The sequence below is a fragment of the Halotalea alkalilenta DSM 17697 genome, assembly GCF_000621205.1.
GTDB lineage: Bacteria > Pseudomonadota > Gammaproteobacteria > Pseudomonadales > Halomonadaceae > Halotalea > Halotalea alkalilenta.
On record NZ_KK211234.1, the window covers coordinates 56,960 to 110,162 of the forward strand.

The 53,203-nt window shown below is 65.8% G+C and carries 44 protein-coding genes, 1 tRNA gene and 1 pseudogene (1 of these 46 only partly in view); 24 read left to right on the plus strand and 22 right to left on the minus strand.

Annotated elements, in window-relative coordinates; translation table 11 throughout:
- The 5 genes from betB to Q376_RS0119685 form a co-directional block, all read left to right on the plus strand.
- Positions 1-694: the 3' end of a betaine-aldehyde dehydrogenase gene (betB, locus tag Q376_RS0119665; protein ID WP_027351742.1), read on the plus strand. 776 nt of this gene lie to the left of the window's left edge; only the last 694 of its 1,470 coding nucleotides appear in the window; its start codon lies beyond the left edge, outside the window; the stop codon is at positions 692-694.
- 164 nt (positions 695-858) lie between these two features.
- Positions 859-2,559 (plus strand): choline dehydrogenase, encoded by a 1,701-nt coding sequence (gene betA / locus Q376_RS23675; RefSeq protein WP_043449012.1) that lies wholly within the window; start codon positions 859-861, stop codon positions 2,557-2,559.
- A 246-nt stretch (positions 2,560-2,805) separates the two neighbouring features.
- On the plus strand, positions 2,806-4,011 hold the full coding sequence (locus Q376_RS23680) for an efflux RND transporter periplasmic adaptor subunit (protein ID WP_043449015.1): 1,206 nt from the start codon (positions 2,806-2,808) through the stop codon (positions 4,009-4,011).
- Entirely contained in the window at positions 4,008-7,118 is a 3,111-nt protein-coding gene (locus Q376_RS0119680; protein ID WP_027351743.1) for a multidrug efflux RND transporter permease subunit, read from the plus strand. The genes Q376_RS23680 and Q376_RS0119680 overlap by 4 nt, the downstream gene beginning before the upstream one ends.
- The gene (locus Q376_RS0119685; protein ID WP_027351744.1) at positions 7,115-10,204 is read left to right on the plus strand and encodes an efflux RND transporter permease subunit; all 3,090 of its coding nucleotides are present in this window, start codon (positions 7,115-7,117) and stop codon (positions 10,202-10,204) included. The genes Q376_RS0119680 and Q376_RS0119685 overlap by 4 nt, the downstream gene beginning before the upstream one ends.
- Positions 10,205-10,226: 22 nt before the next feature.
- Here Q376_RS0119685 and Q376_RS0119690 read toward each other — a convergent pair whose 3' ends face one another.
- On the minus strand, positions 10,227-10,802 hold the full coding sequence (locus Q376_RS0119690) for a hypothetical protein (RefSeq protein ID WP_027351745.1): 576 nt from the start codon (positions 10,800-10,802) through the stop codon (positions 10,227-10,229).
- Positions 10,803-10,946: 144 nt separating this feature from the next.
- Between Q376_RS0119690 and Q376_RS23685 the strand changes: the two genes are divergently transcribed.
- Positions 10,947-11,747, plus strand: a complete 801-nt coding sequence (locus Q376_RS23685; protein WP_081803672.1) for a glycerophosphodiester phosphodiesterase family protein — start codon at positions 10,947-10,949, stop codon at positions 11,745-11,747.
- 77 nt (positions 11,748-11,824) lie between these two features.
- Here Q376_RS23685 and trpC read toward each other — a convergent pair whose 3' ends face one another.
- From trpC to Q376_RS0119725, 6 genes are all read right to left on the minus strand, one after another.
- Positions 11,825-12,622: an indole-3-glycerol phosphate synthase TrpC gene (trpC, locus tag Q376_RS0119700; protein ID WP_027351746.1), complete on the minus strand. Its 798-nt coding sequence runs from the start codon at positions 12,620-12,622 to the stop codon at positions 11,825-11,827.
- A gap of 60 nt (positions 12,623-12,682) precedes the next feature.
- Positions 12,683-13,711, minus strand: a complete 1,029-nt coding sequence (gene trpD, locus Q376_RS0119705; RefSeq protein ID WP_027351747.1) for an anthranilate phosphoribosyltransferase — start codon at positions 13,709-13,711, stop codon at positions 12,683-12,685.
- Positions 13,712-13,787: 76 nt separating this feature from the next.
- Positions 13,788-14,414, minus strand: coding sequence for an aminodeoxychorismate/anthranilate synthase component II (locus Q376_RS23690; RefSeq protein WP_052365568.1), 627 nt, complete (start codon positions 14,412-14,414; stop codon positions 13,788-13,790).
- 344 nt (positions 14,415-14,758) lie between these two features.
- The gene (locus Q376_RS0119715; RefSeq protein ID WP_027351748.1) at positions 14,759-15,433 is read right to left on the minus strand and encodes a MarC family NAAT transporter; all 675 of its coding nucleotides are present in this window, start codon (positions 15,431-15,433) and stop codon (positions 14,759-14,761) included.
- Positions 15,434-15,484: 51 nt separating this feature from the next.
- A complete protein-coding gene (trpE, locus tag Q376_RS0119720; RefSeq protein WP_043449061.1) occupies positions 15,485-16,969 on the minus strand; it encodes an anthranilate synthase component I in 1,485 nt (494 codons plus the stop codon).
- Positions 16,970-17,169: 200 nt separating this feature from the next.
- A complete protein-coding gene (locus Q376_RS0119725; RefSeq protein ID WP_027351750.1) occupies positions 17,170-17,838 on the minus strand; it encodes a phosphoglycolate phosphatase in 669 nt (222 codons plus the stop codon).
- A 219-nt stretch (positions 17,839-18,057) separates the two neighbouring features.
- On the opposite strand from Q376_RS0119725, the gene Q376_RS0119730 reads away from it, so the two are divergent.
- The 4 genes from Q376_RS0119730 to Q376_RS0119745 all read left to right on the plus strand — a co-directional run bounded on the left by Q376_RS0119730 (position 18,058) and on the right by Q376_RS0119745 (position 22,726).
- Positions 18,058-19,356 carry an NAD(P)/FAD-dependent oxidoreductase gene (locus Q376_RS0119730; RefSeq protein WP_027351751.1) on the plus strand — a complete coding sequence of 433 codons (1,299 nt, stop codon included), beginning with the start codon at positions 18,058-18,060 and terminating at the stop codon, positions 19,354-19,356.
- 389 nt (positions 19,357-19,745) lie between these two features.
- Complete coding sequence (locus Q376_RS0119735; RefSeq protein ID WP_027351752.1) at positions 19,746-21,224, plus strand: SulP family inorganic anion transporter; 1,479 nt, start codon at positions 19,746-19,748, stop codon at positions 21,222-21,224.
- Between the two features lie 14 nt (positions 21,225-21,238).
- Positions 21,239-22,102 (plus strand): universal stress protein, encoded by an 864-nt coding sequence (locus Q376_RS0119740; protein ID WP_027351753.1) that lies wholly within the window; start codon positions 21,239-21,241, stop codon positions 22,100-22,102.
- 147 nt (positions 22,103-22,249) lie between these two features.
- Positions 22,250-22,726: a nuclear transport factor 2 family protein gene (locus Q376_RS0119745; RefSeq protein WP_027351754.1), complete on the plus strand. Its 477-nt coding sequence runs from the start codon at positions 22,250-22,252 to the stop codon at positions 22,724-22,726.
- Between the two features lie 27 nt (positions 22,727-22,753).
- Here Q376_RS0119745 and Q376_RS0119750 read toward each other — a convergent pair whose 3' ends face one another.
- The 11 genes from Q376_RS0119750 to Q376_RS0119800 all read right to left on the minus strand — a co-directional run bounded on the left by Q376_RS0119750 (position 22,754) and on the right by Q376_RS0119800 (position 35,682).
- Entirely contained in the window at positions 22,754-24,943 is a 2,190-nt protein-coding gene (locus tag Q376_RS0119750; protein WP_027351755.1) for a xanthine dehydrogenase family protein molybdopterin-binding subunit, read from the minus strand.
- Between the two features lie 54 nt (positions 24,944-24,997).
- Positions 24,998-25,936: an FAD binding domain-containing protein gene (locus tag Q376_RS0119755; protein ID WP_027351756.1), complete on the minus strand. Its 939-nt coding sequence runs from the start codon at positions 25,934-25,936 to the stop codon at positions 24,998-25,000.
- Between the two features lies 1 nt (position 25,937).
- The gene (gene paoA / locus Q376_RS0119760; RefSeq protein ID WP_043449020.1) at positions 25,938-26,582 is read right to left on the minus strand and encodes an aldehyde dehydrogenase iron-sulfur subunit PaoA; all 645 of its coding nucleotides are present in this window, start codon (positions 26,580-26,582) and stop codon (positions 25,938-25,940) included.
- 99 nt (positions 26,583-26,681) lie between these two features.
- Positions 26,682-27,860 (minus strand): MBL fold metallo-hydrolase, encoded by a 1,179-nt coding sequence (locus Q376_RS23695; RefSeq protein ID WP_081803673.1) that lies wholly within the window; start codon positions 27,858-27,860, stop codon positions 26,682-26,684.
- A gap of 37 nt (positions 27,861-27,897) precedes the next feature.
- Positions 27,898-28,824 carry an SDR family oxidoreductase gene (locus Q376_RS0119770; RefSeq protein ID WP_027351758.1) on the minus strand — a complete coding sequence of 309 codons (927 nt, stop codon included), beginning with the start codon at positions 28,822-28,824 and terminating at the stop codon, positions 27,898-27,900.
- Between the two features lie 51 nt (positions 28,825-28,875).
- The gene (locus tag Q376_RS24135) at positions 28,876-29,979 is read right to left on the minus strand and encodes an alpha/beta hydrolase family protein (RefSeq protein ID WP_081803674.1); all 1,104 of its coding nucleotides are present in this window, start codon (positions 29,977-29,979) and stop codon (positions 28,876-28,878) included.
- Positions 29,980-30,094: 115 nt separating this feature from the next.
- Complete coding sequence (locus Q376_RS0119780; protein ID WP_027351760.1) at positions 30,095-31,150, minus strand: alpha/beta hydrolase; 1,056 nt, start codon at positions 31,148-31,150, stop codon at positions 30,095-30,097.
- Positions 31,151-31,274: 124 nt separating this feature from the next.
- On the minus strand, positions 31,275-32,384 hold the full coding sequence (locus tag Q376_RS0119785) for an alpha/beta hydrolase (protein ID WP_052365570.1): 1,110 nt from the start codon (positions 32,382-32,384) through the stop codon (positions 31,275-31,277).
- Positions 32,385-32,388: 4 nt separating this feature from the next.
- Positions 32,389-33,159, minus strand: coding sequence for a carboxymuconolactone decarboxylase family protein (locus Q376_RS0119790; protein WP_027351762.1), 771 nt, complete (start codon positions 33,157-33,159; stop codon positions 32,389-32,391).
- 33 nt (positions 33,160-33,192) lie between these two features.
- A complete protein-coding gene (locus tag Q376_RS0119795) occupies positions 33,193-34,470 on the minus strand; it encodes a Bcr/CflA family multidrug efflux MFS transporter (RefSeq protein ID WP_027351763.1) in 1,278 nt (425 codons plus the stop codon).
- A 162-nt stretch (positions 34,471-34,632) separates the two neighbouring features.
- Complete coding sequence (locus tag Q376_RS0119800) at positions 34,633-35,682, minus strand: NAD(P)-dependent alcohol dehydrogenase (RefSeq protein ID WP_027351764.1); 1,050 nt, start codon at positions 35,680-35,682, stop codon at positions 34,633-34,635.
- 495 nt (positions 35,683-36,177) lie between these two features.
- On the opposite strand from Q376_RS0119800, the gene Q376_RS0119805 reads away from it, so the two are divergent.
- Positions 36,178-37,014 carry an oxidoreductase gene (locus Q376_RS0119805; RefSeq protein WP_027351765.1) on the plus strand — a complete coding sequence of 279 codons (837 nt, stop codon included), beginning with the start codon at positions 36,178-36,180 and terminating at the stop codon, positions 37,012-37,014.
- 43 nt (positions 37,015-37,057) lie between these two features.
- Here the strand turns inward: Q376_RS0119805 and Q376_RS0119810 are convergent, their stop codons facing one another.
- The 3 genes from Q376_RS0119810 to Q376_RS0119820 all read right to left on the minus strand — a co-directional run bounded on the left by Q376_RS0119810 (position 37,058) and on the right by Q376_RS0119820 (position 40,807).
- On the minus strand, positions 37,058-38,683 hold the full coding sequence (locus tag Q376_RS0119810) for a PQQ-dependent sugar dehydrogenase (protein WP_027351766.1): 1,626 nt from the start codon (positions 38,681-38,683) through the stop codon (positions 37,058-37,060).
- A 161-nt stretch (positions 38,684-38,844) separates the two neighbouring features.
- A complete protein-coding gene (locus Q376_RS0119815; RefSeq protein WP_027351767.1) occupies positions 38,845-39,753 on the minus strand; it encodes a LysR family transcriptional regulator in 909 nt (302 codons plus the stop codon).
- Between the two features lie 112 nt (positions 39,754-39,865).
- Positions 39,866-40,807, minus strand: a complete 942-nt coding sequence (locus Q376_RS0119820; protein ID WP_245599008.1) for a LysR family transcriptional regulator — start codon at positions 40,805-40,807, stop codon at positions 39,866-39,868.
- Positions 40,808-41,025: 218 nt separating this feature from the next.
- Between Q376_RS0119820 and Q376_RS0119825 the strand changes: the two genes are divergently transcribed.
- The 13 genes and pseudogenes from Q376_RS0119825 to Q376_RS25575 all read left to right on the plus strand — a co-directional run bounded on the left by Q376_RS0119825 (position 41,026) and on the right by Q376_RS25575 (position 52,910).
- Complete coding sequence (locus tag Q376_RS0119825) at positions 41,026-42,015, plus strand: aldo/keto reductase (RefSeq protein WP_027351769.1); 990 nt, start codon at positions 41,026-41,028, stop codon at positions 42,013-42,015.
- A 59-nt stretch (positions 42,016-42,074) separates the two neighbouring features.
- Positions 42,075-43,064, plus strand: a complete 990-nt coding sequence (locus Q376_RS0119830) for an aldo/keto reductase (protein ID WP_027351770.1) — start codon at positions 42,075-42,077, stop codon at positions 43,062-43,064.
- A gap of 16 nt (positions 43,065-43,080) precedes the next feature.
- Complete coding sequence (locus Q376_RS0119835) at positions 43,081-43,674, plus strand: flavodoxin (RefSeq protein WP_027351771.1); 594 nt, start codon at positions 43,081-43,083, stop codon at positions 43,672-43,674.
- Between the two features lie 84 nt (positions 43,675-43,758).
- On the plus strand, positions 43,759-44,496 hold the full coding sequence (locus tag Q376_RS0119840; protein ID WP_027351772.1) for an SDR family oxidoreductase: 738 nt from the start codon (positions 43,759-43,761) through the stop codon (positions 44,494-44,496).
- A 20-nt stretch (positions 44,497-44,516) separates the two neighbouring features.
- Entirely contained in the window at positions 44,517-45,380 is an 864-nt protein-coding gene (locus Q376_RS23705) for an oxidoreductase (RefSeq protein ID WP_052365571.1), read from the plus strand.
- Between the two features lie 101 nt (positions 45,381-45,481).
- Positions 45,482-46,474 (plus strand): aldo/keto reductase, encoded by a 993-nt coding sequence (locus Q376_RS0119850; RefSeq protein ID WP_027351773.1) that lies wholly within the window; start codon positions 45,482-45,484, stop codon positions 46,472-46,474.
- A gap of 105 nt (positions 46,475-46,579) precedes the next feature.
- Positions 46,580-47,260, plus strand: a complete 681-nt coding sequence (locus Q376_RS0119855; protein ID WP_027351774.1) for a nitroreductase — start codon at positions 46,580-46,582, stop codon at positions 47,258-47,260.
- 61 nt (positions 47,261-47,321) lie between these two features.
- Positions 47,322-48,551 (plus strand): aldo/keto reductase, encoded by a 1,230-nt coding sequence (locus tag Q376_RS0119860; RefSeq protein WP_027351775.1) that lies wholly within the window; start codon positions 47,322-47,324, stop codon positions 48,549-48,551.
- A 237-nt stretch (positions 48,552-48,788) separates the two neighbouring features.
- Entirely contained in the window at positions 48,789-49,187 is a 399-nt protein-coding gene (locus Q376_RS0119865) for a (R)-mandelonitrile lyase (RefSeq protein ID WP_245599010.1), read from the plus strand.
- A gap of 393 nt (positions 49,188-49,580) precedes the next feature.
- Positions 49,581-50,750, plus strand: a complete 1,170-nt coding sequence (locus Q376_RS23710) for an oligosaccharide MFS transporter (RefSeq protein ID WP_052365573.1) — start codon at positions 49,581-49,583, stop codon at positions 50,748-50,750.
- Between the two features lie 138 nt (positions 50,751-50,888).
- Entirely contained in the window at positions 50,889-51,137 is a 249-nt protein-coding gene (locus Q376_RS25270; RefSeq protein WP_211266731.1) for an alpha-galactosidase, read from the plus strand.
- A gap of 15 nt (positions 51,138-51,152) precedes the next feature.
- Positions 51,153-52,550, plus strand: a pseudogene (locus tag Q376_RS23715) (alpha-galactosidase); the annotation flags it as partial.
- Positions 52,551-52,619: 69 nt separating this feature from the next.
- Entirely contained in the window at positions 52,620-52,910 is a 291-nt protein-coding gene (locus Q376_RS25575; RefSeq protein WP_281173380.1) for a GH36 C-terminal domain-containing protein, read from the plus strand.
- Between the two features lie 213 nt (positions 52,911-53,123).
- Here Q376_RS25575 and Q376_RS0119880 read toward each other — a convergent pair.
- Positions 53,124-53,200: transfer RNA gene (locus Q376_RS0119880), tRNA-Asp, on the minus strand.
- Positions 53,201-53,203: the final 3 nt, after the last annotated feature.

The following is a 53,203-nucleotide window of genomic DNA, read 5'->3' on the forward strand; positions in this document are numbered from 1 at the left end:
CGTCTTCGCCGACGCCGATCTCGACCGCGCAGTGGACGCAGCGATGGTCGCCAACTTCTTCTCCACCGGCCAGGTCTGCACCAACGGTACCCGGGTATTCGTCGAACGCCCGGCGAAGGCGGCATTCGAAGCCAGGCTGCTCGAGCGGATGCGGCGGATCAAGGCCGGCGATCCGCTCGATGCCGCGACCAACTTCGGCCCGCTGGTGAGTTTCGAGCATATGGAGAAGGTGCTCGCCTACTTCGACCATGCCCAGGCCGATGGCGCGCGGCTGCTGACTGGCGGCGAGCGGATGCGCGAGGGCGCGCTCGCCGCCGGCGCCTTCGTCGCACCGACCGTCTACACCGACTGCACGGACGACATGCGCATCGTCCGCGAGGAGATCTTCGGCCCGGTGCTCTCGATCCTCACCTTCGACGATGAAGAGGAAGTGATCCGCCGCGCCAACGATACCGAGTACGGACTCGCCGCCGGCGTCTTCACCGAGAGCCTCAACCGCGCCCATCGGGTGATCCACCGTCTCGAAGCCGGTATCTGCTGGGTCAATACCTGGGGTGAGTCACCGGCGGAGATGCCGGTCGGCGGCTACAAGCAGTCGGGCGTCGGGTTCGAGAACGGTGCCGAGACGCTCAAGCACTTCACCAGGCACAAGTCGGTACTGATCGAGATGGGCCCCTTCCCCAGCGCGTTCTGATCGCAGCCCGGCCCGAGCGCCGCCGAGCGGCGCCCACTCCATATCGTTGCGGCCCGCGCGGCCCGGTTTCCATGACATCCAGCGCCGACGGACGACATCCCCCTCGGATGGGGTCGACGAACCACGCAAGGCGCCGTCGCCCGAGACAAGGAGTAGACAGACAGATGGCAACCCAACCGATTCGAGAATTCGACTACGTCATCGTCGGCGCGGGCTCGGCCGGCAACGTGCTCGCCGCTCGCCTGACCGAGGACCTGGAAGTCAGCGTGCTGCTGCTCGAAGCCGGCGGCCCCGACTATCGCCTCGACTTCCGCACCCAGATGCCTGCGGCGCTGGCCTTCCCGCTGCAAGGCAAGCGCTACAACTGGGCGTTCGAAACCGATCCCGAACCGCACATGGACAACCGCCGGATGGAGTGCGGGCGCGGCAAGGGACTCGGCGGCTCCTCGCTGATCAACGGCATGTGCTACATCCGTGGCAACGCGATGGACCTGGACAACTGGGCCGAGCAGCCCGGACTCGAGGATTGGAGCTACGCCGACTGCCTGCCCTACTACAAGAAGTCGGAGGGCCGCGACATCGGCGCCAACGACTATCACGGCGGCGACGGACCGGTATCGGTGACCACGTCCACAGTCGACGACCATCCGCTCAAACGCGCCTTCGTCGATGCCGCGGTGCAGGCCGGCTATGCCGAAACGGATGATCTCAATGGCTACCGCCAGGAAGGCTTCGGCCCGATGGACCGCACGGTGACCAAGCGGGGGCGTCGCGCCTCGACCGCGCGAGGCTACCTCGACCAAGCCAGCAAGCGCTCGAATCTGACCATCGAGACCCATGCCACCACCGACCGGGTGCTGTTCGAAGGCAAGCGCGCGACCGGCGTCGAGTACGACCGGCACGGCCAGCGCCAGCAGGTTCGCGCCCGCCGCGAAGTGCTGCTCTGCGCCGGCGCGATCGCCTCTCCCGCGATCCTGCAGCGATCCGGAGTGGGCGATCCGCAATGGCTGGCCGAGCTGGATATCCCGCTGGTCCATGCCCTCCCCGGGGTCGGCAAGAATCTCCAGGACCACCTGGAGATGTACATCCAGTACGAGTGCAAGCAGCCGATATCGCTCTATCCCGCGCTGAAACTGTACAACCAGCCGAAGATCGGTGCGCAGTGGCTGTTCAACGGCACCGGGATAGGCGCCAGCAACCAGTTCGAGGCCGGTGGCTTCCTGCGCACCGACGAAGCCGAGCCCTGGCCCAACGTCCAGTATCACTTCCTGCCGATCGCGATCAGCTACAACGGCAAGAGCGCGGTGCAGGCACACGGCTTCCAGGCCCACGTCGGCTCGATGCGCTCGAAAAGCCGCGGACGGGTCAAGTTGCGCTCGCGCGACCCCGCGGCGGCACCGAGCATCCTGTTCAACTACATGAGCGATGCCCGCGACTGGGAGGAGTTCCGCTCGGCGATCCGGCTGACCCGGGAGATCATCAAGCAGCCGGCGATGGACCCTTACCGCGGCCGCGAGATCTCCCCCGGAGAGGACAAGCAGTCCGACGCGGAGCTGGACGCCTTCGTTCGCGCCCATGCCGAGACCGCCTACCATCCCTGCGGCAGCTGCCGGATGGGCAATGACGAGCTGGCCGTGGTCGACGGTGAGGGGCGTGTCCATGGGCTGGAGGCGCTGCGGGTGATCGATGCTTCCCTCATGCCGCTGATCATCACCGGCAACCTCAACGCCACCACCATCATGATGGCGGAGAAGCTCGCCGACCGGGTACGCGGGCGCAAGCCGCTGGAAAAGAGCACCGTCGGCTACTACAAAGCGCAGGCGATCGGCGAGACACGGGCAGACCTGAGTCCGGTGCCGAGCTGATCCCTCCCGGCGCTCGCTTCGACACCGCTGCCGGCACCGACGCCGCCCCGGCTTCGCTTGGGCGGCGTCGGTGCATCTAGCGCAAGGCTGAAGCCAACCACCATCTCTGCGCAATCCCTCCTTACTCTGCCCACATTAAACCAGTACGCTTGAACACTAGCGGAATGGCACCGTGTCCCACGAGGCTCCCCAAGCCTGGCCAGTTTCCGCCCTCGCCCACCCGATCAAGGACGAGTCAACTCACCGATGAGAGAGTCCGCCGTTTCCCGCCGCCCGTTCTGGCTGGCGCTCGTGCTGAGCCTTTTGCTGCTTGCTGTGCTGCTCTACTACTGGTATCGCCCCTCCGCCGATACCGAATCCACCCCTGGGCCACGCGGTGCTGGTGCGACGATGACCAGTTCGGTCTCGACCATGCCGGCGAACCGCAGGGATTTCCCGGTCCACGTATCGGCACTCGGCACCGTCGCCTCGCTCGCAAACGTCTCACTGCGGCCTCGCGTCGAGGGCACCCTGGAATCGATCGAGCTGGAGGAAGGCGAGCGGGTCAGCCGCGGCCAGGTGGTCGCCCGCATCGACGACCGCAGCTATCGCGCGGCGCTCGCCCAGGCTCGCGGCCAGCTGGCGCAGGACGAAGCCCAGCTGGCCACCGCCGAAGCCGATCTGGCTCGCTACCAGCGTCTCGGCAGCAGCAGCGCGATCGCCATCCAGGAGCTCGATACCCAGCGACAGCTGGTGCGCCAGTACCAGGGCATGGTCGCCGCCGACCGTGCTGCGGTCGAAAGCGCCGAGGTCGATCTCAGCTACACGGTGCTCACCTCACCGGTCGACGGCGTGGTCGGCATTCGCAACGTCGATCCCGGCAACCTGGTGTCGAGCGGCGACACCGATCCGATCCTGACCATCACCCAGCTCGACCCGATCTCGGTGATCTTCTCGCTGCCTTCCCAGTACCGGGCCGAAATCGCCAGCCAGCTGGCCACCGGCATGCAGGTGGATATCTACACCAGCGGCGAGCGCCAGCACCTCGCCAGCGGCCAGCTCTCGAGCCTCGACAGCACGATCGACGTCGAGACCGGTACCCTGCGCATGCGCGCGCGATTCGACAATCCCAACGCCATGCTCTATCCGAACCAGTTCGTCAACGTGAGGCTGCAACTGGAGGTGCTGCCGGATGCGGTGGTGATCCCGGAAACCGCGCTGCAAACCGCCCAGGACGGACTCTTCGTCTACGTCGTCGACGACAACCAGCGGGTCGAGCGGCGGGCGGTGACGATGGCCGCCAGCGGCTCGAGCTCAGTCGCTATCGCCAGCGGCCTCGAGCCGGGCGAACAGGTAGTGGTCGACGGTGTCGACCGGCTGCGCACCGGCATGCAGGTCGAGGTGGTCAGCCATAGCCTGCCCGGCGAGCAGCCGGGCACGCAGCGCGCTTCTGGAGATGGCAGCGCCTCATGAACCCGTCGCGCCCATTCATCCTCCGCCCGGTCGCCACTTCGCTGGTGATGCTGGCGATCCTGATCGCCGGCGTCCTCGGCTACCGGATGCTGCCCGTGGCCTCGCTGCCGGAGGTGGATTTCCCGACCATCCAGGTCACCACCCTCTATCCCGGCGCAGGCCCGCAGGTGATGCTCTCCAACGTCACCGCGCCGCTCGAGGACCAGCTCGGCGAGATCGCCGGGCTCGAGGACATGAAATCGACCAGCACCGGCGGTGCGTCGATTGTTACCCTGCGCTTCGCCCTCGACGCCGATCTCGGCGTCGCCGAGCAGGAAGTCCAGGCCGCGATCAATCAGGCCGAGTCGCTGCTGCCTTCCGACCTGCCGATGCCGCCGAGCTATCGCAAGGTCAACCCCGCCGACAGCCCGATCCTGACCCTCGCGGTCACTTCCGATTCACTGCCGCTGACCCGCCTCTACGATCTGATCGACACCCGCATCGCCCAGCGCCTCAGCCAGGTGCAGGGAGTCGGCCTGGTCAGCCTAGAAGGGGGCAACAAGCCGGCGGTGAGGGTCAAGGTCGACCCCCGCAAGCTCGCCGCTTTCGGTCTCGACCTTGAGAGCCTGCGCCAGGCGATCGATGCGGCCAACGTCAACCTCGCCAAGGGCAGCCTGTATGGGGCCTATCGCACCTTGAGCATCGACGCCAACGACCAGCTCACCTCGGCGCAGGAATATCGCGAGCTGATCCTCAAGTACGCCAACGGCGCGGCGGTGAGACTCTCGGACGTCGCCGAGGTGAGTGAAGGGGCCGAGAACGCCTATCTCTCCGCCTGGGCCAACGACCGCCAGGCGCTGATCCTCAACGTTCAGCGCCAGCCCGGCGCCAACGTCATCGATGTGGTCGATGCGATCAATGCGCAGCTGCCTGCCCTGCGCGAGCAGCTACCCTCGAGCGTCGAGCTCGAGGTGTTGAGCGATCGCACCGAGACCATCCGCGCCTCGATCCATGACGTCCAGTTCGAACTGATGCTGGCGATCTCCCTGGTGGTGATGGTCACCTTCCTGTTCCTGCGCAACCTCCGCGCCACCTTCATCCCCAGCCTCTCGGTGCCGCTGACCCTGGTCGGTACCTTCGGAGTGATGTACCTGGCCGGGTTCAGCGTCAACAACCTCACCCTGATGGCGTTGACCATCGCCACCGGTTTCGTGATCGACGACGCCATCGTGGTGCTGGAGAACATCGTCCGCCATCTCGAGCGCGGCAAGCCGCCGCTGCGCGCGGCGCTCGAGGGGTCGCGCCAGATAGTGTTCACCGTGATCTCGCTGACCATCTCGCTGATCGCGGTACTGATCCCGCTGCTGTTCATGGAGGACGTGGTCGGCCGCCTGTTCCGGGAATTCGCCCTGACCCTGACCATCGCGATCCTGATCTCGGCGTTCGTCTCGCTGACCCTGACCCCGATGCTCTGCGCCAAGCTCTTGAGTTCGGTACCCGAGGAGCAGCGCGAGGCGTTCGAGCCGGGCCATCGCCCGGGGCTGTTCGGTGGTCTCGAGCGCGGCTACTCGCACGCACTCGACTGGGTGCTGCGTCACCAGCCGCTGACGCTCGCAGTGGCGATCGCGGCCTTCGGGGTCACCGCGCTGCTCTACATGCATATCTCCAAAGGGCTGCTGCCGCGCCAGGACACCGGTCTTCTACAGGGCATCACCGACGCGAGCCAGAGCACCTCGTTCGAGGCGATGGCCGCACGCCAGCGGATGATCGAGCGGATCGTGCTCGCCGACCCGGCGGTGGAGAACGTCACTTCGATCATCGGCATCGACGGCACCAACGCGACGCTGAACTCCGGGCGGCTATCGATCACGCTGAAACCGATCGGCAGTCGTGATTCGGCCGACACGGTGGTCGCGAGGCTCGAACAGAAGAGCCGCAGCGTCGCCGGCATCAGCCTCTATCTCCAGCCGGTCCAGGAACTGGTGCTGGAAGACAGGGTCAGCCGCCAGCAGTACCAGATGAGCCTCACCCATCCGGATCGCGCGATCCTCGACCGAGAAGTGGAAGCGCTGCTCAACCGGCTCAACGAGCACCAGGCGATCGATGTCGCCACCAGCGACGTGCAGAACCAGGGCTCGGAGCTCTACCTGAGCGTCGACCGCGATACCGCGAGCCGCCTGGGCATCTCGATGAACGACATCGATGCGACGCTCTACAACGCCTTCGGCCAGCGGCTGGTCTCGACCATCTTCAGCCAGTCGACCCAGTATCGCGTGGTACTCGGCCTGGAAGATCGCTTCCAGGATGGGCCGCAGGCGCTCGAGCGGCTATACGTCAGCGCCTCCAGCGGTGCGCTGGTGCCGTTGACCAGCCTGGTCGAGATCGAACGTCGGAGCACGGCGCTGTCACTCTCGCGCGAGAACCAGCTGCCCTCGGCGCTGATCTCGTTCGACGTCGCGCCGGGCTACTCGCTCTCCGATGCCTTCAGCGCCATCGACCAGGCGAGCGAAGAGGCCCATTTGGACACCGACACGGTGCGCGAGTACCAGGGCGCAGCCTTGATCTATTCCCACTCGAACACCAGTACCCTGTGGCTGGTGCTGGCCGCAGTGGTCGCCGCCTACATCGTGCTCGGCGTGCTCTACGAGAGCTACATCCACCCGCTGACCATTCTCTCCACCCTGCCATCGGCTGCGATCGGCGCGCTGTTGGCGCTGATGGTCGGCGGACTCGAGCTCGGCATGGTCGGCATCGTCGGCGTGATCCTGCTGATCGGGATCGTGAAGAAGAATGCGATCATGATGATCGACTTCGCCCTCGACGCGCAGCGCAACGAGGGCCTGGTACCGTTCGACGCGATCTCGCGCGCCGCCCGGCTGCGTTTCCGCCCGATCATGATGACCACTTTCGCCGCGCTGCTCGGCGCGCTGCCATTGATGTTCGCCTCCGGCTACGGCGCCGAACTGCGCAAGCCGCTCGGCTTCGCACTGGTCGGCGGCCTGGCGCTGAGCCAGCTGCTCACCCTGTTCACCATCCCGGTGATCTATCTCTACTTCGAGCGGCTCTCGGCGCGCTGGCAGCGCTTCGTCGATAGAAAGCTGCCGCCGGCCGCAGAGGAAAGGCCGTGAGCCTGTCGACGCCGTTCATCCATCGCCCGATCGCCACGACGCTGCTCGCCGTGGCGCTGGTGCTGGTCGGTGCGATCGCCTGGCTGCGGCTACCGGTGGCGGCGCTACCGGACATGTCGATGCCGACGATCACGGTCCAGGCGAGCCTCTCGGGGGCGAACCCCGAGACCATGGCCTCGACCGTGGCGACCCCGCTCGAACGCGCGCTCGGCCAGATCGCGGGGATCAACCAGATCACCTCGACCAGCGCCCAGGGCTCGACCCGGATAGTGATCCAGTTCAACCTCGAAAAAGACATCAACGAAGCGGCGCGCGAAGTCCAGGCGGCAATCAACAGCGCCCAAGCGCTGCTGCCCACCGCGATGACCAGACGCCCCACCTACCAGAAGGTCAATCCGGCCGACTCGCCGCTGCTGATCATCGCGCTGAGCTCGCCCAGGCTTTCACAGGGCGAGCTCTACGATCTCGCCGACAGAGTGGTTTCACCGCGCATCCTGCGCGTCCCCGGCGTGGGCTCGATCAACGTAGGCGGCAGTTCGTCACCGGCGGTGCGGGTCGCCCTCGATCCGCGCGCGCTCGAGCACGCCGGCATCTCGCTCGACGCGGTGCGCGCAGCGATCGACGACGCCAACTCGAACCAGCCCAAAGGCAGCTTGCGCGATGGTGACATCACCCACGAGATCGACGTCGACAGCCAGCTGTTCGATGCCAGCGGCTATCGCGCCCTGGTGGTCGCCACCAGCGAGGACGGGCGGCAGATCACCCGCCTCGGCGACGTCGCCAACGTCTCCGACGGCGTCGAGAACCCCTACAGCGTAGGCTTTTTCAACCAGCAGCCGGCGGTGATCCTGGTGGTACGCCCGAGCGCCTCGGCCAACATCGTCGAGACGGTCGAACGGATCCGCGAGCAGCTGCCAGCGATCAACGCCCTGCTGCCCTCCGAGGCCCAGCTCGACATCACCCTCGACCGCTCGCCGGGCATCCGCGCCTCTCTCTCCGAAACCCAGGCGACCCTGCTGCTCGGCATCCTGCTGGTGGTCGGGGTGATCTTCGTGTTCCTGCGCTCGGTACGCGCCACCCTGATCCCAAGCGTCGTCATTCCAGTGACGCTGATCGGTACTTTCGCGGTGCTCCATCTCTTCGGCCTGAGCCTCAACACCATGACCCTGATGGCGCTGATCGTCTCGATCGGCTTCGTCGTCGACGACGCCATCGTCGTGGTCGAGAACATCGCCCGGCATATCGAGCGCGGCACGCCACCGATCCAGGCCGCGATCGACGGCAGCCGGGAGATGAGCTTCACCATCATGTCGATGAGCATCTCGCTGGTCGCGGTACTGGTGCCGCTGCTGCTGATCCAGGGCCTGATCGGCAGGCTGTTCAGCGCCTTCTCGATCGCCCTGGCCGCGAGCATCCTGATCTCGATGCTGGTCTCGCTGACGCTCACACCGATGCTCTGCGCGCGCACCTTCGCCGTCGCCGGACGCCGCGAACATCCACGCTGGCAGCGGATGATCGGCCGCTTCGGCAGCCGCATACAAAACGGCTACGCCAGCACGCTCGCCGCCGCCCTCGCCCACCCCAGGCTGACGTTGCTCTCGCTGTTCGCGGTGATCGCGCTCAACGGCTATCTCTACACCACCATTCCGAAGTCGTTCATTCCAGAGCAGGACAGCGGTCGGATCCTGACTGCGGTACGCGCCGACCAGAACCTCGGTTTCGAGGCGATGCGCAGCAAGTTCGAGCAGATCCGCAGCGTACTGCTCGACGATGCCAGGGTCGAAAGCGTGGTTGGTTTCGTCAGCGCCGGTGGCAACGATGGCGGCACCTCGGCATTCATGTCGATCTCGCTCAAGGAGAACCGCGACGCCGACACCCAGACGGTCGCCAACCAGCTCAGTGCCCAACTCGGCCACTTCGCCGGCCTCCAGGTGTTCATGTTCGGCGCCCAGGACATCCGGGTCGGAGGCCGCTCCGGCGGCGGCCAGTACGAGCTGACCCTGCGTGGCGACAACCTCGAAAGGCTCGAGCACTACGCCAACCAGGTCACCCAGGCGCTACAGGAAGTGCCCGAAATCACCGGAGTGAACAGCGACCAGCGTACCCAGGGACAATCGCTGCTGGTGGAGGTCGACCGCGATCTCGCCAGCCGCCTCGGGGTCGACATGCGCACCGTCGACACCATGCTGCAGAACGCCTTCGCCCAGCGCCAGGTATCGAGCGTCTACCAGGGCAGCCAGCAGTACTACGTGGTGATGGAGGTGAAAGAGATGTTCCGGGACTCGCCCACCGCGCTGGACCAGCTCCACGTCATCGATGGGGAGGGAAGGCTGATCCCGCTGTCCGCGTTCGCCCGCATCGAGCGCTCGGTGATGCCGGTGCAGGTCAATCACCAAGGACAGTTCGCGGCGACCACGGTGTCGTTCAACCTCGCCGACGATGTCGCCCTCAGCGACGCGGTGAGCGCGATCCAGGCGCGGCTCGACCGGATGGCACTGCCCAACGACATCATGACCAGCTTCGAGGGCAACGCGGCGAGCTTCCAGCAGGGCGTGGGGATGATGCCATGGCTGATCGTCGGCGCCCTGGTCGCGGTCTACCTCGTGCTGGGCATGCTCTACGAGAGCTACGTGCATCCCCTGACGATCCTTTCCACCCTGCCCTCGGCCGGGGTCGGCGCACTGCTCGCGCTCAAGCTGCTCAACGAACCATTCTCGCTGATCGCGCTGATCGGGGTGATCCTGCTGATCGGGGTAGTGAAGAAGAATGCGATACTGCTGGTCGATTTCGCCCTGGAGGCCGAGCGGCACCAGGGGCTCACCCCGACCGAGGCGATCACCCAGGCCGCGCTGGTACGCTTTCGCCCGATCATGATGACGACGCTCGCGGCGATTCTCGGTGCCGTTCCGCTGCTGGTGGGTACCGACGAAAACGCCCAGCTGCGCGCGCCGCTGGGCATCACCATCGTCGGTGGACTGATCGTAAGCCAAGCGTTGACGCTCTACACCACGCCGGTGGTCTATCTCTACTTCGATCGCCTGCGTGGATACTTCCTGCGCCGCACGCAGCGCGAGGCCAGCGCTTGAGCGCGGCCCTCGCGGGCGCGGCTCAGCAGTAGTCGGGAAAGCGGGCGAGGCCGTCGACGAAATCGTGCTTGTAGCGGTCGAAGCGCGCCGGGTCGTTCTTGAACGTACGGATGATCGCCGCCTCGTCGATCTCGACCAGGCTGTCGAGCTGCTCCAGCGAGCCTGCCTGGGAGCGCGCGTTGACACCGACCCTGCGCCCTTTGACCGCGGGATCGTCGAACCAGCGGGTGAAACCGAAGGTGGCGAAGAACGCCTCCCGGCGCGGTTCGTCGACCGTCACCCGCATCGCGGCGCTTGCCGCCAACCGTTCGACCAACTCGCGTCCATGGCCGCGCCCGCGCAGCGGCCTGGGCGTAGCGAGCAGCGCCAGCGCAAGCCCCTTGCCCTGCTCCTCCAGCACCAGCATCGCTACCGAGCGCAGCCGGTCCCCCTCCGCCAGCGCCACCACCCGCGCCGCCAGGTTGGGCAGCAGCGCGCCCACCGCGGCGGCATAGGTGACCAGCGGGGCGAGCCCTGCATCGTGGCCATAGACCTCGGCGCACATCATCGCCACGCAGTCGTCGCGACGCTGCCCTGCTTCCACTTCGATCATTCTCATCGTCTTTCCTTCGTCCTCCGGGCGCCCCGGTCGGGTTCGCGATGAGCGGACTCGGCGTCCGCTTCCGGGCGGCGCAGCCGCGATTGCAACCCGCCCCGATCGCCCCCATAGTGTGTATCCTGCGAAGATTCCCCAGGAGCCGCGATGCTACTGCCACGTCTGATCGCCCACCGCGGCTATGCCGCCCGGGCCCCGGAAAACACTCTTGCCGCCATCCACGCCGCCGCGGATGCCGGTATTACCTGGGTCGAGCTCGACGTCCAGTGTCTCGCCGATGGCACGCCGGTGATCTGGCACGACGCCCATATGGCCCGCTGCAGCAATGGCCGCGCCCATCTCGCCCAGCTGACCCTCGAGGAAGCGCGGCGTTTCGACGTCGGCAGTTGGTTCGACGCCAAGTTCGCCGGCGAGCGGATCGCCACGCTCGAGGAAGCGCTCGAAGCGGTGGAGAGCAGAGGTCTCGGCCTCAACCTCGAGCTCAAGGTCTGCACCGCGCGCGATCCGATTCGCCTCACCGAGCGAGTCCTGCCGGTGCTCGAAGGCGTACTGCCCGCCGAACGGCTGCTGGTCTCGAGTTTCAGCCAGGAGGCGCTCTACCGCGCCCGCCGGTTGGATCACGAGCTCCACCTGGGCATCCTCTACGATGAGAAGGTGCCACGGGTGTGGAAGTGGGACGCCGAGCGAATCGGGGCGGTGAGCGTGCATGCCAACTGGGAGCACCTCAACCCCGACCGGATGAGCGACATCAAGAACGCCGGGCTCAACGTGGTCTGCTACACGATCAACGATCCACAAGCGTTCCAGAGCTGGTGGGATCGCGGCGTCGACGCGGTGATCTCCGACGACCCGCTGCTGTTCGAACAGTTCGAGCAGCAGCGCGAGCGCTACCAGGCCCAGCTGCACGAACTCGAGGCGCGCTGCCCGACCACGGTGAAGAAGGCCTGAGCCTCGCCGAGAGTCTCACGAATGCCCCGCCGTAAAGCGGGGCATCGTTCGTTCTGGGCTCACCACAGGCTCAGCGATCAGAAGAACAGCCGGCGCAGCCCCTCACCAGGATCGCTCTCGCGCATGAACCGCTCGCCGACCAAAAACGCCTGGATCTGCGCCGCGCGCAGCCGTTCGACATCCTCTCGGCTCATCACCCCGGACTCGGTGACCACGGTCACCCCTTCGGGCACCTTCGGCAGCAGCCGGAAAGTGACATCGAGGTTGGTCTCGAAGGTGCGCAAGTCGCGATTGTTGATCCCGACCAGGTCCAGGTCGAGCGCCAATGCACGGTCGAGCTCCTCGCCGTCGTGCACTTCGACCAGCACGTCCAGCCCGAGCGACACCGCGCGCTGGTGCAGCGCACGAAGCTGATCGTCTCCGAGCGCGGCGACGATCAGCAGTACGCAGTCCGCCCCCAGCGCCCTGGCTTCGAACAGCTGATACTCATCGATCACGAAATCCTTGCGCAGTACCGGCAGAGCGCAGGCGCCACGCGCCTCGATCAGCGCCTGGTCACTGCCCTGGAAGAAGTCGACATCGGTGAGCACCGAAAGACAGGCCGCACCGCCCGCCTCGTAGCTGCGCGCGATCTGAACCGGATCGAAATCCTCGCGAATCACCCCCTTGGAGGGAGAGGCCTTCTTGACCTCGGCGATCACCGCAGGCTCGCCGCGCGCGATCCGCGCCCTGAGGGCACGATTGAAGCCTCGCGGGGCGCTGGCATCCGGCAGTTCGGACTCGATAGCGGCCAGCGGACGCAGGGCGCGACGCGCCTCGATCTCCTCGCGCTTGCGCGCGAGGATGCGACTCAACACAGTGGGTAGTCCACTCATCGTCTCGGTTCCCGAAGACTCGTATGGCTGAAAACTCGGCCGGCCCGAAGCACGTTCTACTCAGGCGCCGGCGGCGAAACGCTGGGTGAAAGCGGCGAGCTCGCGCAGCTTGTCGAGCGCGCCGAGCCCTGCCAGCGTGCGCTTGGCCAGCGCAACGCCCTCCTCCAGCGACCCAGCGCGGCCGGCGACGTAGAGCGCGGCACCTGCATTGAGCGCGACCATGTCGCGGGCGGGGCCGGGCTCGTCGTTGAGCGCCGACTCGACCAGCGCGAGGCTCTGCGCGGTGCCGTCGACCTTCAGCGGGCCGAGCGGCTGGCGCTCGATCCCGAACTGCTCGGGGGTGATCCGGTACTCACGAATCTCGCCATCCTTGAGTTCGCAGACGCTGGTCGGCACCGCCAGCGAGATCTCGTCGAGTCCGTCCTCGGCGTGGACCACCAGCGTGTGGACGCTGCCGAGCTGGCGAAAGGCATCGGCGACCACCGGTGCCAGCGCACGCTCGTAGACGCCGATCAGCTGGCGGCGCACGCCGGCTGGATTGGTCAGCGGCCCGAGGATGTTGAAGATTGTCCGCACCCCCAGGTCGCGACGCGGCCCGATCGCATAGCGCATCGCCTTGTGATGGACCGGCGCGAACATGAAGCCGACCCCGACCTCCTCGATGCACTTCGCCACCTGCTCGGCGTCGAGATCGAGATGCAGTCCGGCCGCATCGAGCAGATCAGCGCTGCCCGAGGAAGAGGAGACCCCGCGATTGCCATGCTTGGCCACCGTGGCGCCGGCGGCGGCGACGACGAAGCTCGCCGCGGTGGAAACGTTGAACAGGTTGGCGCCATCGCCTCCGGTTCCGACGATATCGACCAGGTGGTCTGCGCTCACCTCGACCTTGAGCATCAGCTCACGCATCACCTGGGCGGCAGCGGTGATCTCCACACTGCTCTCGCCCTTGATCGCCAGCGCCGTGAGCAGCGCGCCTATCTGCGCCTCGCTCGCCTCACCGGTCATGATCGCGCTCATTACCGCGTGCATCTGCGAGTAGTCGAGATCACGACCCTGGATCAGCGCCTTGAGCGCCTCGCGGATGTTCATCTTGTCGCTATCTCCGCCTGGGAAGGATTGTCGCGGCGAACGCGCAAGCGCCGCCTGGTCTTGGTTCGGCCACCGATCAGGCCGAAGTCCGCTCGATACTCGGCGCGCTGCGTGTCGGCGCGCGCCGAAGGAGAAAGTTGTTCAACAGCTGATGGCCCTGGCGCGAGAGAATCGACTCCGGATGGAACTGTACCCCCTCGATCTCAAGCGTCTTGTGGCGAAGCCCCATGATCAGGCCGGGAGTGACATCGTCATCGACGGTCAGCGCGGTGACCTCGAGGCAGTCGGGCAGGCTCTCGGCCTCGACCACCAGCGAGTGATAGCGCGTCACCTCGAGCGGGTCGTCGAGCCCTTCGAACACTCCCTCGCCGCGATGGCTGACCAGCGAAGTCTTGCCGTGCATCACCAATGGGGCCCGTACCACCTTGCCGCCGAACACCTGGCCGATCGCCTGATGGCCGAGGCAGACGCCGAGGATCGGCACCCGTCCGGCGAAACGACGAATCAGCTCCATCGAGATACCCGCCTCGTTCGGCGTACAGGGACCGGGAGAGATCACCAGGTGAGTGAAATCGAGCGCTTCGATCTCATCCAGCGTCAGCGCATCGTTGCGAATCGTATGCACCTCGGCGCCCAGCTCGCCCAGGTACTGGACGATGTTGAAGGTGAAGCTGTCGTAGTTATCGATCATCAGGACTTTCACGGCGTCTGCTCCCGTGGTGGCTGGTTTCGAGCACCAGTATGGCGGCGATACCGCCGCGTGCTCGGTTTGGACTCCGACCCCTGGCAACCGCCGTCTGCTCTGTGACGGCATCGTACCAGAACCCGGCCCCGCGAGGGGCGTCCGCTGACCCGCCGACCGACAGACATGAAGATGCCGCCTCGGCGGGCGGCATCTTCATCGAACGCAAGACGAACGAAGGTGCCGCGCTCAGGGAGCGCGCCACCAGATCCGGAACTTGGTTTCATTCATCGAAGTATTCATGGATTCGATCATGCAACGGGCGGGCACCAGCGTCAAGCGCCACTCTGGACGCAAGCGAGCGACTAGCTGGCACCGAAACCCTGCACCACCTCGCCGACGCCGTTGATCGCGAACTGCACGCCCATCCCGATCAGCAGGAAGCCGACCACCCGCGAGACGGCGTCGATGCCCGACTCGCCGAGCAGCTTCATGATCAGGTTGGCGCTGCGCAACGCGATCCAGAAGATCAGCGCGATCAGGATCGCATTGCTGACCACCACCAGATGGATCACCAGCGGGATACCGCCTTGCTGGTCCAGGCTCGCGGCGGCGCTGATGATCAGCGCGATGGTGCCGGGCCCGGCCGTCCCGGGCAATGCCAGTGGCACGAAGGAGATGTCGCGGATATGCGGCTTGCGCTTCTCCTCCTCGCTGAGCATGGCCTGCTGCGCCTCGGACTCGGACGGCTGGGTGCTGGGGAACAGCATGGTGAAGCCGATGTAGGTGATGATCAGTCCTCCGGCGATACGCAGGCCCGGGATCGAGATACCGAAGGCGCTCATGATCGCGCTGCCGCCGTAGAAGGAGATCAAAAGGATCGCGGCGACGTAGAGGGTCGCCTTGAGGATCTGCCGGTTGCGTTCGGCGCGGCTCAGCTCGCTCCCCAGCGCGAGCAGCAGGGTAACGCTGGTCAGCGGGTTGGCCACCGGCAGCAGCGCCAGAAGTCCCAGCAGCAGATAGTGGAAGTAGTCGTCCATTGGCTACCTCGCGGCACCCTTCGGGCGCCGCGTCGAGTGTCGATCGTGGAGTCAGTCGAGGTTGTCGAGCCCTTTCTCGGCCATCGCCGCGGCACGGAACAGCGCGCGACGCTTGTTCAGCGTCTCCTGCCATTCGGCATCGGGATCGGAGTCGGCGACGATCCCGCCACCGGCCTGGACATGGAGCTGCCCGTCCTTGATCACCCCGGTGCGGATCGCGATCGCAGTGTCCATGTTCCCCTGCCAGGAGAGATAGCCCACCGCGCCGGAATAGATGCTGCGCTTGACCGGCTCGATCTCGTCGATCACCTCGAGCGCGCGCACCTTGGCCGCCCCCGAGACGGTACCGGCGGGGAAGGTCGCGCGCAGCACATCGATCGGCCCGAGTCCGGGCTTGAGCTGCCCGGTGACGTTGGAGACGATGTGCATCACATGAGAGTAGCGTTCGATGGTCATCTTGTCGGTGAGCTGGACGCTGCCATCGACGCTGATCCGACCGACATCGTTGCGGCCGAGATCGATCAGCATCACGTGCTCCGCGCGCTCCTTCGGGTCGCTGAGCAGCTCCTGCTCCAGCGCCTTGTCCTCTTCCTCGGTGCGCCCCCGGTGGCGGGTACCGGCGATCGGCCGCAGGGTCACTTCGCCCTCCTCGAGCCGGGCGAGGATCTCCGGCGAGGCGCCGACCACGTGGTGATCGTCGAGATTGAAGAAGAACATGTAGGGAGAGGGATTGAGCGTGCGCAGCGCGCGATAGAAGTCGAGCGGCGCGGCATCGAAGCGAGTGCTCATCCGCTGGGAAGGCACGCACTGCATCAGGTCGCCCGAGACTACGTAGCGCTTGATCGTCTCCACCGCGTCCTTGTAGCCCTGCTCGGTGAAGCTGGCGAAGAAGTCGTTTTCGTTGATCTCTCGTCCGGTGCCGGGGCTGCGCAGATCGGCCACGCCCGAACGCAATCGCTGCTCGAGCAGCTCGATTCGCTCATGAGCGCGCTCCAGCGCGCGCGGCTCGGCGGGATCGGCGTGGGTTTGGAGGATCAGCCGACCCGAGAGGTTGTCGAACACCAGCACTTCTTCGGCGACCAGCAGCAGGATGTCCGGCACGTCGATCGGGTCGGGCTTGACCACGCCGCGCAGCTTGGGCTCGATGTAGCGCACCGTATCGAAGCCGAAATAGCCGACCAGGCCGCCACTGAAGATCGCCTTGCTCTCAGGCTGGGGCGCCTTGAACCGGCGGCGGAACAGGTCGATCCACTCGAGCGGGTCTTCCACCTCGGTAGCGCCGACCACATCGCCGTCGAGATAGTGGCGCACGGTGAAGCCGCGCACCTCGATGCGCTCCCGGCAAGGCAGGCCGATGATCGAGTAGCGGCCCCACTTCTCGCCGCCCTGCACCGATTCGAGCAGGAAACTCCACGGCGCGTCGGCGAGCTTGAGGTAAGTGGACAGCGGAGTGTCCAGGTCGGCGAGGATCTCGCGCGACACGGGAATGCGGTTGTAGCCTTCCTCGCCGAGCTGGGCGAAGCGTTCGGGGGTCATCATGCGTGGGGTCTCGTCACGGATGGTTGGGGGCACGGCGAAGCGCCGGATCGACTCTAGCGGGTTCGCCACTCACCATCGCAAGCGGCTGACCTCGCGCATCAGCAGATGCGCTGCGTGCACCTTGGGCATCGAATCAATCATCCGTCGGGCGAGCCCACGCGGCGCGGGCTCGAAAATGAGGGTGAAGGCCTCAAAACCTAAACGAGTTGATCGAGCGATTCAACCATCCAATCCGGCCGACTGGCCTCCACCGGCTCGCCATGATTGTAGCCATAGGGCACGGCCAAGGTTCTGATTCCCGCGCGCTTACCGGCCTCGACGTCATTACGCGAGTCTCCCACCATCAGCGCCTGAGCAGGGGCGATATCCAACGTCGCGCACAGATGGAGCAGCGGCGCCGGGTGGGGTTTCTTCTCCGCCAGGGCGTCGCCGCCGAGGGTCAGAGAGAAGAAATCATCGATAGCGAATGTCTCGAGGATCGGCGCAATGAAGGCCCCCGGCTTGTTGGTCACGATCGCCTGGCGGATGCCGCGCACTCGCTGCGCCTCGAGACACGCCCTCACCCCCGGGTAGAGCCGGGTGTTCACGCAGACGCGCTCCCCGTAGCAGGCAGTGAAACGGGCAAGCTGCGACCCGAGCATCGCCTCGACCTCGGGCTGGGTGAATCCGGCATCTACCAGCGCGCGACGCACCAGCATCCGAGTGCCATTGCCGATCCAGCGCGCCGCCTTGGCCTCGCCAGGCGGAGGCAACCCGGCCAGCTCGAAGCTGCGATCGAGCGCACAGGCCAGATCCGGCAGCGAATCGACCAGGGTACCGTCGAGGTCGTAAATCACCAGTGTCGTGCCATTCAGGGCTGGGTGCATCGGCAGTCCTCCTCGCTGCGACTCGATGCGGAACATCGAATGATACGCAAACTCCTAGTATTCTTGCCCACTTATGTCCGCTCACCAAGCCCCTGAGCAAACGCGGACAGGCTACGAGGGCAGTGTGTCGAAAGGGATCAACGGGCGCCATGCAGCGATCGATTCCTTTCGACACCCTGATAGAATGCAAACCCTTATCATTTGAACCTAGGAGTTCCCATGTCCCTACCACGTATCGTGGTGGTTGGCGGCGGCGCCGGCGGCATCGAGCTGGTCACCCGTCTCGGGCGCAAGCTCGGCAAACGCCGCAAGGCGGAGATCGTATTGGTCGATCGCAACCCGACCCACATCTGGAAACCACTGCTCCACGAAGTCGCCGTCGGCGCGATCGACACCGACATGGACCAAGTCTCTTACCAGAGCCATTCCCGCGCCAACGGCTATCGCTTCCAGCTCGGAAGCCTGAGCGGGCTGGATCGCCAGCGCCAGCGCCTGACCCTGGCCCCGATCGAGGACGAGCGCGGCCGCGTGCTGCTCTCCGAGCGAACCCTCGACTACGACTACCTGGTCCTCGCGGTCGGCAGCGTGTCGAACGATTTCGGCACGCCAGGGGTCAAGGAAAACTGCTTCTTCCTCGACAGCCCCCAGCAGGCGGAGAACTTCCGTCGCGCCATGCTCGACACCTTCCTGCGCTACAGCGGCATGCATACCGACGAAGACAAGGACCTGACCATCGCGATCGTCGGCGCCGGCGCCACCGGGGTCGAGCTCTCCGCCGAGCTCTTCAACGCCATCGAGATGCTCAACGCCTACAACGCAACCGACCTTCCACGCAGCCGGTTGAAGGTCCACCTGATCGAGGCCGCCGAGCGGATCCTGCCGGTACTCAGCGAGCGGATCAGCTCGAGCGTGCGTCGCCAGCTCGAAGCGCTCGGAGTCAAGATCCATACCTCCACCCAAGTCAGCCGCGCCGACGAGCACGGCTTCGAAACCGCCGACGGCCAGCGCATCGATGCCGACCTGACCGTATGGGCCGCAGGGGTGCGCGGCCCTGAGCTGCTGTCGACGCTCGGCCTCTCGACCCGCCCCAATCACCAGATCAAGGTCGAGTCGAGCATGGTCAGCATCGACGACCCGAGAATCTTCGCGATCGGCGACTGCGCCGCCTGCCCCCAGCCGAACGACAAGCTCGTTCCTCCGCGCGCCCAGGCCGCGCACCAGATGTCGAGCCACCTCGCCCGCGGCCTGCAGGGCCTGCTGGAAGGACGCGAGCTCAAGCCCTTCGAGTATCGCGACATGGGTTCGCTGGTCTCGCTGTCGCGCTTCCAGGCGGTGGGCAGCCTGATGCGCGGCGCTTCGGCACGCGGGCTGTTCGTCGAAGGTTGGCTGGCGAAGATCTCCTACGCCTCGCTCTACCGGATGCACCAGCTGGCGATCTACGGCGCGCCGAGGACCGCAGCGAAAATCCTGGTAGACCGCCTCAACCGCTGGCTGCGCCCGCGGCTCAAGCTGCACTGAGCGAAGACCACCGCCGGCCCAAGGGGCCGGCGTGGCCCGGCTGGCGCGCGTCCATGTCGGCGCCGATCTCGCGACTGCCGCCAAGGCTTCTGGCAGTTCCAGCGCCTATGGGTTGTCGCGCCAAAGAGATCAAGTTAGGCTGAACGCCCACACCCTCCCTACACGCAGTCAACCCTTACGGAGTTCATTCCGGTGTAAGCCTCGATTCGCTGCGAGCCAGTTTTCCTCTTCAGATTCTTCCGCTCGCACGAGGCTGCGCGTCCGATCGACTGCGTCTCCCCGTTCCCTGGTCCTGTCAGGGAAGGCTTTCCATTCCGAGACCGGAAAGACGCACCCGCACGCGTATCCGTTTTAGCCTCTGGCTGAGCCTGCTTCCCGGAACAGAACCCATGTTGAAATCCTTGCGCCAGGACTGGCTGTCCAATGTCCGAAACGATCTACTGGCCGGCCTCGTCGTCGCGCTGGCCCTGATCCCGGAAGCCATCGCTTTCTCGATCATCGCTGGCGTCGACCCGCAGGTCGGGCTGTACGCCTCCTTCAGCATCGCCACGATCATCGCCTTCGCCGGCGGCCGGCCTGGGATGATCTCGGCGGCGACGGGGGCGATGGCCCTGGTCATGGTAATGCTGGTCAAGGAGCATGGTTTGCAGTACCTGCTGGCCGCCACGGTGTTGACCGGCATACTCCAGATCGTCGCCGGCTGGCTCAAGCTCGGGGTGCTGATGCGCTTCGTCTCGCGCTCGGTGATCACCGGCTTCGTCAACGCGCTGGCGATCCTGATCTTCATGGCCCAGCTACCGGAACTCACCGATGTGAGCTGGCATGTCTATGCCATGACGGCGGCAGGCCTCGGCATCATCTACCTCCTTCCCTACTTCACCAAGGCGATCCCCTCGCCGCTGGTCGCCATCGTGGTGTTGACGATCGCGGCCATCGCGCTGGGGCTCGACATCCGCACGGTAGGCGATATGGGCCAACTACCCGACAGCCTGCCGGTGTTCCTGCTGCCCGACGTGCCGCTGAACCTGGAAACGCTCGGGATCATCTTCCCGGTGTCGGCCACCCTGGCGGTGGTGGGCCTGCTGGAATCGATGATGACCGCCTCCATCGTCGATGAGCTGACCGACTCGAACAGCAACAAGAACCGCGAATGCGTGGGCCAGGGCGTGGCGAACATCGCTACCGGCTTCCTTGGCGGCATGGCCGGATGCGCCATGATCGGACAGTCGGTGATCAACGTGAAGTCCGGTGGCAGGGGCCGTCTCTCCACGCTGGCGGCCGGTGTGTTCCTGCTGCTGATGGTGGTGTTCATCGGCGACTGGGTAGCCCGCATCCCCATGGCCGCCCTGGTCGCGGTGATGATCATGGTGTCCATCGGCACCTTCAACTGGTCATCGATCCGCAACCTGCGCGAGCACCCCAGGAGCTCCAGCGTGGTGATGCTGGCCACCGTGGCGGTGACGGTAAGCACCCATGACCTGGCCAAGGGCGTGCTGGTCGGCGTGCTGCTGTCAGGCTTCTTCTTCGCGCACAAGGTCAGCCGGGGCTTCAGCGCGGGCTCGCACAGCGAAGATGAAGGCAGAATGCGCGTCTACACCATCACCGGCCAGGTCTTCTTCGCCTCGGCGGAGCGCTTCATCGACGCCTTCGACTACAAGGAAGTCATCGAGAAGGTGCGCATCGACGTGAGCCGTGCCCATTTCTGGGACATCACCGCCGTGAGCGCGCTGGACAAGGTGGTGGTCAAGTTCCGTCGCGAGGCCACCGAGGTGGAAGTCGTCGGTCTGAACGAGGCCAGCGCCACGCTGGTGGACAGATTCGCCGAACACGACAAAGACGGCGGCAACGACACGCTGACCAGCCATTGAGAGGAGACGCAATCATGGAGAACCAGAAAAAAGTGCTGGCCTGCGTGGACCGCTCCCGCTTTGCCGACTATGTGGCCGACCATGCCGCTTGGGCTGCTCGCCGCATGGACGCGCCGCTGGAGTTCCTGCACGTCATCGACCGCCACTCCGAGCAAAGCTCGGCGCAAGACCATAGCGGTGCCATCGGCATCGACGCTCAACAGGATCTGCTGGCCAGGCTGGCGGAACAGGACGAGGCCCGGTCCAGGCAGGCCCGCGAGCAGGGACGGATCTTCCTCAACCGTCTGCGCGAGCGAGCCATCGCCGCTGGCGTGACCCAAGTCGATGTACGCCAACGCCACGGCGAGCTGGAGGAAACGCTGGTCGAGCAGGCGAAAGGCGTACGGCTGCTGGTTCTGGGCCGCCGTGGAGAGTCCGCGGAAGCAACCCAGCGGGACCTGGGACGCAACGTGGAACGCGTCGTGCGTGCCTTGAGCCGGCCGATCCTGGCGATCACCGAGGATTTCCAAGAGCCGCGGCGCGTGATGGTCGCCTTCGACGGCGGCACCGTCACCCGACGCGGGATCGAAATGGTCGCCGCCAGTCCCCTGTTCCGGGGCCTGCCGATCTCCTTGCTGATGTCCGGCAAGGACAGGCCGGATGCACGCAAGCAGCTCGACTGGGCCAGCAGCACCCTGGCGGCCGCGGGTTTCGAGACGACCACCGCACTGGTGCCCGGCGATGCGGAAACAGTGATCGCCACGGCAGTGAAGGAACAGGCCATCGACATGCTGGTCATGGGCGCATTCGGCCACTCTGCGCTACGCAGTCTGCTGTTCGGCAGCAAGACGACCGAGCTGCTGCGTTCATCCCGGATCCCCACGCTGCTGCTGCGGTAGCCGCAAGCGCCTCCGTTCGGTGGCTGTGAGCGACGCAATCGTCTATAAGACCAGGTGGCCGATCGGCGGCGAAATGCCCTGGGGCCGAAGCCGACGCGCAGGCGCCATCTCCGAATCCTCTATTCATCCAGCTGAAAGGAAAAACCGATGTCCATCGTCGCCCGCTGCGCGGCCCTCGCCTTGTCCGTCTTCCTGCTGGTCGCGACCGCCCCAGCGCCCGTGCAGGCCCAGCCCGCGCGCGACCTCGCGCAGGAGGAACGCAACCGGCAAATCGTCATCGACTTCTACGAGGGCGTGTTCCAACGCCACGAGGTCGCCAAGTCCGCCGAAGTCCTGGTCGATGGCTACATCCAGCACAATCCGGGCGTGCCGGACGGCAAGGCGCCGTTCGTCGACCACTTCACCGGTTTCTTCAAGGCGAACCCCGACGCCCGCTCGCGGATCGTGCGCAGCGCCACCGATGGCGATCTGGTCTACCTGCACGTCCACTCGACCAACGGCGAGGCCGATCGCGGCCGCGCCATCGTCGATATCTTCCGCGTCGAGAACGGCAGGATCGTCGAGCATTGGGACGTGATCCAGGCCGTGCCCGAGCAGGCCGCCAACGCCAACACGATGTTCTGACGGCGCGCCCTGCCGGCATGGCGCTGGTCAGGCCAGCGGAAGGTGCGGCAGGATCTTCTCGATCGTCACCGGATAGCTGCGCACCCGCGCCCCGCAGGCGTTGTAGATGGCGTTGGCCACCGCCGCGGCGACGCCGGAGATGCCCAGTTCGCTGACGCCCTGCGCCTTCATCGGCGAGGAGTGCTCGTCGAGGTGATCGAGGAAGATCACCTCCTGCTCGAGGATATCGGCGTGCACCGGCACCTCGTAGGAGGCGAGGTCGTGGTTGACGAACAATCCCAGCCGCGGGTCGACCGCCAGCGACTCCATCAGCGCCGCGCCCAGGCCCATGGTCATCGCGCCGATCACCTGGCTCCTGGCGGTCTTCGGGTTGAGGATGCGGCCGGCGGCGCAGACGGCGAGCATCCGCGTGACGCGGACCTCTCCGGTGATCCGGTCCACCCGCGCCTCGCAGAAGTGCGCGCCGAAGGTCTGGTGGGCGAGGCCGCCGCGCGCGGGGTCGAACTCGATGCCGTCTTCGGCGACGATCTCGCCGTCGGCGGCGAGATCGCGCAGGGCCACGCGCCGGCCGCGGTCGATCAGCTGGCCGTCGGCGAAGTCGGCACGCGCTGGGTCGGCGCCGGCCGCCGCGCACAGCTTCTCGCGCAGCATCTGGCAGGCGGCGTAGGTGCCCGAGGTCGAGCTGTTGGCGCCGCGCTGGCCCAGCGAGCCGGAGGCGCGGGGGAAGCTCGAATCGCCCAGGCGCACCTCGACCCGGTCGAGGCCCAGGCCGAGCATCTCGGCCGCGGTCTGGCCGATGATCGTGTAGCTGCCGGTGCCGATGTCGGTCATGTCGGTCTCGACCAGCAGGCTGCCGTCGCGGCGCAGGCGCACCCGCGCCGCGGAGTTGGTGACGTTGTTGCCACGGATCGCCGCGGCGACCCCCAGCCCGACGAAGTCGTCGCCGTCCACGACCAGCCCGGGGCGCGTGCCGCGCTTGTGCCAGCCGAAGCGTTCGGCGCCAGTACGCAGGCACTCGGCGAAGCGCCGCGTGCCGAAGCGCTTGCCGCTGGTCGGATCGACCGGCGTGTCGTTGCGCAGGCGCAGCTCGACCGGGTCGAGCTCGAGGCGTTCGGCGAGCTCGTCCATGGCGATTTCCAGTGCCATCAGCCCCGGCGCCTCGCCGGGGGCGCGCATCGCGTTGCCTTCGGGCAGATCCAGCCGGCCGACCCGGGTGCGCATCATCCGGTGGGCGCCGGCATAGAGCGAGGTCGTGGGGATGGTCGAGCGCTCGGCGGCGCCGCCGGGCAGGTTGCCGGACCAGGTCTCGTGACCGATCGCCTGCAGCCTGCCGTCGCGGTCCGCGCCCAGCCGTACGCGCTGGCGGGTGGCGGGGCGATGCGTGGTGTTGTTGACCTGCAGGTGACGCTCCAGGGCGAGCTTCACCGGGCGTCCGCAGTGGCGCGCCGCCACCGCCGCGAGCACCGCGTCGCTGAGCACGGTGGCCTTGCCGCCGAAGCCGCCGCCGATGTACGGCGACACGATGCGGATGTCCTCCTGGGGGATGGCGAAGATCTTCGCCAGATCACGCAGGCCCCAGGAGACGATCTGGATCGAGGTCCACAGGATAAGCCGGTTGCCGCTCCAGGTGGCGACAGTGGCATGCGGCTCCATCATCGCGTGCGACTGGTCGGGGGTTTCGTAGATCTCGTCCACGCGCACCGGGCTGTCGGCGAAGCCGCGCGCGAAGTCGCCGATGTCGATATCGGGGCTGGTCTCGGGCGCCTCGGCGGCAAACACGGCGTCCTTCAGCACGAACGCTCCCGGCTGGCGGTCGTAGCGCACCCGAACCCGCGCGGCACCCTCGCGCGCCTGCTCGAGGGAGCCGGCGACGACCACCGCCACCGCCTGGTGGTAGTGTTCCACCTGATCCACGGCCAGCGCGCTGGCGACGTAGAAATCACCGATGTCGAGCTGGCCCGCCGAGCGCCCGGTGATGACCGCCTCGACCCCCGGCGCCGAGCTCGCCTGGCGGGTGTCGATGTCGAGGATCCGCCCATAGCCCACCGCGGCGCCAACGGCGACGCCGTACAGCTGGTTGGGCGCCACCTCGTGCTGCTCGTAGGCATAGCGTGCCTGGCCGGCCACCTTGAGGGGGCCATCCAGGCGATCGGACGGACGGCCGACCACCTCGAGCCGATCGATCGGGTTGTCTCCGGCGGGGTATTCGAACTTCATGCGCGGCTCCTGGAATGGGTTCGTGGCGCGTTGCCGCACCCGGCTTCGGCAGCGCTAGCGGGCCAGGATCGACCTCAGCGTGCGCTCCACCAGTTCGATCTTGAAGGCATTGCCCGGGCTCGGCTCGGCCCCCTGCAGCAGCCGACCGGCGATGGCGGCGGGCGTATCGCCGGCCTCGAATGGCGCCTGGCTGGCCCAGGGCTTGTGCGCCACGCCGCCGAGGGCGACGCGCAGGCGGCCGCTGTCTTCGATGATCGCCGCCACCGAGACCAGCGCAAACGCGTAGGAGGCGCGGTCGCGCAGCTTGCGGTAGACATGTCGGCCGCCCGGCGGCGCACCGAGCACGACCCAGGCGATCAGTTCGCCCTCCTCCAGCACCGTTTCCTGCTGCGGCGTGCGCCCAGGGGCAAGGTAGAACTCGTCGATCGCGACCCTGCGCGTGGTGCCGTCGGGGCGCATCGTCTCGATCTGTGCGTCCAGTGCCCGCAGCGCCACCGCCATGTCGCTCGGATGGGTGGCGATGCACTGCGCACTGCCGCCGATCACCGCCAGTTGGCGGCTGTAGCCGCCGACCGCGCCGCAGCCGCTGCCGGGCAGACGCTTGTTGCACGGCTGGTTGGCGTCGTAGAAGTACGGGCAGCGGGTGCGCTGCAGCAGATTGCCGCCGGTGGTGGCGCGGTTGCGCAGCTGCCCGGAGGCGCCCGACAGCAGCGCCAGGGACAGCACCGGGTAGTCGCGGCGGATCCACGGATGCGCGGCCAGGTCGGCGTTGCGCACCAGCGCGCCGATGCGCAGGCCGCCATCGGCGGTGGATTCGATGGCGTCCAGGCCGATGCCGTTGATGTCCACCAGGTGACCGGGCGTCTCGATCCGCAACTTCATCAGATCGAGCAGGTTGGTGCCGCCGGCGATGAAGCGGCCGCCCTTGGCAGCGGCGATCTTGTGCAGCGCATCAGACGGGGACGTCGCACGCTCGTAGGTGAACTGCTGCATGTCAGGCCTCCGAGGTCTCGATGATCGCGGCGACGATGTTCGGATAGGCGCCGCAGCGGCACAGATTGCCGCTCATGCGCTCGCGGATCTCCGCAGCGGTGACCTGCGGGGCGATGGCCGGATCGGTAGAGGCGAAGCTGGGCACGCCGCGCTCGATCTCGTCCAGCGCGCCGACCGCCGAGCAGATCTGGCCCGGCGTGCAATAGCCGCACTGGAAGCCGTCGTGCTTGACGAACGCGGCCTGCAGCGGATGCAGCTGGTCGGGCGTGCCGAGTCCCTCGATGGTAGTGATCGACGCGCCCTCGTGCATCACCGCGAGGGTGAGGCAAGCGTTGATCCGGCGTCCGTCGAGCAGCACGGTGCAGGCGCCGCACTGGCCCTGGTCGCAACCCTTCTTGGTGCCGGTCAGGCGCAGCTGCTCGCGCAGCGCGTCGAGCAGCGTGGTGCGGTTGTCCACCTGCAGGACGACCGCGCGGCCGTTGATCTCCAACGACACGTTCGAGGTCGGCAGCAGCCCCACCGCTTCTCTGGGACGGCTGTCGGCGTTCGCCCCAGCCCCCGGCGCGGCCACCGATGCCACCGCGCCCGCCGTAGCAGAGGCGCCGAGCGCCAACATCTGGCGCCGGGAAATCCTGAACTCGGTCATGGCTGTCTCCTTTGAAGGCTCGCTGATGGAACATCTCCCGCCGCCGGCGAAGCGAACGCGCCGGGCCTGGGTCCAGCCCAGCACAGATTCAGCCGACTACTACGTCCGACAAGGCGGCAGCGCGCTCGGTTCGACGTTTCCCGAAGCCGGATCCATCGCGTCCGGCGCACACCACCAGCGCGGATAGCGCGCGTTGTCGTCGCCCAGCTGGACGGCGGCGCCGATCGGCGGGGTCAGCAGCCGGAAGGACCGCCCCTCGCTCGCCGCCGCGACCCGTTCGAACGGCTCGTCCCAGTCGTGGGCGGCGATGCTGAAGCGGCCGACATGCCCGGGTAGCAGCACGCTGGCACCCAAGTCCTCGGCGGCCCGCACTGCCTCCTCGGGGACCATATGGATGTAGGCCCAGCGCGCGTCGTACTGGCCCATGTCCAGCGCCACCAGATCGAAACCGCCGAAGCGCTCGCCGATCTCGCGAAAATGCGGGCCGTAGCCGCTGTCGCCACTGAAGAACAGCTTGCGCTGTGGCGTTTCCAGGGCGAAGCCCACCCACAGCGTCTTGTTGCGGGTAAGCATGCGTCCGGAATAGTGCCGCGCCGGCAGCACGTGGACGCGCAGCCCCTCGACCAGATCCAGGCTGTCGTTCCAGTCGGCCTCGTGCACGCGCTCGGCCGGATAGCCCCAGCGGTCGAAGAACTCGCCCACGCCCAGCCCGACGACCACTTGACCGACCTTGGGCAGCAGCGCCTTGGCGCTCGGATAGTCCAGGTGGTCCCAATGGTCGTGGGTGACCAGCAACAGGTCGATGTCGGGCATGTCCTCGGCGGTGTACGGCGTGGTGCCGGCGAAAGCGACGTTGGTGCGCGGGAACGGCCCGGCGTTGAGACTGAACACCGGGTCGATCAGCACCCGCTTGCCGCCGAGCTGGACGAAGTACGAGGAATGACCGAGCCAGACCACCACGTCTTCGTCGGGGGCCAAGGCCTTCAGATCGACCCGGGTGGACGGCAGCGGCGCCGGGGGCTTGAGGTTCGGGTTACGGTCCAGCAGCATCGACATGACGTTGGCGGCGAAGCTGGTGTCGCCGGTGCGCATCTGCGTCTCGACCAGGTTGCGGAACTCCCCGTCCGCGTAGTGCGGAGAACGCTCGACCGCCTGCAGGTGCGCGCCTGCGAGCAGTGCGCCGAACTTGGGCTGCTGCAGGTAAGCATAGCCCCCCGCCGCCAGAACGACAGCCGAAACCAGCAACGCGAGCGCTGCGCGGCGTATCCATCTGCTCATGAATGTCTTTCCTTTTCGGCGATCGCCCGTGTTCTTCTCAGTCGTCGAACCGTGCGCGGATCGAATCGAGCTCGCCCACCACCGCGGCCGGCTCCTCGGCCAGGGGCAGGTTGTCGCGGTCGTCGATGGCGTCGAAGCCGTCCGCCGGATCGGCCGGCAGCGCCGCGAACAGCGGCTCCAGGTCGGTCTGCGCAGCGCCCCGTTCGGCGACCAGTTCGAAGGTCTTGCGGCTCGCGGCCGGCGAGGTCAGCGAGGCGACCAGGACCTCGGCGATCTGGGCACGGGCCACCACACCGTCGGCGGGCGAGCTCGCCCAGTGGGTGTCGCCCTGGCGCATGACCAGTCGGTGCTGATCGTCATCGTTGTAGTCGAACCAGCCCGGCCGCACGATGGTGTAAGGCAGCCCGCTGGCGCGCACCAGCCGCTCGCCGCGACGCTTCCAGTCATGTCCCACCGTGGGTTTGGTGACCCCGACGGTGGTCATCAGCGCGATCCGTGCCGGCGCCTCGAGCACGCTCAGCACGTTGCGCACCGCGCCGTAGTTGACCTGCTCTGCCCCTCGTCGATTGTTGCCGCTGATGCCGTGGGTGAAGACGATGCCGGTGACGCCGGCGACGGCCTCGTGCAATGTCTCGGCGCGGGTCAGGTCGCCGACGACGACCTGTACGCCCGCCGGGAACAGTTCCGCCTGATCAGGGTCGCGCACCAGCGCGCGCGCCGTGTAGCCGCGCCTGACCGCCTCGGCGACGGCGAGCCTGCCGACGCTGCCACTGGCGCCGACGAACAGGACGACGGGCTTGTCTGTATTCATGATCTCCTCCCTTCCGGCATCGCGCCCGGTCGCGGCATGGTCATCGTTGGATTGCACTGCCGCCTGCGCCAGCTTCGATCCGGCGATGGCCATTGCGAGCAGCAGCGAATGGGCAAACAGGAACACAAACACATTCATGGTGAAGCGACTCATGCCGCACACTCCTTTGGTGACATCAATCAGCCAGCGCCCGTAATCCCGGGATCAGCGGGCCACCTTGTCGTCGATCCATGCCAGGATCAGATCGGCGATCTGCAGGTTGTTCCTGTCCATCATCATCATGTGGCTATTGCCGCGAACGCCGGTCTCCGGCGTGGTCAGGAGGCGCAGGTCGCCCCCGGCGGCGTCGATGCGCTGCTTGAGCGCCGTGCAGTCATCGAAGCGATCCTGCCAGGTCGGTCCGGGCAGCCCGGTCGGGGACGAGAGATGATCGCCGAACAGGATCAAAATCGGTGTCTGCGCCAGAATCGCGATCTCCTCATCCGTATGCACCTGAGCGTTGCAGGTGCCTGGCTCCACCATCACGATGCCGCGGATGCCTTGCGCGTCGATGATGGCCGATTCCAGCGGGTAAGGGCCGGACTGCGAGTGGGTAAGCAGCACCGCGCCGTCCAGTTGCAGCGCCAGATCCGACAGCGCCTTCCAGTTCGGGTTGTCCTCGCGCGAGGTGCCGAGAAGATCGGGGACGCTTTGCCTGGACAGCTTGTCCGCCGCCTCGATCGGGAACTGGGTATCCGGAAACGGCTTGCCCGGCTCCGGCCCGATACGGAAGTTGGTCCACGAACCGAAACCGTCGGCGAGCCGAAGCAGGTTCGGCTGCTCGCCGGGCGGGGTCAGTTCCGCGCGAACATTGTTGAACGTGGACTGGTCGAAGCCGGAACGCGCTCGTCCGATCTGGTCGACGACGTAGACGGGATGGCGGTTACGGACGAAATACTCGTACCAGCCCATGCGACCGTCGGGCGTGGTGTCGTAGGTCTTGCCGCTGAGCGTGGCGCCGTGGACCATCACCACCGCCACCTTGCTGGCGCCATCGGGCACCATGTACTCGACGTACATCTGGTCGATCGTGATCCGGTCGTCCGGGCCCATGCTGCCGAGCTCGACCGCCGTCCTCTCGACCTGCTCGCCGCCGACGAAGAAGCTGCCGCGTGACTCGAGCACCAGCGGCCCCTCGGCGGGGCGAACCTCGTGCAGCTCCTGCGCGGCGGCCACGCCCGCCCCAAGCAGGGCGGACGGCAGCAGGGCGGCGGTGAGGATTGCCGCGCGCAACGGCGGGCAGACAGCCACGTAGTCCATCGAGTTCATCGGTCCTGTTCTCCCGTCCGTTTGCTGGGGGCGTCGCAGCGGCGCTGCAACGCCGTTGCCCCGAACCTCGATGCATGCGTGGATCAGGCCCGTTGGCTGGTTCCCGATCGGGTCGTCAGAGCGTCCTGGCGTAGAACGGAGTCAACTTGCCAATCGCAGCGTCCACGTATTCGGGAACCCAATAGGTTTCGATATGCGTGGCGCCTTCGATCTCGAACAGCTCCTTGTCCTGCGTGCCGGTGGCCTTGGCGAACGCGTCCTGGCTCATGTACAGGCTGTCGGCCTCGCTTCCCGCGATCATCAGCAGCGGCTGCTGGATCAGCTCGATCTGGTCGGTGGCGTCCCAGCGCATCAGGTCCAGCAGGCTGCTGGTGGTGTAGCGGAAGGTCGAGTTGGGGTGCGCGTGCGTTTTCCAGTAGTACTCATAGCCCTGCCGGTACAGATCGAACGGCAAAGCGGCGATCTGCTCGTCGGTCAGGTTGGCATCGCCCGAGTAGAGCACTTCCCCGCCGGCCGCTTCCTGGGCGCGGGCCTCAGAGGCCTGCTGCAGACGCTGCTGGATGGTGTCCAGCTGCGAATCCACGTAGCCATTGCGACGAACCCGGCCTGAGTTGAACATGCTCACCGTCGCAATCGACTTGAACCGCTTGTCGGTCTTCGCTGCGGCCAATGAGTACCCACCGCCGCCGCAGATGCCGAGCAGGCCCAGGCGCTCCTCATCGACTCCCGCATATTGGGAGATGAAGTCCGCCATGCCGTGGATGTCCTCTATCCGGTACGCCGGCTTGTCCACACTGCGCGGCTCGCCTCCGCTCGCCCCCTGGTAGGCCGCATCCGCGGTGATCGTGATGTAGCCCTCCTCGGCCATCCGCTGCGCGTACAGGCCGGCTACCTGTTCCTTCACCCCGCCGTTGGGGTGCGCCACCACCAGTGTCGGGTAGCTCCCATTGGGGTCGTAGTCGGCCGGGGTGTAGACGTTGGCGGCAATATCCAGGCCATTGAGCTTGTACGAGACCGGATGAATATTGACCTGACCCGGCACGTTCTCGGTGATCGCGCCATCGTAGGCCAGAGTGAACGGGTTCTTTCTATAGTCCGCCGCGCCAGCCTCGCCCGCCGAGATGCCTATCACTGCTGCCAGGAGGGTGGCTTTCAAAATCGAGTGTGTCATGCGAATACCCCTAGAGATTAGAATCTACGCTCCAGACGATGTGCTGGAACCTTCACGACCGTCGGCCGTCGTCCGTCGTCCTCGATATCCATCGCTGCTTCGTCACAGTCGACGCACTTCCCCGTCAGTCCAGATCTTTCTTTGCAAGAAAGTTCGACACCAGGTCCGCGATCTGGACGTTGTTCAGATCCGACATCGGGAAGTGCGTATTGCCCTTGATGCCGACTTCCGGCAAATGGACCAGCGTCACGTCGCCCCCGTGCTGGTTGACCGTGTCGCGCCACAGCCGGGCCATCGTCAGCCGGGCACGCCAGCTGTCCTGGGCGGGCAGGTCGACCGTCTGTTCGGGGATGTTGTCGCCGAAGATCACCAGGATCGGGATCTTCGTCAGCGCCGCGAACTGCGCCAGCGGCACCGTCGCTCCCTGCACCGTGTCGAACGCGCTGGGGATCGGCGCGGGTACCTCGCCTTCGGGGAAGACGAAGCTGCTGCCCGGCTCGAAAGCCACGATGGCCTTGACGTTGTCATTCTTGATCGCAGTCAACCAGCCCGGCCCACCGCCTTGCGAATGGGTGAAGAGGATGCCGGGACCGGCTTTGTCGAATACCGCCGACACACCGTCGGAGACCACCTCCATGTCGAACGGCCCGGTATTCGGCGTCATCGCGCGAAAGAACTGCTCACGCGTCTGCGCGTCGCGGGCGAACTGCACGCCGTCGAAATACTCTGGCCACAGGCCGATGCGGAACTGGTTGAACCAGAGCTGCTCGTCCGGCGTCGGCTCGAGGGTCGCCTCGACCATGCTGCGTCCGGCATCGCCGCGGCGCGGTTGGTCGACCAGGTACACGCCGAAGCCACGGCGCAGGAACAGGTTCTGGAAACCCTCGCGACCATCGGCCGTCGTCTCCCAGGTCTTGGAAAACTGACCGGCACCATGCCACATGACGATCGGCAGCTTTCGGGCATTCACGGGTATCTGGTAGAACGCGTAGGCGTGGTCGCCGTGATAGGTCTGGCCGGCAGGGTTCATCGGTTCGCGCGGATCGAAGGTACCGGGGGCAGTGGCCACCTGACCGCCGGCCGCGAAGCTGCCCTGGTCCTGAATGACCAACGGCGCCGGCTCGTTGGCATCCGCCGCCATCGCGGCAGCGCTGGCGGCGAGCGCGGCAGCACCGACCACGCCTGTCAGGAACCGCTTGAGTGTGCTGGGCCGAGTAGCAACGTTCCCTGTCATTGACTCAGGTCCTTTCCGTAAACACTGACTGCAGCACCGGTAGTGCCGACATCGCGCGTGGCCACCCGGCGTAGAAGGCCAGGTGGGTGACGGCCTCGACGGCCTGCGTCTGCGTCAGCCCGCTGTCCATGGCGCGGTTGAGGTGAAACGGCACCTGGTCGAGCTGGCCGCGGGCGATCAGCGCGGCCATCGTGATCAGGCTGCGGTCGCGTGGCGCCAGATCCGGACGCCGCCAGAGGTCGGCGAACAGCACCTCGTCGGTATAGCGCGCCAGCTCCGGCGCGATCGGGGCGACGTTCTCCTCGACCGTCGCCGCGCGCTGGGCCTCGAACGCCTCATCGACGGGGAGCAGTTCCTCCGATGCGGGGTGATACTGCTCGGGGTCGATTCCTCGCTCGGTGAAGACGTTTCTCGCCACACCCACCGCGCTCATTCCATTCGGCCAACCGGTGTAAAAGGCCAGGTGAGTGATGAGCCCGATGATCTCGCTGGGCTCCACCCCATTGTCCAGCGCGAGATTGATGTGCGACGTCATTTGCGCACTCTGGCCGTTCGCCAGCAGGGAAGATAGCGTTACCAGGCTGCGGTCGCGCGGCGCGAGCTCCTCGCGTTTCCATACATCACCGAACAGCACGTCCTGCGTATAGGCAAAGAGCTGGGGCGCGGTCTCCCGCGCCTGCCGTGCGGCCGGCGTTTCCGGCACCGAACTCTGTGCGCTTGCCGGCAGCGACGTGGTGAGCAACAGCGCCGGTAACAGCAGTGAAAAAGGCTTCATGGATGCATATCTCCTATTGAGTGCGAGAGGTCATCACCCCTGCGCTTCGGCGGTGGAGTGGCGTGTACGGATATGGGTGGCGATCACGGATGTCACCAGGCAGCCGAGGCCGGTCAGTCCCATGATCCAGGCCATCGTCCAAGGGGTGCCGTCCGAGAACCAGCCCAGCATCGCCGCGCTGAGGATGCCGCTGCCGTAGTGCATCGCCCCGAGCAGCGAGGACGCCGACCCGGCCTGATGTGGAAAGGCGGACAATGCGCCAGCGACCGAATTGGCCACGATCAGCCCATTCATCGACATGAACAGAAAGATCGGGATCACCAGGCCGAGCAATCCACCCCAGCCGAACCAAGCGTTGACCGCGAGCACGACACCGGCCAGGGCCAGGACCCAAGTGCCGATGTGGAACAATTGCTCGCTTCCCATCCGTCTCAGTAGCCGGCGATTGACGAAGTTCGCCGCCATCATGCCAGCGATGTTCAGGCCGAAAAGCCAACCATAAGCTTGAGGCGAGACATGGTAGTACTCGATGTACGCGAACGGCGTGCCGACGATGAAGGCGTAGGCCCCGGCGTAGAAGAAGCCGCCGCAGACCGCGTAGCCCATCAGCCGGGCATCGCCCAGCAGCGCCCAATAGCCGACCAGCGTCTGCCTCAGCGGCGTGGCCGAGCGACGAGAAGGCGGCAGGCTCTCAGGCAGCGCCAGCAACGAAATCAGGGTCAGCACGCCGATGCCGGCCAACGTCCAGAAGATCCCCTGCCATGACCAGAACGCCAGGATCTGCCCGCCGAGCAGCGGCCCGACCAGTGGGGCGACCCCCATGATCAGGATCAATGTCGACAGCATCCGCGCCGACTGTTCGCGGTCGTAGAGATCGCGCACCATGGCGCGCGACAGCACCGGCCCCACGCAGGCGCCCACTGCCTGCACCACGCGCCAGACCATCATCTGCGTCACCGTGGCCGACAGCGCGCAGCCCACCGAGCCGATCGTGAACAGCACCAGACCGACCGCGATGGGCAACCGGCGGCCATAGCGATCACTGATCGGTCCCCACAGCAGCTGGCCCAGGCTGAAGCCGACCAGGAACGCGGAGAAAGTCAGCTCGATGCCGGCCGAGGTCGCATGCAGGTCGCGGCCGATGGTCGGCAGCGCCGGCAGGTACATGTCCGTGGAGACCGACGCGAACGACATCAGCGCGCTGAGGATCAGCAGCACACGCAGTTCGCTGCCTCGCCCGGCGACGGCACCGCCCGCCTCTGCCGGGTCGGCAGCGGATGCACTGGCTACGGTCGGTTTGCGTGACGTCATTGTGACAGCGGTCTCCACGACAGGTCGTTCGCAGGATGGATCAGCAGGCGCCCTCGATATCCGTAGCATGGCTCAGCCCGCAACCGTAGCTGCAACGGCACGCGCCGCCGGAGGGTTGATGCAGACCATGCCGCTGGAGACCTTCCCGGCCATGGCTCACGCTCAGGCGGCGGACAGCGAGGCCATGTCGATGACGAAGCGATAACGCACGTCGGCCTTCTCCATGCGCTCGAACGCCTGGTTGATCTGATCCATGCGGATCATCTCGCAATCCGGCAGGATGTTCTTCCGGGCGCAAAAATCGAGCATCTCCTGGGTCTCGCGAATGCCGCCGATCGGCGAACCGGCGACCCGACGGCGGCCGAGCAGCAGCGGGACGGTGCTGAGCTCGTTCATCGGACCGACCTGGCCGACGATGACCAGGGTGCCGTCCACGTCGAGCAGCGGCAGGTAGGGATCCAGCTCATGCTTGACCGGCACGGTGTCGATGATCAGATCGAAACCGTTGGCGGCCTTGGCCATCGCCTCGGGGTCGGAAGACACCAGCAGGCGGTCGGCGCCCAGCGCCAGCGCATCGGACTCCTTGTCCTTGGTGCGGCTGAGCACGGTCACGTCGGCGCCAAGACCCACGGCCAGCTTGACCGCCATATGGCCCAGCCCCCCCAGGCCGATTACGCCGACCCGGCTGCCGGGGCCGACATTCCAGGTGCGCAGCGGGGAATAGGTGGTGATGCCGGCGCACAGCAGCGGTGCTGCCTTGGAGAGGTCGAGCCCTTCAGGCATGCGCAGGCAGAACTCTTCACGCACGACCAGGTGCTTGGAGTAGCCGCCCTGGGTGTTCTCGCCGTTGATGCGGTCCACGCCGCAGTAGGTACCGGTATTGCCTTCGCGGCAGAGCTGCTCCTCGCCATGGTGGCACTGGTCGCATTCCTGGCAGCTGTCCACCATGCAGCCGACCGCTACGTGATCACCCACCTTGTATCTGGCAACCTCGGCACCGACCTCGATCACTCGTCCGACGATCTCATGGCCGGGCACGATCGGATAGTAGCTCCAACCCCAGTCGTTGCGCGCGGTGTGCAGATCGGAGTGGCACACGCCGCAGTAGAGGATCTCCATGGCGACATCGTTGGGACGCAGCGCGCGGCGCTCGAACGAGAACGGCGCGAGCGGAGAATCTGGATTGAAAGCGGCATAACCAGTGGTTTGCATGGTCGAACTCCAACAGGGCCAACATGAAGAGGATCCGGATGCGCGAAGCGCCGAGGGCCGCAGCCCGGGTACCGATACGGCACTACCAGCGGCACACGCAGTGCCAGCAAGTTAGGCGCGACAAATGACGTCCTGCCTTATCGACGCTTCACCCAGGGCACCTCATCTTAGGGACGAAATTCCATCCGATTAAGAGGGCTGTTCCGCATGCAATGATGAGCTGAACTAATAAATAACCTATCGGCACGCGATCGCAGCTTGAACGATGGCGAGCGTGAAGAGCATTTTCAACTGCCCTTCCCTCTTCCCTTGCAAACGAGCTGAAACCCAGTGACGACGCGGGCTCCAGCGCAACATCGAGCCCATTTATCGCTCCGGCTCAGCACGGCATGCACGCGCGCGCAATAATCAAAAGAGCACATCGGGACTAAGATGATCTTCTTGAGATAGCAACGATCGATTCAACTTGATTCAGCTATTTATAAGGACCAAAACATGTCATCCACACGGAATACTTGGCTGGTCACCGGATGCTCCACCGGCCTGGGCCGCGCTTTGGTGCAAGTATTGATCGAGCGCGGCAAGCAGGTGATCGCGACAGCACGTCGCCCGGAGACGCTCGATGATCTCGTCCGCGGTGCCGACAATGCCCGGGTACTGAAGCTCGATGTGACCGACGAAAACGAAGTCCGCACTGTCGTCGCTCAGGCGGAGCAGGCATTCGGTGGGATCGACGTCCTGGTCAACAATGCGGGCTACGGCTACATCTCAGCGATCGAAGAAGCCGACGAGGAGGACTACCGCGCCCTTTTTGAAACCAACGTGTTCGGGCTCATCGCCATGACCCGGGCCGCGCTGCCGGGCATGCGCCAGCGGGGGCACGGCCATGTGGTGAACGTTTCGTCCGTCGGTGGCGTCATGGGCAACCCAGGCTCCGGCTTCTATGCGGCCACCAAGTTCGCCGTCGTTGGCTTCACCGAGGCCTTGTCCAAGGAAGCGGCTCATCTTGGCATCAAGGCCACCGTGGTCGAACCCGGGGCCTTCCGCACCGACTGGGCCGGGAGGTCGCTCAAGACTCCCCGCCATCCGATCCCGGCCTATGAAGAGACCGTCCATGCCAGGATCAAAGGGCTCTCGCAGTTCAGCGGCAAGCAAAGCGGTGACCCGGTCCGGGCGGCGAAAGCCATTTTCGCCGCGGTGGAGAGCCCAGAGCCTCCCCTGCATCTGGTGCTGGGCTCCGACGGCCTGCGGCTGGTCCGCCAGCAGCTTCGTAGCCTTTCCGACGAGTTGGAAAAATGGAAGGAGCAAACGGTCAGCGCGGATTTCCAGTGAGCACTTTTCCGGGGAAAGCCATCATGGCCGCAACGCAGCGCCTTCAGCCGTTCGGCGAAGGCGGGACGAGGCGAAGCAGTCTGGCATCGATACCGTCGGTAAGGACGTAGATCGAGCCGTCCGGCGCGACCTTGACGTCGCGCATCCGCTCCCCCATCTCGGCCAGTAGCAGTTGCTGGCCGACGATCCTCCCTCCGTCACGAAGCACACGGCGCAGCGTGCGCTCCTTGAGCGCGGGCACCAGCAGGTCGCCCTGCCAATCCGCGAACAGCGCGCCGTCGTATACCGCCAGGCCGGCCGGCGCGATCGACGGCGTCCATTCCAGCATCGCTTCCCGGTAGCCCGCCAGGTGGCGAAACGGCGACACGCGCCCGAAAGGATAATCGATGCCGCCGGTCACCACCGGCCAGCCATAGTTGCCTCCCGGCACGATGCGATTGATCTCATCGCCGCCGCGCGGGCCGTGCTCGGTGACCAACAGCTCGTCAGTCGCTGGATCGTAGGCAATGCCCTGGGCATTGCGGTGGCCGAGGCTGTAGATCTCGGGCGCAGCACCAGGCCGTCCATGGAACGGGTTGTCCGCCGGCGGCTGGCCCGCCCGGTCGATCCTGACCAGGGTACCGAGGTGGTTGTCGATGTTCTGCGCATCCTCCCGCCGCGAGCCGCCGTCCCCGAGCGTGAGGACGAGCGTGCCATCACCGAGGAAGGCGATGCGCCCCCCGTTGTTGCCGGCACGCGACTTCAGGGTGGAACTGAAAAGGACACGCACGTCCTCGATCCTGTCACCCACCAGTTTCGCCCGTACAAGGCGGGTGCCATTCGCGCCTGGCCCACCGTAGCCCATGGTCAAGTAGATCAAGCCGCTCTGCTCGAACGCCGGATCGAGCGCGACCTCCATCAATCCGATGACGCCGCGCTGATGAAAGATGGGGGGCAGCCCGTCCAGCGCGACGGCAGACGACGAGCCATCGGCTGCGATGGCCAGCAGACGCCCGGACATCTCGGTGACCAGCGCCCTCCCATCCGGAAGGAACGCGACCGACCAAGGCCGGTTCAGGCCCGTAGCGATGGTCTGGACCCGGTAGCCCCCGGGGTCGCCCGGGGCAGGCCTGTCACCCGCGCCCGGGGCCATGATGATGAACAGGATGGCTGGGACGAGCACGAGCGCCAGCCCCGTCCAGAGGCGCCGCCAATGCCCCCGCGTACCAGCGGCCCGCCTCGATTGCTGCGCCCTGGGCGAGGTCATCGCGGCATAAAGCAGACCGCCGACGATCCCCGTCAGAGACATTAACGTATGGCCGAGCAGGCTGCGCGTGGCAGCGATCGCGGGCATGGGGATCACCGAGCGCATCAGCCAGAACGCCAGCCACAATCCGCCAACCGCCACAACGGCGAAGACCACCATGCGCCAAGCCGACGATGCGACCCTGGCCGCCTGATGCCCGACCAGGAGCGCGGGCAACAGCGCCGCCGCCGTGATCGCTGCCATGACCGGGCCGAACCTGGCCAAGTCCTCCAGTGTGGTCAAGGCGCGAAGCGATACTGCGACCGGCGCGCCGAGCTCAACCAGCTGAGCGAGATTGATTTGGGTCTGGACGACGCTGGCAACCGCGGCCGTCGCTATGACAGCGACCAGAAAGGGGATGACGCGCTGGGAAATCTGCTTCATTTGAATTTTCCTGCTCGTGATGTCAGGACAGATACAAAACAGCCACTGCGTGCGGAGACAGGACTGCTCTCCCAAAGCAACGATCAGCTTGCGAGCCAGCAGGGCAAAGGCTTGCCGGCCATAGGACGCATGCCCCTTTGCGACGCTCCTTGCGACAAGCGTCAGGAGGCGCGGTTGTTCTCCGGATACTGCAGCGCTTCGACGACGACGGACAGGGCACGAGAGGATTCGCGCCGGCTGGGATAATAGAGGTAATAGCCCGGGTACGGATCACACCAGTCGTCCAGCACCCGAATCAGGCGGCCAGCGGCGATGTCAGCCAACACCATGTCCTCGGGGATGAAGGCCAGGCCTTGGCCAGCCAGGGCCGCCCTGATGATGGATGAGCTATTGTTGAACACCCATTGACCCGCCACGCGAAGCTTGACCTCCTGCCCGTCCTTTTCGAAGTCCCATGGCAGCAATCCCCCATGGGTGGGAAGCCGGAGATTGATGCAGTTGTGCTGGGCCAGGTCATGAGGTGTCTCGGGCAGCGCCCGGTTGGAGAAGTAGCCGGGCGAGCCAACCACGGCAATGCGCAGGTCGGGACTGATGCGCACCGCGATCATGTCCTTGGCCACCTGATTGCCAAGGCGCACACCCGCATCGTAGCGCTGGGACACGATGTCCGACATCGCGTAGTCGACGATGATCTCGACGTTGATGTCCGGATAATCCGGGATGACCCGGGACAGTTTGGGCCACAGCACGCTGTTGGCGGCGTGCTCGGCCGATGTAATGCGAATGGTCCCGACGGGCTTGTCGCGCAGCTCCTTCACCGCGGCCAACTCGGCATCGATGTCTTCAAACCGCGGCGCCACGCTGTGGAACAGACGCTCCCCTGCCTCGGTGGGCGAGATGCTTCGCGTGGTACGGGTCAGCAACCGAACACCCAGCCGGGTCTCGAGGCGTCGAATGGCATGGCTCAGCGCCGAGGGGGAAACCCCCATCAGCGCAGCTGCACGAGTGAAGCTCCCTTCACGCACGACATGGACGAAGGCGAGGACGTCGTTGAAGCTGGTTAAGGCCATCGATGAGCCTGATCCATTCAGCTGTTTCCTTATGCTCGAGCCGGGGCCTGCGGATCCACTGCTTGACCCTGGCCATTTCAACCTGGCACCGAGTGGTGATGTTGCCGACGACTCAGGTGTCCTGGACGGGATAGCGCAGTGCCTCGATGAGCACTGCCATCGCCCGGGACAACTGCCGCCGACTTGGATAATAGAGGTGATATCCGGTAAATGTCGGGCACCAATCCTGAAGGACCTGCTGGAGCCGGCCTTCGGCGAGATGAGGGCCTGCCATCTCCTCAGGCACGTAGGCAAGACCAAAGCCGGCCAGCGCCGCATGCAGGACTTGGCGCGTCCCATTGAAGGTCAGTTGCCCTTCGACTCTTACATTGACTGGATGCTTGTCCTTCTTGAACTCCCAGACGTAGAGATCCCCATGGCTCATCAAGCGTAGATTGAGGCACTCATGATCGGCCAAGTCCTGCGGCTTCAGCGGTAGCGGGCGCTCGGCAAGGTAGTCAGGCGAACCGACGACCGCGACGCGCATGTCCGGGGCGATACGCACGGCGGTCATGTCCCGGGCCAGCTCGTCACCGAGGCGCACGCCGATATCGTATCGCTCGCTGACGATGTCAGCGAAGCGCGACTCCACGGTGACTTCGACTTTGATTTGCGGGTAGTCGGGCAACAGCTTGGCGAGTCTGGGCCAGAGTACCATCTCGGCGGCATGTTCCGTCGTCGTGATGCGGATGGTGCCAGCGGGTTTGTCTCGCAGCTCGCCCACCGCGGCCAGCTCCGCCTCGATCTCCTGAAAGCGGGGAGCGACGTTCAGCATTAATCGCTCACCCGCCTGCGTTGGAGAAACGCTGCGCGTGGTCCGGGTCAGCAGCCGGACGCCCATCTTGGCTTCGAGCGCGCGGATCGTATGGCTCAGCGCGGATTGAGAGACGCCGAGTTTCGCAGCCGCACGGGTGAAGCTTCGTTCTCGCGCCACGGCGATGAAGGCCAGCAGGTCGTTGTAGCTCTCTCTCGACATTGATGAGACCACCTCAAAAGTCTTTGCTGATTTTGCCATCTAGTCGCATCGGGAAGCGATCATTACATTGTTCATAAAGCAAAAGCCATCCGGCGACCGCACTAGCGAGGTCGCCAGCTTGGTTTACTCATCAGCACCTTGGCTCGTTGCGGCGATGCATCGGACGACCGCCGTGACCTTCGATCCTCGTTTCCGTCAATTCGTTGCCATACTGCTTGCAGGCGACGATCTGGCGCTGCTCCATAGGAGAATTGGCTATGCAGAAGCGCACGCTTGGAAAGAGCAACCTTGAAGTTTCCGCCCTCGGCCTCGGCTGCATGGGCTTGAGTCACGGCTATGGCCCGGCCACGGATACCCAAGAGGCCATCTCCCTGATCCGCGCCGCAGTCGATCGTGGCGTGACCTTCTTCGATACGGCCGAGGTCTATGGCCCCTACCTCAATGAAGAGGTCGTCGGCGAAGCGCTGGCCCCAGTGCGCGATCAGGTCGTGATCGCCACCAAGTTCGGCTTCACCTTCGGCGATGACAACAAGCAGCAAATCCTCAACAGCCGGCCGGAACACATCCGCTGGGCCGTCGAAGGCTCGCTCAAGCGCCTGCGTACCGATGTGATCGACCTGCTCTACCAGCACCGGGTCGATCCTGAGGTACCGATCGAAGATGTCGCTGGCGTGGTCAAAGAGCTGATCGCCGAGGGCAAGGTCAAGCACTTTGGCTTGTCCGAAGCCGGCGTCCAGACCATCCGGCGCGCCCACGCCGTGCAGCCCGTTACCGCCCTGCAAAGCGAGTACTCATTGTGGTGGCGCGAACCCGAGACCGAGGTCCTACCGACGCTGGAGGAGCTAGGCATCGGCTTCGTCCCCTTCAGCCCCTTGGGCAAAGGCTTCCTGACGGGGGCGATCAAGGAAGGGGCGAGCTTTGGCAGCGACGACTTCCGCAGCACGGTGCCGCGTTTTTCACCGGAGGCGCTCAAGGCCAACCAGGCACTGGTAGACCTGCTCGGCGCTATCGCTGGGGAAAAAGGCGTGACGGCTGCACAGATCGCCCTGGCATGGCTACTGGCCCAGAAACCATGGATCGTGCCGATTCCGGGCACCACCAAGCTGCACCGGCTGGAAGAGAATCTCGGCGCCGCTGCGGTGGCGCTTTCAGAGATCGATTTGAGCAAGATCGCGGAAGCCCTGGATCAAGTGCAGATCCAAGGCGACCGCTACTCCGCCGCACTGCAGTCGCGCGTCGGGCGCTAAGTCGGGAGAGGTCGAATTTCCCGCATACGCCCGATGCGTCTCCAGAGGAGAAATGACAGATGCAAAAGCGCACGCTTGGAAAGAGCAAGCTTGAAGTCTCGGCCCTCGGCCTGGGCTGCATGGGCCTGAGTCATGCCTACGGTCCGGCCACCGACACCCCACGAGCCGTCTCGCTCATCCGGGCCGCAGTGGACCGGGGCGTGACCTTCTTCGATACGGCCGAGCTCTATGGCCCCTTCCTCAACGAGGAGGTCGTCGGCGAAGCGCTGGCCCCGGTACGCGATCAGGTCGTGATCGCGACCAAGTTCGGCTTCACCTTCGGCGACGAAGACCATCCATATGCCCTCGACAGCCGCCCCGAGCACATCCGCTGGGCGGTCGAAGGTTCGCTCAAACGCCTGCGCACCGATGTGATCGACCTGCTCTACCAGCACCGGGTCGATCCCAATGTGCCGATCGAGGACGTGGCCGGCACGGTCAAGGACCTGATTGCGGAAGGCAAGGTCAAGCACTTCGGCCTGTCCGAGGCCGGCGTGCAGACCATCCGCCGTGCACACGCCGTGCAGCCGGTCACCGCCGTGCAGAACGAGTACTCGCTGTGGTGGCGCGAACCCGAAGCCGAACTGCTCCCCGCGCTGGAACAACTGGGTATCGGCCTGGTGGCGTTCAGCCCCCTCGGCAAGGGCTTCCTCACCGGTGCGATCACCGCGGGAACCACTTTCGACAGCAACGATTTCCGAAGTACGGTGCCGCGCTTTTCACCCGAAGCACTCCAGGCCAACCAGGCCCTGGTGGAGCTGCTGGGCTACATTGCCGATGACAAGGAGGCGACGCGGGCACAGATCGTCCTGGCGTGGCTGCTGGCGCAAAAACCCTGGATCGTGCCGATCCCCGGCACCACCAAGCTGCACCGGCTGGAAGAGAATCTCGGCGCCACCGCCGTACAGTTGACCGACGAAGATCTGGCCAGGATCGACGACGCCCTGCGCCAAGTGAAGATACAGGGCGACCGCTATCCCGCTGTAATGCAGGCCCAGGTCGGGCGCTGAACCGGGAGACACCAGGATGACCACAGATCATGATCCGGTCCGTCGGGCAATGATGACGGCGCTCGCTGTCGCTCCCCTCAGTGCTTTCGGGGAAACCTCCAACGCCGGTGGCGAAATGCGGCGAACGGGGTCACATATGCTGGTGGCGTATTTCTCCCGGTCAGGGAACACACGCGTCATCGCCGGCCTGATCCATCGCTCGCTCGGCACCGATCTGTTCGAGATACGGCCCGCCTCGGCGTATCCCGACGACTATCTGGCCACGGTCGAGCAGGCCCGGCAGGAGCGGGACAGCGGCTATGAGCCAGCGCTGGCGGCCAGCGTCTCCGACATGGAGCGCTACGACACCTTGTTCCTGGGCTTTCCCATTTGGGGAGGTACCGCGCCGCCGATCATCCGCGCCTTTCTCTCCGCGCACGACCTCGCCGGCAAGACCCTGATTCCTTTCGTCACCCATGGCGGCTATGGACTCGGCGACAGCCAATCCGTCCTCGCCAGCCACGCGCCCGAAGCACGTTTGCGCCAAGGCTTCGTCATGGAAGCCGACCAGGAGCGGCGTACCATGAACCGCGTGAACGATTGGCTCGAGGGGGTCGAGATCAAGCAATAGGCCCCGGGGGGTGCTGACGACGCGCAGCCGGGTCGGCGCCTTCCCCATCCACCTTCGACACTGCACTAAAGAGGACAGGCTCGCATGGAAAACATCGCCAACAAGATCGTCGTCATCACCGGCGCCAGCTCGGGCCTCGGCGCTGAGACCGCCCGCCATCTGGTCGAGGCCGGCGCCAAGGTCGCGCTCGGCGCGCGTCGCCTGGACCGGCTCGAAGCGCTGGCCGAGGAACTGGGCAGCGACAACGCCACCGTCTTCAAGGTGGACGTGAGCGAGCGCGAGCAGGTCCAGGCCTTCGTCGACCATGCGGTGGCGACCTTCGGCCGGATCGACGTGATGATCAACAACGCCGGCGTGATGCCGCTCGCACCGCTGGAGCTTTTGAACTTCGACGACTGGAACCAGTGCATCGACGTCAACGTCAAGGGCGTGCTCTGGGGCATCGCTGCGGCACTGCCGCACTTCAAGGCGCAGAAGTCCGGCCAGTTCATCAATGTCTCTTCGGTGGCCGGCCATCGGATCAGCCCCGGAGGCGCGGTCTATTCGGCCTCGAAGTACGCGGTGCGGGCCATCTCCGAGGCGCTGCGCCAGGAGGTCAAACCCTACAACGTGCGCACCACCGTGCTTTCGCCGGGCGCCGTGGACACCGAGCTGCCCGGTTCGGTCAAGGCCGAAGGGGTCGCCGAGGGCGTGGCCCAGTTCTACGCCGCCACCGCCATCCCGGCATCGAGCTTCGCGCGCTGCGCGCTGTTCGCCATCGCCCAGCCGGAAGACGTGGACATCAACGAAATCCTGTTCCGCCCCACCAAGCAGGATCTTTGAACACTGCGGGAGGAAAGCAAATGAGCACATGGCTGATCACCGGCTGTTCGACGGGCCTGGGCCGCCACCTTGCACAGGCGGTATTGCAGGCGGGCTTCAACGCGGTCGTCACCGCCCGTAATCCGCGCTCGGTCCAGGACATCGTAGCGGCCTATCCGGACACTGCCCTGGCGGCTGCGCTGGATGTTGCCGACCAGGATGCGGTCGAACGCACGGTCAAGCTGGCCGAGGAGCGCTTCGGCGGCATCGACGTACTGGTCAACAATGCAGGCCACGGCTATCGCGCGGCGGTCGAGGAAGGTGAAGAGGCGCAGGTCGCCGAGCTCTTCGGTGCCAACTTCTTCGGCGCCGTCGCGATGATCAAGGCGGTGCTTCCGGCAATGCGCGCGCGGCGCAGCGGCACCATCGTCAACGTCACCTCGATCGCCGCGCGTCTCGCCGCGCCCGGCTCCGGCTACTATTCGGCGACCAAGTTCGCGCTGGAAGGGCTGTCCGATGCGCTGCGCAAGGAAGTCGGCCCGCTCGGGATCGGCGTGCTGATCGTCGAGCCGGGCGCGTTCCGCACCGATTTCGCCGGGCGTTCGCTGCACGGCTCGGCGACGGAGATCGCCGACTACGCCGCAACCGCCGGGCTGCGCCGCAAGGAGAACGACAAGACCAGCGGCACCGAGCCCGGCGATCCGGCGCGAGCGGCACGCGTGCTCGTCGAGGTGATCGAAGGCGGGACGCTGCCGGTGCGGCTGCTGCTCGGCAGCGACGCGGTCCAGATCGTCACCGCCGAGATCAAGGCCCAACTCGATGAGATCGAGGAGTGGACCGGCGTGAGCGCACGCACCGACTTCCCCGACGCCGGGCAAGGCCAGGCGCCCGCAGGCTACCAGTGAGCGGGCCCGAACCTGCCGCTGGCCGGTTTCACCCGCTGCGCGAACGCGACGCGGTGGAAACGCCGGTCGAAACACAACCCACACTCTTGTAAGGAATCGAAATGAAAACGCGCAAACTCGGAAGCGATCTCGAAGTCTCCGCCCTCGGCCTGGGCTGCATGGGCATGACCGCTGTCTACGGCCCAGCCGCCGACAAGCAGGAGATGATCAAGCTCATCCATGCCGCCCACGATCGCGGCATCACCCTGTTCGACACCGCCGAAGCCTACGGTCCCTTCGCCAATGAAGAGCTGGTCGGCGAAGCCCTGCAGCCGATCCGCGACCAGGTGGTCATCGCCACCAAGTTCGGTTTCGACATCGACCCCGAGACCGGCGCGCGCGGCCCCGGCACCAACAGCCGGCCCGAGCACATCAAGCTCGCGGTCGAGAAGATGCTGCAGCGCCTGCGCACCGACCGCATCGACCTGCTCTACCAGCACCGCGTCGACCCGGCGGTGCCGATCGAGGACGTGGCCGGCGCGGTCAAGGAGCTGATCGCCGCAGGCAAGGTCAAGCACTTCGGCCTCTCCGAGGCGGGCGTGCAGACCATCCGCCGCGCCCATGCGGTTCAGCCGCTGGCGGCGGTGCAGAGCGAGTATTCGCTGTTCTGGCGTGGGCCGGAGCTTGAACTGCTGCCGCTGCTGAAGGAGCTGGACATCGGCTTCGTGCCGTTCAGCCCGCTCGGCGCCGGCTTCCTGACCGGCAAGATCGACGAGAACACCCAGTTCGACGCCAGCGACTTCCGCAATAACGTGCCGCGCTTCTCGCCCGAGGCGCGCAAGGCCAACATGGCGCTGGTCGAGGTGGTCAAGGCCGTCGCCACGCGCAAGGGCGCCACACCGGCCCAAGTCGCGCTGGCCTGGCTGTTGGCGCAGGCACCGGGGATCGTGCCGATCCCGGGCACCACCAAGCTGCATCGCCTGGAAGAGAACCTGGGTGCCGTCGATCTCGAACTGACCAGCGAGGACCTCGGCCAGATCGACCAGGAGCTGTCGAAGTTCGAGGTTCAGGGCGAGCGCCTGCCCGAGGCCGTGCTCAAGATGACCGGGCTCTGAGATCGAGGGGAGCTTTCGCCGGTTCGGCTCGCCGAACCGGCCTCGCAGCAAGGCAGTACCCGGCCAACCTTCTCGGAAACCAACCCACTCGGAAAGGAGGAGCAGATGAGTTCGTGTGTTCGGTCATTCCAGGACGTCGTGCGATCCCGGCATTCGGTCCGCGGATTCCTACCCTCTCCGATCCCTCGCAACGAGTTGGAAGAGTTGTTCCAGGAGGCGCAGTACGCGCCCTCGAACTGCAACACCCAGCCCTGGAACGTCCATGTCGTCGGCGCAGACAAGCTCAAGCGGCTGAGCGATGCCCTCGTCGAGGCGCTCGCGCAAGAGCACTACAGCCCCGACTTCAGCTTCGACACCCATGACTACCCGCCTCCCTACAAGCAACGTGCCGCGGACCAGGGGGGCAGGTACTACCAAGCGCTGGGTGTGGCCCGCGGCGATAGCCTGAGCCGGGCGGAGGTGGTAGCGCGCAACGTCAGGTTCTTCGGCGCCCCGCACGTGGCCTTCCTGTTCATGCCCGCGGTCGGCGACAACGTCCGCGTGGCGGCCGACGTCGGCATGTACGCGCAGACCTTGCTGCTCGCCCTGGCCGCGCGCGGCTATGCCGGCGTCCCGCAGACCATCCTCGGCTCCTTCGCCGAGACCGTGCGCCACGCGCTTGGCGTATCGGATGATTTGAAGCTGCTGTTCGGCATATCCTTCGGCGTGCCCGACGACTCCCATGCCTCCTCCGGCTATCGCGAGGGCCGCATCGCTGTGGAGGAAAGCGTCGTGTGGCACGAATGATCCAGGCCACGGGTGAAACCGTGCCTGCCCAAAAAACCCGCAAACCAAAGGAACCCACCCCATGACCCAGAACGATCAACAAGACGAGCACGGCCATGGGCCAGCCAATCTACAGCGCCGCCAGTTGCTGGCTTCCGCCGCCATCCTCGGTGTGGCGCCCTGGCTGCTGTCGGCCTGCGCTTCGTCCGCGTCGTCCAACACCAGCCCCACCGCGCCCGCGCAATCGGCCAGGAGCGGCTTCTTGCCGGCCAGCCAGCGCCGCATGCTGGGCACGCTCGAGGTTTCCTCCCTCGGCCTGGGCTGTCAGTGGGTTCCCGCCGCGGTCGAGGGCTCGGTATCCGACCGCTATGGCAGCACCATCGAGCGCAAGGCCGCGATCGAACTGATCCGCACGGCGTTCGATCGCGGCGTCACCCTGTTCGACACCGCCGAGGCCTATGGCCCGTACCTCTCCGAGGAGGTCGTCGGCGAGGCCTTGCAGGGCATCCGCGACCAGGTGGTGATCGAGACCAAGTACGGCTTCAGTTTCGATCCGCAGCAAGCCCAGGCGCGTGGCGGCCGCGACAGCCGGCCCGAACACATCAAGCAGGTGGTCGAGGCCATGCTCAAGCGCCTGCGCACCGACCGCATCGACCTGCTCTACCAGCACCGCGTCGACCCGCAGGTGCCGATCGAGGACGTGGCCGGCGCGATCAAGGACCTGATCGCCGAGGGCAAGGTGCTGCACTACGGCCTCTCCGAGCCCGGCATCCAGACCATCCGCCGCGCCCATGCGGTGCATCCGCTGGCGGCGATCCAGAACGAGTACTCCATGCTCTGGCGCGGGCCGGAAACGGACGTGCTGCCGGTCTGCGAGGAACTGGGCATCGGCTTCGTGCCGTGGAGCCCGCTGGGCATGGGCTTCCTCACCGGCACGATCAACGCCGATACCCGCTTCGCCGAGGACGGCCAGCGCGAGTTCCGCGCGTCGGTACCACGCTTCGCCCCCGATGCCCTGCCGGCCAACATGGCGCTGGTGGAGGTGGTCGAGACCTGGGCGCAACGCAAGGACGCAACGCCCGCCCAGTTGGCACTGGCATGGCTGCTGGCGCAGAAGCCGTGGATCGTGCCGATTCCCGGCACCACCAAGATCGCTCACCTGGAAGAGAACCTCGGCGCCGCCGCGATCACCTTCACCGATGAGGAACTGGCCGAACTCAATGCGGCCGTGGCCGCGGTCCCGATCCAGGGCGACCGGCTGCCCCCGGCGGTAATGCAGATGTCGGGCGTGGAAGCGCCACTGCCGCGCTGAGCGAGAGGATGGCGTGGTGTCGGGCGGGCGCCGAAACAGGCAACGTCGATCGCGATCGACGATCATCGCCAACGTGAAAGCATCTGTCCGCGCCACCCATCCACGCATGACCGAGGCGACGACGCCATGTCGCTGGGAAGGTCCTATTCCATGAAGGAAAACGCAATGAAACCGCTTGCTGCCATCAGCCTCGCAATGACTCTTTTTTCTTCAACGTCATCTGCCCAAGAAGCCCCCATGATCGAGATCAACCGCGTCGGCTCACAGCCTTCCGCCGCTGGCCCGGAAAGCAACTTCACCGGCTCGGTCCGCGTCGACTCTCTGTTCCGGGGCACCGAGCCCGCTCGCGTCGGCGGCGGCACCGTCACTTTCGAGCCCGGCGCACGCACCGCCTGGCACACCCATCCGCTGGGACAGACCCTGATCGTGACCGCCGGCGTCGGCTTGGTGGGGCAGTGGGATGGCCCGATCCAGGAGATGCGCCCAGGCGACATCGTCTGGATCCCACCGGGCGTCAAGCACTGGCACGGCGCCAGTCCCAGCGTGGGCATGAGCCACATCGCGATCGCCGAGTCGCTGGATGGCAAATCGGTGGAATGGATGGAAAAGGTCACCGACGAGCACTACCTGGATTGACTGCTTTTCCTGCAATGAATGCTCTCGTAGCAGCACTTGCTCCCACGTCGTCACCGGCCCTGTCCCGATAGCATCCGCCAGCGGCGCGCAGTGATTCGATGCACGGCGCCGCAGGCCGGGCGGGAGCCACGCCGCTGGGGATACAGCCGAGGTCAGCAGGCCCAGCGGCCCGTTTACGGATGCAAGGATCGTTGGCGAGACGCTTGCCCCCTTTCCGCCATCCCATACGGATCGAATGAGGCTCGGCTGCGCCTTATAAAGTCATACTAATTACCGATACCCTCGGTTGGGAAACCCGCTTAGGTTAGCGCTAACCAAACGTCAATTGGCGCGCATCCTGGCGGATTCTTCGCTGTGCGCGGCTCTGACCCACTGCCGCCGAGGGTCCCGATCATGCTGGAGATAACGTCACCACAGCGTTTCAGTCTGCGCTACCTGAAGTACGGCTCGCTGTTTTTCCTCTACTACTTCATCGTCGGCGGTACGGTGCCATTCCTGGCGATATGGTTCCAAGACGTGGTCAGCCTCGATGCAGGGCAGATCGGACTGATGTTCGGGGCCAAGGCGATCGCCGCGATGCTGTTCCAGCCGCTGTTCGGGGTGATCACCGACCGCCTCGACAACCGCAAGCATCTGCTCTGGTGCCTGATTCTCATGCTGGTGCTGTTCGCCCCGTTCATGAGCTTCGTCTACGCCCCGCTGCTCGAGCAGAGCGTCCTGTTCGGTGCGTTGGTGGGAGGCGTCTACCTCGGGATCATTTTCGCCGCTGGCGCCGGTACCCTCGAGACCTGGATCGAGAAGGCCTGCCGCGCGAGCGGGCTGGTCTATGGGCGGGTTAGGATGTTCGGCGCGGTGGGCTTCGGTAGCTCGGCGGCGATTTCCGGCATGCTGATCAGCGGCAACCCACAGTCGATCTTCTGGCTCGGCTCCGCCTGCGCCTTGGTCATGGCGGTGCTGATGCTCAGGGTCAATCCCGATTCGGCGGTGGATCGTCCAGCGGAGCGCGCGGACAAAGCCTCGCCGGTCTCCTATGCCACCATCCGCGCCCTGTTCGCCGATCGCCGCTTCTGGGCCCTGGTGCTCTACGTGCTCGGCGTCGCCTGCCTCTACGACGTATTCGACCAGCAGTTCGTCAACTACTTCCGCAGCTTCTTCGACGACCCGCAGCGCGGTAGCCAGGCGTTCGGCTTCGTCACCACGCTGACCGAGTTCTCGGTGGCAGCGTCGATGTTCTTCATTCCGCTACTGCTCAATCGGATCGGCGGCAAGAACGCATTGCTGCTCGCAGGCGTAGTGATGACGGTCCGTATCCTCGGCTCCTCACAGGCGACTTCGATCGAAGCGCTGATCGTGCTCAAGCTGCTCCATGCCATCGAGGTACCGCTGATATTCGTCGGCATGTTCAAGTACATCGAAGACGTCTTCGACACTCGGCTTTCGGCGACGATCTACATGGTCGCGTTCATCTTCACCCGTGGCGTCGGGGTGACATTGCTCTCCCGCTGGTTGGGCTGCTCTATGAGCGCTACGGTTTCCAGACCACTTACCTGGCACTGGGACTGATGGCGCTGATCTTCACCGTGGTCGCGGCATTCATCCTCGACGCCGGGCGCCACCAGAACCTGCATCGCCGGCGTAACCGGGCGCCGGCGACCCTACGTTGAACGCCTCCACTCACCCACACCTTTACAGGAGACACCAATGGAAGATCGCTTGATCAAGCTCGACGGCGGGGATACGAGCCTGGTGGTCAGAGTCACCCCCTACCCTGAGATCGTCTACTGGGGGGCCAGGCTCGAGGCTTTCGAACCCGCCTTCGCCGCGAGCCTGAGCTATCCCGTGCCGAACGGCCGGCTCGACGTCACCGCACCGCTGACGCTATCCCCCGAGCAGGGCCGCGGGATGTTCTCGAGTCCCGGGGTCGAAGGACACCGGGCAGGCGGCGATTGACTCGAGCTCGATCCGGCCACCGGTGTTCTCGGCACCCGTCATCGGCTGATCAATGCAGGCGATACGCCCTACTCGCTGCAGCGCCTGGCGCTGACCCTGCCGCTGCCGGATCGAGCCGGAGAACTGATGGGCTTCCACGGCCGCTGGCTGCAGGAGTTCCAGACCCACCGGATATCGGTGTCCCACGGCGGCTACCTGCAGGAGAGCAGGCGCGGACGCCATCATGAGTACTTCCCCGCGATGGTCGCCGGCACCGCGCACTTCGGCGAATGCCGTGGCGAGGTCTGGGGGGCCCACCTGGCCTGGAGCGGCGATCACCGGATCCGCATCGACACCAAGAGCGACGGCCGCCGTTTCCTGCAGGCCGAAGCGCTCTACCAGGCCGGCGAGATCCAGCTTCCGCCCGGCGAAGGCCACGCCACCCCCTGGCTCTACGCCAGCTATGGCGGCGAAGGGCTGAATGCGATGAGCGACGCCTTCCATCGCTTCGTACGCGCGCGCCTGCTGCGCTTCCCGCTCGAAGCCGAGCGCCCAGTGCAGTTGAACATCTGGGAAGGGGTCTACTTCGACCACGATCCCGACTACATCATGCGCATGGCCAGCGAGGCCAGGACACTCGGTGTCGAGCGCTTCATCATCGATGACGGCTGGTTCCGCCATCGCGACGACGACCACGCAGGGCTGGGTGACTGGTACGTCGACGAGCGCAAGTACCCACAGGGACTCGGTCCCGTCATCGACCATGTCCGCGGCCTCGGCATGCAGTTCGGGCTCTGGTTCGAACCCGAGATGGTCAATCCCGACTCCGACCTGTTCCGCGCCCATCCCGACTGGATGCTCGGCCTGTCCGGCTACGACCAGCCCACCGGGCGCCACCAGTACGTGCTCGATCTGTGCAATCCCGCGGTGTTCGACTACCTGCTCGCCCGGCTCGACGCCATTCTCGGCGAGCACCCGATCGACTACGTCAAGTGGGACATGAATCGTGACTTGCTGCAGCCGAGCCACGACGGCCGCGCATCGTCCCAGGCACAGACCGAGCGCGTCTACGCGCTGTTCGACGAACTGCGCAAGCGCCATCCCGCCACCGAGTTCGAATCCTGCGCCTCGGGCGGGGGCAGGATCGACTACGGGGTACTGCGCTACGTGCAGCGGTTCTGGACCTCCGACAGCAATGACGCCCTCGAGCGCCAGCGGATCCAGCGCGGCATGAGCTACTTCTTCCCTCCCGAGGTCATGGGCGCGCACATCGGCGCCGACCGTTGCCACTCCAGTCGCCGTCGCCACGACGTCGAATTCCGCGGTCTCACCGCGCTGTTCGGCCATATGGGCGTCGAGCTCGACCCGCTCGCCGCAAGCCTCGAAGAGCGCGAGGGCTTCGCCCGCTACATCGCCCTGCACAAGCGACTGCGCGGGCTGCTCCACGGCGGACGCAGCGTGCGTTTGGAGACCGCCGACGCCGAGCGGCTGCAGGCACAGGCGGTGATCGACGATCAGCGGGCGGTGGTGATGGTCGCCCAGCTCGCCACACCGAGCTGGGCGATGAACGAAGCACTGCGGATTCCTTATCTCGATCCACGCAAGCGCTACCGGGTCAGCGTCCTGGATCGTCCCAACGCCGCGCGCGATGGCAGCCACACGATGCGACGCCAAGTGCCGTGGATGGCGGGGGATGGTTTCGAAGCGAGCGGGGCCTGGCTCGCCGAAGCAGGGCTCAGGCTGCCGCAGATGGATCCCGAAAGCGCACTGCTGATCGAGCTGGAAGCGCTATAGCGAGGCGTTCGACCCGCTGGCAGGGCACCGACCGCCAGCGGGCCGGCATCGGTGAGTCCGTCGCTCAGGCAAAGCGACGCGCTCACCGGTGCGGTAGCCGCCGAGCGGGCTCCGTCATGTCGCGCTCGTCGTCGGCGACACTGGTGGCGTCGAGGTAAAAACGAAAAAAGCGCCTCGCGGGCGCTTTTTCATCTTTGCATCGAATGCTTGAAGTGGCGGACCGGACGGGACTTGAACCCGCGACCTCCGGCGTGACAGGCCGGCATTCTAACCAGCTGAACTACCGGTCCGCA

Excerpts from the sequence above, each read along its gene's own strand:
- betA (WP_043449012.1), top strand. The coding sequence starts at position 859 with ATGGCAACCCAACCGATTCGAGAATTCGACTACGTCATCGTCGGCGCG.
- Q376_RS23680 (WP_043449015.1), top strand. The coding sequence starts at position 2,806 with ATGAGAGAGTCCGCCGTTTCCCGCCGCCCGTTCTGGCTGGCGCTCGTG.
- Q376_RS0119680 (WP_027351743.1), top strand. The coding sequence starts at position 4,008 with ATGAACCCGTCGCGCCCATTCATCCTCCGCCCGGTCGCCACTTCGCTG.
- Q376_RS0119690 (WP_027351745.1), bottom strand. The coding sequence starts at position 10,802 with ATGAGAATGATCGAAGTGGAAGCAGGGCAGCGTCGCGACGACTGCGTG.
- Q376_RS23685 (WP_081803672.1), top strand. The coding sequence starts at position 10,947 with ATGCTACTGCCACGTCTGATCGCCCACCGCGGCTATGCCGCCCGGGCC.
- trpC (WP_027351746.1), bottom strand. The coding sequence starts at position 12,622 with ATGAGTGGACTACCCACTGTGTTGAGTCGCATCCTCGCGCGCAAGCGC.
- trpD (WP_027351747.1), bottom strand. The coding sequence starts at position 13,711 with ATGAACATCCGCGAGGCGCTCAAGGCGCTGATCCAGGGTCGTGATCTC.
- Q376_RS0119715 (WP_027351748.1), bottom strand. The coding sequence starts at position 15,433 with ATGGACGACTACTTCCACTATCTGCTGCTGGGACTTCTGGCGCTGCTG.
- trpE (WP_043449061.1), bottom strand. The coding sequence starts at position 16,969 with ATGACCCCCGAACGCTTCGCCCAGCTCGGCGAGGAAGGCTACAACCGC.
- Q376_RS0119725 (WP_027351750.1), bottom strand. The coding sequence starts at position 17,838 with ATGCACCCAGCCCTGAATGGCACGACACTGGTGATTTACGACCTCGAC.
- Q376_RS0119730 (WP_027351751.1), top strand. The coding sequence starts at position 18,058 with ATGTCCCTACCACGTATCGTGGTGGTTGGCGGCGGCGCCGGCGGCATC.
- Q376_RS0119735 (WP_027351752.1), top strand. The coding sequence starts at position 19,746 with ATGTTGAAATCCTTGCGCCAGGACTGGCTGTCCAATGTCCGAAACGAT.
- Q376_RS0119740 (WP_027351753.1), top strand. The coding sequence starts at position 21,239 with ATGGAGAACCAGAAAAAAGTGCTGGCCTGCGTGGACCGCTCCCGCTTT.
- Q376_RS0119745 (WP_027351754.1), top strand. The coding sequence starts at position 22,250 with ATGTCCATCGTCGCCCGCTGCGCGGCCCTCGCCTTGTCCGTCTTCCTG.
- Q376_RS0119750 (WP_027351755.1), bottom strand. The coding sequence starts at position 24,943 with ATGAAGTTCGAATACCCCGCCGGAGACAACCCGATCGATCGGCTCGAG.
- Q376_RS0119755 (WP_027351756.1), bottom strand. The coding sequence starts at position 25,936 with ATGCAGCAGTTCACCTACGAGCGTGCGACGTCCCCGTCTGATGCGCTG.
- paoA (WP_043449020.1), bottom strand. The coding sequence starts at position 26,582 with ATGACCGAGTTCAGGATTTCCCGGCGCCAGATGTTGGCGCTCGGCGCC.
- Q376_RS23695 (WP_081803673.1), bottom strand. The coding sequence starts at position 27,860 with ATGAGCAGATGGATACGCCGCGCAGCGCTCGCGTTGCTGGTTTCGGCT.
- Q376_RS0119770 (WP_027351758.1), bottom strand. The coding sequence starts at position 28,824 with ATGAGTCGCTTCACCATGAATGTGTTTGTGTTCCTGTTTGCCCATTCG.
- Q376_RS24135 (WP_081803674.1), bottom strand. The coding sequence starts at position 29,979 with ATGAACTCGATGGACTACGTGGCTGTCTGCCCGCCGTTGCGCGCGGCA.
- Q376_RS0119780 (WP_027351760.1), bottom strand. The coding sequence starts at position 31,150 with ATGACACACTCGATTTTGAAAGCCACCCTCCTGGCAGCAGTGATAGGC.
- Q376_RS0119785 (WP_052365570.1), bottom strand. The coding sequence starts at position 32,384 with ATGACAGGGAACGTTGCTACTCGGCCCAGCACACTCAAGCGGTTCCTG.
- Q376_RS0119790 (WP_027351762.1), bottom strand. The coding sequence starts at position 33,159 with ATGAAGCCTTTTTCACTGCTGTTACCGGCGCTGTTGCTCACCACGTCG.
- Q376_RS0119795 (WP_027351763.1), bottom strand. The coding sequence starts at position 34,470 with ATGACGTCACGCAAACCGACCGTAGCCAGTGCATCCGCTGCCGACCCG.
- Q376_RS0119800 (WP_027351764.1), bottom strand. The coding sequence starts at position 35,682 with ATGCAAACCACTGGTTATGCCGCTTTCAATCCAGATTCTCCGCTCGCG.
- Q376_RS0119805 (WP_027351765.1), top strand. The coding sequence starts at position 36,178 with ATGTCATCCACACGGAATACTTGGCTGGTCACCGGATGCTCCACCGGC.
- Q376_RS0119810 (WP_027351766.1), bottom strand. The coding sequence starts at position 38,683 with ATGAAGCAGATTTCCCAGCGCGTCATCCCCTTTCTGGTCGCTGTCATA.
- Q376_RS0119815 (WP_027351767.1), bottom strand. The coding sequence starts at position 39,753 with ATGGCCTTAACCAGCTTCAACGACGTCCTCGCCTTCGTCCATGTCGTG.
- Q376_RS0119820 (WP_245599008.1), bottom strand. The coding sequence starts at position 40,807 with ATGGCAAAATCAGCAAAGACTTTTGAGGTGGTCTCATCAATGTCGAGA.
- Q376_RS0119825 (WP_027351769.1), top strand. The coding sequence starts at position 41,026 with ATGCAGAAGCGCACGCTTGGAAAGAGCAACCTTGAAGTTTCCGCCCTC.
- Q376_RS0119830 (WP_027351770.1), top strand. The coding sequence starts at position 42,075 with ATGCAAAAGCGCACGCTTGGAAAGAGCAAGCTTGAAGTCTCGGCCCTC.
- Q376_RS0119835 (WP_027351771.1), top strand. The coding sequence starts at position 43,081 with ATGACCACAGATCATGATCCGGTCCGTCGGGCAATGATGACGGCGCTC.
- Q376_RS0119840 (WP_027351772.1), top strand. The coding sequence starts at position 43,759 with ATGGAAAACATCGCCAACAAGATCGTCGTCATCACCGGCGCCAGCTCG.
- Q376_RS23705 (WP_052365571.1), top strand. The coding sequence starts at position 44,517 with ATGAGCACATGGCTGATCACCGGCTGTTCGACGGGCCTGGGCCGCCAC.
- Q376_RS0119850 (WP_027351773.1), top strand. The coding sequence starts at position 45,482 with ATGAAAACGCGCAAACTCGGAAGCGATCTCGAAGTCTCCGCCCTCGGC.
- Q376_RS0119855 (WP_027351774.1), top strand. The coding sequence starts at position 46,580 with ATGAGTTCGTGTGTTCGGTCATTCCAGGACGTCGTGCGATCCCGGCAT.
- Q376_RS0119860 (WP_027351775.1), top strand. The coding sequence starts at position 47,322 with ATGACCCAGAACGATCAACAAGACGAGCACGGCCATGGGCCAGCCAAT.
- Q376_RS0119865 (WP_245599010.1), top strand. The coding sequence starts at position 48,789 with ATGATCGAGATCAACCGCGTCGGCTCACAGCCTTCCGCCGCTGGCCCG.
- Q376_RS23710 (WP_052365573.1), top strand. The coding sequence starts at position 49,581 with ATGCTGGAGATAACGTCACCACAGCGTTTCAGTCTGCGCTACCTGAAG.
- Q376_RS25270 (WP_211266731.1), top strand. The coding sequence starts at position 50,889 with ATGGAAGATCGCTTGATCAAGCTCGACGGCGGGGATACGAGCCTGGTG.